General features: G+C 59.6%; 48 protein-coding genes (1 of these 48 running past the window's edge). 18 read left to right on the top strand and 30 right to left on the bottom strand.

Annotation, left to right across the window (positions count from 1 at the left end; all coding sequences use genetic code 11):
• On the bottom strand, nt 1–514 hold a 514-nt coding region (locus ACP15P_RS13735), incomplete at its 3' end, for an FAD-dependent oxidoreductase (protein WP_424929044.1).
• 46 nt (nt 515–560) lie between these two features.
• Here ACP15P_RS13735 and mnmC2 point away from each other — a divergent pair.
• Nucleotides 561–1241, top strand: coding sequence for a tRNA (5-methylaminomethyl-2-thiouridine)(34)-methyltransferase MnmC2 (gene mnmC2, locus ACP15P_RS13740; protein ID WP_424929045.1), 681 nt, complete (start codon nt 561–563; stop codon nt 1239–1241).
• Entirely contained in the window at nt 1241–2110 is an 870-nt protein-coding gene (locus tag ACP15P_RS13745; RefSeq protein WP_424929046.1) for a DMT family transporter, read from the top strand. The genes mnmC2 and ACP15P_RS13745 overlap by 1 nt, the downstream gene beginning before the upstream one ends.
• Nucleotides 2111–2127: 17 nt before the next feature.
• On the opposite strand, the gene ACP15P_RS13750 is transcribed toward ACP15P_RS13745, so the two are convergent.
• Both ACP15P_RS13750 and ACP15P_RS13755 read right to left on the bottom strand, forming a co-directional pair.
• Nucleotides 2128–4248 (bottom strand): lytic transglycosylase domain-containing protein, encoded by a 2121-nt coding sequence (locus tag ACP15P_RS13750; RefSeq protein WP_424929047.1) that lies wholly within the window; start codon nt 4246–4248, stop codon nt 2128–2130.
• Nucleotides 4249–4717: 469 nt separating this feature from the next.
• Nucleotides 4718–5674 (bottom strand): calcium/sodium antiporter, encoded by a 957-nt coding sequence (locus ACP15P_RS13755; RefSeq protein WP_424929048.1) that lies wholly within the window; start codon nt 5672–5674, stop codon nt 4718–4720.
• A 161-nt stretch (nt 5675–5835) separates the two neighbouring features.
• Here ACP15P_RS13755 and map point away from each other — a divergent pair, with 161 nt between their 5' ends.
• The gene (gene map, locus ACP15P_RS13760) at nt 5836–6585 is read left to right on the top strand and encodes a type I methionyl aminopeptidase (RefSeq protein ID WP_424929049.1); all 750 of its coding nucleotides are present in this window, start codon (nt 5836–5838) and stop codon (nt 6583–6585) included.
• On the opposite strand, the gene ACP15P_RS13765 is transcribed toward map, so the two are convergent.
• Nucleotides 6586–7806, bottom strand: coding sequence for a polyhydroxyalkanoate depolymerase (locus ACP15P_RS13765; protein WP_424929050.1), 1221 nt, complete (start codon nt 7804–7806; stop codon nt 6586–6588).
• A gap of 101 nt (nt 7807–7907) precedes the next feature.
• Here ACP15P_RS13765 and ACP15P_RS13770 point away from each other — a divergent pair, with 101 nt between their 5' ends.
• The gene (locus ACP15P_RS13770) at nt 7908–8561 is read left to right on the top strand and encodes a glutathione S-transferase (RefSeq protein WP_424929051.1); all 654 of its coding nucleotides are present in this window, start codon (nt 7908–7910) and stop codon (nt 8559–8561) included.
• Nucleotides 8562–8577: 16 nt separating this feature from the next.
• Here ACP15P_RS13770 and ACP15P_RS13775 read toward each other — a convergent pair whose 3' ends face one another.
• Complete coding sequence (locus ACP15P_RS13775; protein ID WP_424929052.1) at nt 8578–10335, bottom strand: AAA family ATPase; 1758 nt, start codon at nt 10333–10335, stop codon at nt 8578–8580.
• Between the two features lie 586 nt (nt 10336–10921).
• Here ACP15P_RS13775 and ACP15P_RS13780 point away from each other — a divergent pair.
• The 3 genes from ACP15P_RS13780 to dapA all read left to right on the top strand — a co-directional run bounded on the left by ACP15P_RS13780 (nt 10922) and on the right by dapA (nt 13636).
• Entirely contained in the window at nt 10922–11542 is a 621-nt protein-coding gene (locus tag ACP15P_RS13780) for a TetR/AcrR family transcriptional regulator (RefSeq protein WP_424929053.1), read from the top strand.
• Nucleotides 11543–11546: 4 nt separating this feature from the next.
• Entirely contained in the window at nt 11547–12527 is a 981-nt protein-coding gene (locus ACP15P_RS13785) for a zinc-binding dehydrogenase (protein WP_424929054.1), read from the top strand.
• Nucleotides 12528–12760: 233 nt separating this feature from the next.
• A complete protein-coding gene (gene dapA / locus ACP15P_RS13790) occupies nt 12761–13636 on the top strand; it encodes a 4-hydroxy-tetrahydrodipicolinate synthase (protein ID WP_424929055.1) in 876 nt (291 codons plus the stop codon).
• A 33-nt stretch (nt 13637–13669) separates the two neighbouring features.
• Here the strand turns inward: dapA and ACP15P_RS13795 are convergent, their stop codons facing one another.
• From ACP15P_RS13795 to ACP15P_RS13815, 5 genes are all read right to left on the bottom strand, one after another.
• Nucleotides 13670–14077: a hypothetical protein gene (locus tag ACP15P_RS13795; protein ID WP_424929056.1), complete on the bottom strand. Its 408-nt coding sequence runs from the start codon at nt 14075–14077 to the stop codon at nt 13670–13672.
• A 142-nt stretch (nt 14078–14219) separates the two neighbouring features.
• A complete protein-coding gene (locus ACP15P_RS13800) occupies nt 14220–14864 on the bottom strand; it encodes an O-methyltransferase (protein WP_424929057.1) in 645 nt (214 codons plus the stop codon).
• 32 nt (nt 14865–14896) lie between these two features.
• Nucleotides 14897–15586, bottom strand: coding sequence for a hypothetical protein (locus ACP15P_RS13805; protein WP_424929058.1), 690 nt, complete (start codon nt 15584–15586; stop codon nt 14897–14899).
• Nucleotides 15583–16416: a glycosyltransferase gene (locus ACP15P_RS13810; RefSeq protein WP_424929059.1), complete on the bottom strand. Its 834-nt coding sequence runs from the start codon at nt 16414–16416 to the stop codon at nt 15583–15585. Before ACP15P_RS13810 ends, ACP15P_RS13805 begins: the two co-directional genes overlap by 4 nt.
• 4 nt (nt 16417–16420) lie before the next feature.
• A complete protein-coding gene (locus ACP15P_RS13815) occupies nt 16421–17323 on the bottom strand; it encodes a glycosyltransferase family 92 protein (protein WP_424929060.1) in 903 nt (300 codons plus the stop codon).
• 117 nt (nt 17324–17440) lie between these two features.
• On the opposite strand from ACP15P_RS13815, the gene ACP15P_RS13820 reads away from it, so the two are divergent.
• Together ACP15P_RS13820 and ACP15P_RS13825 are read left to right on the top strand one after the other, a co-directional pair.
• Complete coding sequence (locus ACP15P_RS13820) at nt 17441–18340, top strand: ROK family protein (RefSeq protein ID WP_424929061.1); 900 nt, start codon at nt 17441–17443, stop codon at nt 18338–18340.
• 9 nt (nt 18341–18349) lie between these two features.
• Nucleotides 18350–19540, top strand: a complete 1191-nt coding sequence (locus ACP15P_RS13825) for a DegT/DnrJ/EryC1/StrS family aminotransferase (protein WP_424929062.1) — start codon at nt 18350–18352, stop codon at nt 19538–19540.
• Nucleotides 19541–19576: 36 nt separating this feature from the next.
• Here ACP15P_RS13825 and ACP15P_RS13830 read toward each other — a convergent pair whose 3' ends face one another.
• The 7 genes from ACP15P_RS13830 to ACP15P_RS13860 form a co-directional block, all read right to left on the bottom strand.
• A complete protein-coding gene (locus ACP15P_RS13830; protein WP_424929063.1) occupies nt 19577–21046 on the bottom strand; it encodes a mannitol dehydrogenase family protein in 1470 nt (489 codons plus the stop codon).
• Nucleotides 21047–21143: 97 nt separating this feature from the next.
• Nucleotides 21144–22148 carry an ABC transporter ATP-binding protein gene (locus ACP15P_RS13835; RefSeq protein ID WP_424929064.1) on the bottom strand — a complete coding sequence of 335 codons (1005 nt, stop codon included), beginning with the start codon at nt 22146–22148 and terminating at the stop codon, nt 21144–21146.
• Nucleotides 22149–22160: 12 nt separating this feature from the next.
• On the bottom strand, nt 22161–22991 hold the full coding sequence (locus ACP15P_RS13840) for a carbohydrate ABC transporter permease (RefSeq protein WP_424929065.1): 831 nt from the start codon (nt 22989–22991) through the stop codon (nt 22161–22163).
• 12 nt (nt 22992–23003) lie between these two features.
• Entirely contained in the window at nt 23004–23876 is an 873-nt protein-coding gene (locus tag ACP15P_RS13845) for a carbohydrate ABC transporter permease (RefSeq protein WP_424929066.1), read from the bottom strand.
• A 145-nt stretch (nt 23877–24021) separates the two neighbouring features.
• Nucleotides 24022–25332: an ABC transporter substrate-binding protein gene (locus tag ACP15P_RS13850; RefSeq protein WP_424929067.1), complete on the bottom strand. Its 1311-nt coding sequence runs from the start codon at nt 25330–25332 to the stop codon at nt 24022–24024.
• Between the two features lie 137 nt (nt 25333–25469).
• Complete coding sequence (locus ACP15P_RS13855) at nt 25470–26429, bottom strand: sugar-binding transcriptional regulator (protein ID WP_424929068.1); 960 nt, start codon at nt 26427–26429, stop codon at nt 25470–25472.
• Nucleotides 26426–27109: an HAD family hydrolase gene (locus ACP15P_RS13860; RefSeq protein ID WP_424929069.1), complete on the bottom strand. Its 684-nt coding sequence runs from the start codon at nt 27107–27109 to the stop codon at nt 26426–26428. The genes ACP15P_RS13855 and ACP15P_RS13860 overlap by 4 nt, the downstream gene beginning before the upstream one ends.
• A 324-nt stretch (nt 27110–27433) precedes the next feature.
• Between ACP15P_RS13860 and ACP15P_RS13865 the strand changes: the two genes are divergently transcribed.
• Entirely contained in the window at nt 27434–28429 is a 996-nt protein-coding gene (locus tag ACP15P_RS13865) for a complex I NDUFA9 subunit family protein (protein WP_424929070.1), read from the top strand.
• Nucleotides 28430–28434: 5 nt separating this feature from the next.
• Here ACP15P_RS13865 and ACP15P_RS13870 read toward each other — a convergent pair whose 3' ends face one another.
• Nucleotides 28435–29241: an undecaprenyl-diphosphate phosphatase gene (locus ACP15P_RS13870; RefSeq protein WP_424929071.1), complete on the bottom strand. Its 807-nt coding sequence runs from the start codon at nt 29239–29241 to the stop codon at nt 28435–28437.
• Nucleotides 29242–29473: 232 nt separating this feature from the next.
• On the opposite strand from ACP15P_RS13870, the gene ACP15P_RS13875 reads away from it, so the two are divergent.
• From ACP15P_RS13875 to ACP15P_RS13890, 4 genes are all read left to right on the top strand, one after another.
• The gene (locus ACP15P_RS13875; RefSeq protein WP_424929072.1) at nt 29474–30913 is read left to right on the top strand and encodes an NAD(P)-dependent oxidoreductase; all 1440 of its coding nucleotides are present in this window, start codon (nt 29474–29476) and stop codon (nt 30911–30913) included.
• A gap of 173 nt (nt 30914–31086) precedes the next feature.
• Nucleotides 31087–31527: a GFA family protein gene (locus tag ACP15P_RS13880; protein WP_424929073.1), complete on the top strand. Its 441-nt coding sequence runs from the start codon at nt 31087–31089 to the stop codon at nt 31525–31527.
• On the top strand, nt 31524–36047 hold the full coding sequence (gltB, locus tag ACP15P_RS13885; RefSeq protein ID WP_424929074.1) for a glutamate synthase large subunit: 4524 nt from the start codon (nt 31524–31526) through the stop codon (nt 36045–36047). The genes ACP15P_RS13880 and gltB overlap by 4 nt, the downstream gene beginning before the upstream one ends.
• 458 nt (nt 36048–36505) lie before the next feature.
• Nucleotides 36506–38737, top strand: coding sequence for a putative bifunctional diguanylate cyclase/phosphodiesterase (locus ACP15P_RS13890; protein ID WP_424929075.1), 2232 nt, complete (start codon nt 36506–36508; stop codon nt 38735–38737).
• Here ACP15P_RS13890 and leuD read toward each other — a convergent pair.
• Complete coding sequence (gene leuD, locus ACP15P_RS13895; RefSeq protein ID WP_424929076.1) at nt 38734–39348, bottom strand: 3-isopropylmalate dehydratase small subunit; 615 nt, start codon at nt 39346–39348, stop codon at nt 38734–38736. The two genes, ACP15P_RS13890 and leuD, sit on opposite strands and share 4 nt — an antisense overlap.
• 33 nt (nt 39349–39381) lie before the next feature.
• Nucleotides 39382–40614: an MFS transporter gene (locus ACP15P_RS13900; protein WP_424929077.1), complete on the bottom strand. Its 1233-nt coding sequence runs from the start codon at nt 40612–40614 to the stop codon at nt 39382–39384.
• 101 nt (nt 40615–40715) lie between these two features.
• Between ACP15P_RS13900 and ACP15P_RS13905 the strand changes: the two genes are divergently transcribed.
• A complete protein-coding gene (locus tag ACP15P_RS13905) occupies nt 40716–41948 on the top strand; it encodes an MFS transporter (RefSeq protein ID WP_424929078.1) in 1233 nt (410 codons plus the stop codon).
• On the opposite strand, the gene ACP15P_RS13910 is transcribed toward ACP15P_RS13905, so the two are convergent.
• A complete protein-coding gene (locus ACP15P_RS13910) occupies nt 41926–42360 on the bottom strand; it encodes a DUF1801 domain-containing protein (protein WP_424929079.1) in 435 nt (144 codons plus the stop codon). The genes ACP15P_RS13905 and ACP15P_RS13910 overlap by 23 nt on opposite strands.
• Before the next feature lie 192 nt (nt 42361–42552).
• On the opposite strand from ACP15P_RS13910, the gene ACP15P_RS13915 reads away from it, so the two are divergent.
• The gene (locus ACP15P_RS13915; protein WP_424929080.1) at nt 42553–44193 is read left to right on the top strand and encodes a di-heme-cytochrome C peroxidase; all 1641 of its coding nucleotides are present in this window, start codon (nt 42553–42555) and stop codon (nt 44191–44193) included.
• A gap of 108 nt (nt 44194–44301) precedes the next feature.
• Here ACP15P_RS13915 and gap read toward each other — a convergent pair whose 3' ends face one another.
• A complete protein-coding gene (gap, locus tag ACP15P_RS13920) occupies nt 44302–45303 on the bottom strand; it encodes a type I glyceraldehyde-3-phosphate dehydrogenase (RefSeq protein ID WP_424929081.1) in 1002 nt (333 codons plus the stop codon).
• Nucleotides 45304–45319: 16 nt separating this feature from the next.
• A complete protein-coding gene (gene glpK / locus ACP15P_RS13925; protein WP_424929082.1) occupies nt 45320–46825 on the bottom strand; it encodes a glycerol kinase GlpK in 1506 nt (501 codons plus the stop codon).
• A 189-nt stretch (nt 46826–47014) separates the two neighbouring features.
• Between glpK and ACP15P_RS13930 the strand changes: the two genes are divergently transcribed.
• Together ACP15P_RS13930 and ACP15P_RS13935 are read left to right on the top strand one after the other, a co-directional pair.
• Nucleotides 47015–47794 carry a DeoR/GlpR family DNA-binding transcription regulator gene (locus ACP15P_RS13930; protein ID WP_424929083.1) on the top strand — a complete coding sequence of 260 codons (780 nt, stop codon included), beginning with the start codon at nt 47015–47017 and terminating at the stop codon, nt 47792–47794.
• A 73-nt stretch (nt 47795–47867) separates the two neighbouring features.
• On the top strand, nt 47868–49343 hold the full coding sequence (locus ACP15P_RS13935; protein ID WP_424929084.1) for an NAD-dependent succinate-semialdehyde dehydrogenase: 1476 nt from the start codon (nt 47868–47870) through the stop codon (nt 49341–49343).
• A gap of 171 nt (nt 49344–49514) precedes the next feature.
• Here the strand turns inward: ACP15P_RS13935 and ACP15P_RS13940 are convergent, their stop codons facing one another.
• The 7 genes from ACP15P_RS13940 to ACP15P_RS13970 form a co-directional block, all read right to left on the bottom strand.
• Nucleotides 49515–49919: a hypothetical protein gene (locus ACP15P_RS13940; protein ID WP_424929085.1), complete on the bottom strand. Its 405-nt coding sequence runs from the start codon at nt 49917–49919 to the stop codon at nt 49515–49517.
• 426 nt (nt 49920–50345) lie between these two features.
• Nucleotides 50346–52136 (bottom strand): IlvD/Edd family dehydratase, encoded by a 1791-nt coding sequence (locus ACP15P_RS13945; protein WP_424929086.1) that lies wholly within the window; start codon nt 52134–52136, stop codon nt 50346–50348.
• A gap of 496 nt (nt 52137–52632) precedes the next feature.
• Nucleotides 52633–53979 carry a YfiM family lipoprotein gene (locus tag ACP15P_RS13950; protein WP_424929087.1) on the bottom strand — a complete coding sequence of 449 codons (1347 nt, stop codon included), beginning with the start codon at nt 53977–53979 and terminating at the stop codon, nt 52633–52635.
• Entirely contained in the window at nt 53976–55268 is a 1293-nt protein-coding gene (gene pncB / locus ACP15P_RS13955) for a nicotinate phosphoribosyltransferase (RefSeq protein WP_424929088.1), read from the bottom strand. The genes ACP15P_RS13950 and pncB overlap by 4 nt, the downstream gene beginning before the upstream one ends.
• Nucleotides 55265–55915 (bottom strand): bifunctional nicotinamidase/pyrazinamidase, encoded by a 651-nt coding sequence (gene pncA / locus ACP15P_RS13960; protein WP_424929089.1) that lies wholly within the window; start codon nt 55913–55915, stop codon nt 55265–55267. The genes pncB and pncA overlap by 4 nt, the downstream gene beginning before the upstream one ends.
• Before the next feature lie 121 nt (nt 55916–56036).
• The gene (locus tag ACP15P_RS13965; protein WP_424929090.1) at nt 56037–56978 is read right to left on the bottom strand and encodes a phasin family protein; all 942 of its coding nucleotides are present in this window, start codon (nt 56976–56978) and stop codon (nt 56037–56039) included.
• 434 nt (nt 56979–57412) lie between these two features.
• Nucleotides 57413–57671, bottom strand: partial view of a C40 family peptidase gene (locus ACP15P_RS13970; RefSeq protein ID WP_424929130.1) — the 3' portion only. 521 nt of this gene lie beyond the right edge of the window; 259 of the gene's 780 nt are visible here — the last part of the coding sequence; the start codon falls outside the window, past its right edge; the stop codon is at nt 57413–57415.

Below are 57671 nucleotides of genomic sequence, written 5' to 3' on the forward strand. Positions count from 1 at the left end.
CCCACCCTGCCCCCCCCCCGCCCCCCGGGGGGGGGGGGGGGGGGGGGCGCGCCCCCCCCCCCCCCGACAGGGTCTCATGGATCGCGCCATGGGTCGCCACCTCAGCCGACATCCAGGATGGCGCCGGCCCGACCGTCCACTCATATTCCCCGGCCCAGGCCTCCAGGGCCGCCGGTTCCTGGCCGCGGGCATTTTCCAGCGCCCTTTCCGAGTCGAGCGGCATCCACCGGCCAACGCGTCCGTAGCCCGTTGGCAAGCCGCTGATGGCCTCGATATTCTTCCAGTGTCGCGCGGCTGAGATTAGCGCATCCAGTTGAAACTGTTTCTTTTCCGTCCAGTTGCGCGGCAAATGGGGAGACAGCGCACCAACGAGGCCGCCGCTCGCGCCCGATCCCGGCTCCGCCTGATCGAACACCAGGGTTTTCAGACCCGCCTCCGCACAAAAGAACGCGCAGTTCAGGCCCAGAAACCCGCCACCGACCACCACGACATCGTAATTACCGCTCTTCACCATTGCCCCGCATCAGCCTATGGTCCCCGAAATTTCACCGGGGTAAATCATGTCTGCGTCCAGGACGCAAAAGGCGGATCTGGACTGGCGGGACGGGCTTGTGCCGGTTTCCAGACAGTTTCAGGATCCTTATTTCTCGCTTGCCGATGGCATGGCGGAATCACGTCATGTGTTTCTGGCCGGCAACCGCCTGCCCGAACGCCTAACGGACGGTTTCCACGTGGCCGAACTTGGGTTTGGTACGGGCCTGAACGCCATGCTGCTGGCGCAGGCCTGGGCCGGGGAAAACCGACCGGGCCGCATTTCATATACCGGTTTCGAGGCCTTCCCTATGAACCCGGACGACATGGCCCAGGCGCACAGGGCCTGGCCAAACCTCGCGGGGCTGTCGGAAAGCCTCATCGCGGAATGGCGGGCAGGCACAAAGCAATTTGCACTTGGCGGTGTGGATGTCACCCTGGTTTTTGGCGATGCGCGTCAGACCGTGCCGGCTTGGGACGGTGTGGCCGACGCCTGGTTTCTCGACGGGTTCAGCCCCGCCAAAAACCCCGAACTCTGGGAGCCTGACCTGCTGCGCGCGGTCGGTGAACACACCAAATCCGGGGGAACCTTCGCCACCTACAGTGCCGCCGGCCATGTCCGGAGCAGCTTGGCCGATGGGGGTTTTGAAGTTGAACGGACGAATGGATTTGGCCGCAAGCGGCACATGACAATTGGAATAAAATACTGATGGTGCTTAACAATCCCCGCCGGGGCATTACGCTCATGATTACCGCGATGTTTGTCTTCGCAATCCAGGACGGCATCTCACGGCATCTGGCCGAAACCTACAACGTCATGACGGTCGTGATGCTGCGCTACTGGTTTTTTGCCATTTTTGCCGTGGCCATTTCCATGCGTCACGGCAGCAGTCTCAAACAGGTCGCGCACAGCGAAACCCCCTGGCTGCAGATTTTCCGTGGCGTGCTGCTGGTCTTCGAGATCGTCGTGACGGTCGTGGCGTTTGTTCGGCTCGGCCTCATTGAGACCCATGCGATTTTTGCGATTTACCCCCTGATGGTTGCCGCGCTCGCCGGTCCGTTTTTGGGAGAATATGTCGGCTGGCGGCGGAAAATTGCGATCTGCGTCGGACTTGTGGGCGTGTTGATCATTCTGCGACCGGGCCTGAAGGTTTTCAGCCCCGATGCACTTATCCCACTGCTCGCGGCATTTATGTTTGCAATCTATGCACTTACCACCCGCATGGTGGCCCGCAAGGACAGTGCGGCGACGAGTTTTTTCTATACGGGCGTGGCCGGAGCGGTTGCGATCACAGTGATCGCGCCGTTTTTCTGGACGCCAATGCAGGGCGTTGCGGACTGGCTTTGGATGCTCGCTTTGTGCATTTCCGGGGCCTCCGGGCACTTCCTTCTGATCAAGGCGTATGAAGCGACCGAGGCGGGGAACCTGCAGCCGTTTGCCTATTTTCAGCTGGTTTTCGTGACCATATTTGGCCTGACGCTCTTCCAGGAGCGCACTGATGCCTGGACCGTGGCTGGCAGTATTTTGATCCTGACGGCAGGGCTCTTCACCCTGCTCCGTCAGGCCAAACTTAAGTAATCATTGAGGAATTTTCCTCAGCCACCCAGCCCCTGAAACCCCTGCGGGCGCGGGCGGGGGCGGTTCATCTCCTCCACCGGACGGGCCATAACGCGAAGCGGTTCGGTACGGCGCCGGGTCACGGAAGGCGGCAGGATCTGACCGCCCCCGGTGACAGTCTCCGACGCCATGAGGATGGGTTCGGGGCTTTCGCCGAGGCGCATGCGGTAGACCTGGATGCCCTCCATGACCCGCTGCACGTAGTTGCGGGTCTCGTTGTAGGGGATCATTTCCATCCAGGTGACCATGGAAATTTCGCCTTTGCGGGGGTCGCCATATTCGTCGAGCCATTGGCTCACGCGGCTGGGGCCGGCATTGTAGGCGGCCGCGGCGAGGGGTTCGGAGCCGTCAAAACGCTTCAGCATTCGGGACAGATATTCAGTGCCAAGACGGGCGTTGTAGGACGGATCCGAGAGCAGTCTGGATTTGCTGTAATTCACTGATATTGAAGCGGAAACCTGCGATGCGGTGGCCGGCATCAACTGCATCAGACCCAGCGCACCGGCATGGCTTTCGGCACCGTGATTGAACTCCGATTCCTGTCTCGCAATGGCCAGTGCGAACTCGGTGGGGACGGGCCAGGGGGTGTTGGCGATGGGGTGGAGGGGGTAGTACTGGTCGAGGATGACGATGCCGTCGCGGGTGGCCTGTTTGGCGATGCGCACGCCGATGTGGGGCAGGCCGCTGTCGATGGCCATCTGGGCGATTTGTGCCCTGATTTCAGCGGGTTGGCCCTCTGACGCGTGGGTCAGGAAGCGTGTGGCGAGGCTGTCATACCCCGCATCGGACAGCATCCAGGCGGCTTGTACCACCGACGTTTGGGTCGCCGGAGTGTCCTTCCATGCTGAATAAGTGTCCCGTTCTGCTGCTGAAGTGGCGCAGATTGTGTTTGGTTTGGCACACTCTGCAGAGGGAATGGCGATTTTTGGCGCAGATTGCACGTGGTTTGCCGCCAGCTGGCCATAGAAACTGGTGAAATGCCCCGCAGCCATGGTGAAGGCCTCCTGGGCCGCGGCATCATCCCCGGCGGCCTCAAAGGCGAGGCCCTGCCAATAGCCGGCGCGGCCAAGACTGATCGGGGTTGCGACGACCTCGCGGAACCGGGTGAAATGCTCGGCGGCTTTTTCCGGCGCGTCGAGGAAGGTAAGGGCGATGAAGCCGGCGACCCACTCGGAATCGGCAAAAGACCAGCCTTCGGAGCCGTAGTTGCGGGAGGCGATGGCATAGGCGCGCTCGTATTCGCCACGGCGCATGGCCTGGCGGGCGAGGTTGGCGCGGCGGGGCATCCACTCTTCGGGTCGGCCCAACGAGGCGAGAGATTTGGAATGCTGAAGGATGAAAGCCTCGGCATCATCCCAACGTCCTTTTTTGGTGCGGTAGAGATACCGCTCATAGGCGAGACCGGGATTTGCGGCAAGGTATTTGGGCACCGCCATGATCTGAAGCTGAAGACCTGGCGTATCGCGGCGGGTTGCGATTCGGGCGCGGGCCAGTTTCTGCCAGTCGGCGTCCACGTAAGGCAACATCACCTCGGCCTCGCCGGTGTGACCGCGCCAGAGCAGCATGTCGAGACGGGCGACGTGATGGGGCTTGAGCAAATCGCCCCAGCGCTCAAGGAATTCGAGACGCTCGGGGCGGGACAGGGAATGTTCCAGCCAGCCGCGTATGACCTCGCGTTCGGCTTCGTCCACGCGGTTTTCGCGAATCAGGGCGTCGGCCAGACGAAGCGTTCCGGTGCCGGTTTGCGGACGGCCGCCGTCAAACCAGGCCGTAAGCTCCTCAACGGAAAGGTCGCCGGGAAGCTCATATTCCCCGGCGCGGCGCAGGGCATCGAGGCCGGGCCAGTCGGGATTGCGCAGGATGAAATCCTGGTATTCGGCCCAGGTTCCCGTGCTGCCGCGCAGGCGGGACCACAGGATAATGTCGCGGGCCTCGGGGCGCGACATTTGACGGGCCAGGGCGTCGGCCCGGTCCCAGTCCTGTTGAGTCGTTGCCGAGAGTGCCTGTTGCAGCAGATCCGTACCGGTCGCGGCAAATGCCGGGGCCGGGCTGAGAAGACAGATCACACCGAAGATCCGAAGGGCTTTAACACATTTCATGACAATTCCGCCGTTGTGTAACCGGATTTTCTGCCGCTCAGGCATTACCATTGCGTGAATCAGGCGCAATCGGAGTGGCGCCTGACGTTTATGAGGAACAGGGATAGTACGGAATCCGGTTTCGTTTAAACGGAATTCGGTGAAGTTTGATCACTGAATTGCGAGTGTGGTTTTGGCGGGGTTTGAGGAAATGACCCCTGGGCTATGGAATTCACCCGTCTACACCTTCTGGCCTGACCCGAGGCATGACGCGGCATGCCCGACTTTGGGAGGGCTTCGTCCTGGTTGGTCAGCTCGGTTCGCGTAAACTCCTGAGACCTTTGAGCAGAGGCCGACGTCGCGGATGCCCTCCCGGGGGGAAAGTCGGGCATGGCGTGTCGTGCCGACACGCCGGGAATGGTGGCGGAACTTTCGCCCAATACCCGGCCGCGCAGAGGTCCGCGATGCCCTCGGTTGTTGTGCGGTGGGTTTAAACCAGCAGCAGCCAGGCAAGATAGCCCGCGTAAAGCGCCACCATCAGACCGCCCTCGCGGCGGCCAACGCGCCAGCCGGTGCGGGCGAAGAGGATCATCAGCAGGGTCGCGGCGGACATGACCCAGATATCGAGGCGGATAATCTCGGGCGGGACCGTCATGGGCTGGATCAGGGCGGTGACGCCGAGAATGCCCAGGATGTTGAAGATGTTGCTGCCGATGACGTTGCCGAAGGCCACATCGCCCTGCCCCTTGCGGACGGCGATGACGGCGGTGACCAGCTCGGGCATGGATGTGCCGATGGCCACGATGGTCAAGCCGATCACGGCCTCGGAGAGACCGGCGGCCTGGGCAATATCTACGGCACCGGAGACAAGAAAGCGGGCGCCAAGGATTGTGATCACAAGCCCGATGAGGGCGATTCCAAGTGCCACGGGCATTGCGTAGTCGGGACCGGGTAGTGCATCGGCCTCCGCCTCGTATACTGTGGATGCGGGAGAATCGGGCGTGCGGCGTTCACTGAGAATCGTCCAGGCGAGGTAGAGACCGAGTGAGATCACAAAAACAAGTCCGGCCATGCGCCCGGCCTCCCCGAGCAGGACAACGCCGAGACAAAGCAGCGTGGCGAGGACCAGAACGCCGCCATCCCGCCGGAATGCGGCGGGGTCCACGGCCACGGGCGCGAGCAAAGCGGCAATTCCCAGAATCAGGAGGATGTTCCCGATATTGGAGCCAACGACGTTGCCGACGGCGATGCCGGGCGAGCCGGACAGCGCGGCCTGAAGGCTGGTGACAAGCTCGGGCGTTGAAGTGCCGAAGCCCACCAGCGTCAGGCCGATGACCATGGGCGAAATGCCGAAGGACCGGGCTGCCGACACGGCTCCGCGCACCAGCATTTCGCCGCCAATAACAAGGCCCGCCAAGCCCGCAATAACCAGTCCAAGCGCCCCCATGACCGGTTTTCCTTCCGTGATGTTTGACACCGGACAAACTGGTGCGGCTGCAGGGTAATGCAAGACAGCCGATGCCGGCAGTCGAAAATTATTGTCGGACGCTCTGCGGGACATTTGCCGAGCGGCGGGGTAAGGTCACGCAACTCATACGGGACAGAGCCATGACGATCACGAAACAGGACGAGTTGCTGGGGCTTAAGGAAATCGGCCGCATTGTCGCCAATACCATGCACGCCATGGCGCAGGCGATGGAGCCGGGCATGACCACGCGCGATCTGGACGCGATTGGCGCGCGACTGCTCGACCAGGAGGGGGCGGTGCCGGCGCCCAATTCGGAATACGGGTTTCCGGGCGCGACCTGCATCAGCGTGAACGAGGAGATTGCCCACGGCATTCCCGGAGAACGGGTGATTGCCACGGGCGATCTGGTAAATATTGACGTCTCCGCCTCCAAAAACGGGTTCTTCGCGGATACCGGGGCGAGTTTTCGGGTTGGACGGGTCGATCCCGCGCTGGGTCGGCTGTGCCGCGATGGCAAACGCGCGATGGAGATCGGGATTGCCCAGGTGGGCAGTAACAAACCGCTTGCCGGGATCGGGAACGCAATTGGCAAATTTGCAAAGGCGCGGGATTACACGCTGATCCGCAATCTTGCCAGTCATGGTGTTGGTCGGTCGCTGCACGAGTATCCCGAATCAGTGGCAACGTGGCCCACGCGAAATGACACGCGGCGGATCACCAAGGGCCTGGTTCTGACCGTCGAGCCGTTTTTGTCCATGGGCGGGCATGAGGCCGTTGAGGGCGATGACGGCTGGACGCTCTACAGCCAGCCTTCCGCGCCGGTGGTGCAGTATGAGCATACGGTGGTGGCGACGGACCGGGGTGCGATTGTGGTGACCCTGCCGGGCTGATCACTCCATCGACAGGATCAGGTTGCGCACTACGGGATAAATCTCACGCTCCCATTTTTTACCGTTGAAAACGCCGTAATGGCCAACATTGGCCTGAAGGTGGTGGCGTTTCAGATGCGGGCGCAGCGAGTTGCAGAGATCATGGGCGGCGGCGGTCTGGCCCAGCGCGCAGATGTCGTCGCGGCCGCCCTCCACGGTCAGCAGCGCGGTTCGGCGGATGGCGCCGGGGTCGACCGGTTTGCCGTGATAAGTAAATTCGCCCTTCGCGAGTTCGGCCTTTTGGAAAACGCGGTCGATTGTCTCGAGATAGAACTCTCCGGGCAGATCGAGTACGGCGAGGTATTCGTCGTAGAAGTCGGTGATCCGGCGCGCGGCCTCCACGTCACCGGCGGCGAGCAGGCGGTAGAGTTTGTTGTACTGGTCGCGGTGGCGGCTCCCGTTCATCGACATGAAGGCGATGAGCTGGACGAAGCCGGGATAAACCTCGCGGCCGCGGCCCCGGTGGCGGGCGGGTACGGTGCCGATGACGTTGTTCTCAAACCAGCTCATGGGCTTTTCGTTGGCAAGGTCGTTGACGGCCGTGGGGCTCTCGCGCACGTCGATGGGACCGGCCATCAGGGTCATGGTGCGGGGGGTGGCCGGGTTGTTGTCCTGCGACATGACGGCCACCGCGATCAGGGCCTGGACGCAGGGCTGACAGACGGCCAGCACATTGCCGCCGGGGCCGATCTCCTCAAGGAAGCGGATCAGGTAGTCGACATAATCCTCGACCCCGAAGCGCCCGGCCTCCAGTGGCACGTCGCGGGCATTGGCCCAGTCGGTGATGTAAACGTCATGGTCACGCAGGAGCACCTCGACCGTCCCGCGCAGGAGTGTGGCGAAATGGCCTGAGAGGGGGGCGACTACGAGGACTTTGGGTTGGGGGGTGTCGATGTCCTTGGCGAAGTGCAGGAGGCGGCCGAAGGGAAGGTCGAGGGTGGTTTCCTCGGTCACGGGGACCTGGCGGTTGCCGACCGGGACGCTGGCGATGTTGAAGCCTGGATTGGAATGGGTGATGCGCCAGCGGGAGAACACATGAAGCATGGCGTCCCAGGGACGGGTGCCGTTGTTCAGGATGTCGGAGCCGGGGAGCCCCTGGGGCCACATGAAACGCGCGTGATCGGCAAGGCGCCGGAACGGGGCGATCATGTCATCCTGGAGCTGGTACATCTGGTAGAGCATTCAGACTTCCTTCCGTAGCGGCGAAAAAAAGACTGGCGAAGTCCGTTTCGCAATGTAACAGTACAGGTTGCGGTGCAGCATGCAAGCAAGTTGAGGTAGAATTGCCGAAAGCCACACTCACCATATCGTCCAAGAACTATTCGTCATGGTCTCTGCGGGGCTGGCTGCTGTGCAGGATGGCGGGGCTGGAATTCGAGGAAAAGCCGGTAAATGTGGACGATCCGGAGAGCCGGCTGGAGCTGCTGCTTCTGTCACCATCGGTGCGTGTGCCGCGGCTGAGCCACCAGGGGGTCGAGGTCTGGGACACCCTGGCGATTGCGGAGTACCTGCACGAGATTGCGCCCGGGGCCGGGCTTCTGCCTACGGATGTTGCGATGCGGTCGCACTGCCGGGCGGTATCGGGGGAAATTCATTCGGGGTTCTACAACCTGCGCTCGGCGCTGCCGATGAACATCAAGGCGCGGCATGAACGGTTCAAGATCTTCTCGGGCGCGCGGCCGGACGTGCAGCGGATCCGGGAGATCTGGCACGGCTGTCTCGACCGCTATGGCGGGCCGTTCCTGTTCGGGGAACCGACCATGGCCGATGCGATGTACGCGCCGGTCTGTACCCGGTTCCGCACCTATTCGGTCGAGATGGACCCCACGCTGGAGGCCTATTGCCAGACGATCTTCGACTGGGCCCCGATGGTGGAGTGGACCGAGGGCGCGCTGGCCGAACCGGATGAGATGGCGGAACTGGACGTGGAGTTTTGAGGGGGAATAAGAAGACTTAATTAGCCTGCCGAATACTCTGTACGATTTCGCTGACCCGGTCATCTAAATCAAGAATTTTGAAGTTTGCTGGCTGTTCGCAGACTTTAGAGGCAGCCCCTACCTTATCGCCGTTTTTGTATACTACATGTTTACCCTGGTCTTTGCTCTTGGTGTAAAAATAAAAGGCATGATCAAATTGCCCACCCTTGTGCGGTTTGGAATAGGCTCGCGGATGACACGCCTTCAACGCTTTCTGCAATTCGTCGTAGCTGATATAATTCTCAATTTCACGACCAGCAGTAATCCAAGCCGTCCTGCCAGACTCCTCCATTTCAGTCTGAATACGTTTCGCGTTTTCCTTTAATTCGCCACCTTCCTGCTCACGGTCACTGTCCATGACGATAGCGCAGTTTCGATTGAGTTTAAGGATCTTGATGAAGTCATCAATTGCACCATCTGCTCTTTCTTCGGCAGCACTTAAATGCTTTATTAGGCCTCCCCCATAGAACATTATGGAATAATCAATGCCTTCTATTAGCTTTGGACTCTTTTGTTTAATCCAATGACGAAGGTATATTCGGTCCGAAGGACCCTCGACCCAAATTACAAAATTTGCCTGAAGAATATCCGATGCCTTGTAACCCAATTCCCCTAGCAAACTGTGCCGCTCGGAATCATTCACTACGAGGCGAAAACGTGTCTGTACTCCGTCATTTGAAACGTGGAAAATACTTGCTCCGTCATAGTCGATCAGAGCTGCAGAATGCGTGGCGATAAAATATTGATTGTCCGTTTTTTCTGCGATGTATCTAATAAGTTTCCTTTGTAGTACCGGGTGCAAGTGAATCTCGGGCTCTTCTAAACAAAGTATCTTTTTCTTATGAATAGTACAAAACGAAGCTATCAACACCGTCTCATGTATCCCGGTTCCCAAGGAAGAAAGCGGCAATACCTTGTTGTCCATATGTACAAGTAGGTGTTCACGGTCGCTTGGGACCTCAAGTTCAGCATCATCCTTGCCCGTGACCTCCCTCAAGAACTCATTGATTTTCCGAAATTCATCTTTTTTGAATTGCTCGTGAAAATCAGGGTTTTGTAACCCTGCGAGATGGTCAATCAAACCTTTTCCAGTCAGATCAGTAAAATCTTCTTTTGTTCCGCCAAGTTGCCGCTTCGCGGGTATCATAAAACAATCGGGTATATTAGCGTCACCTGCTCGAATTATGGAATTTAAGGTGCCAGGGATCCATTGCTCCTCCAATGTCCCATGTATGCCTTTCGACAAATACTTCCAGATTAATTCCCATTCATCCGGCTCAACAATCGATTTTATCTCTTTTATTTCACTCTCGTTCAAAAAGACTGATGTTAATTCTCGCCCAATGTAACGGGCCCATACGAAACCATTTTGTGAAACTTTTTTGAGAAGTATGTTCAGTTTCTCTTCAATACGAGCCTCATTATACCATTGCCCTTGAAATCCTTTTTCTATTTTACTTTTACAAGAACGTTGAAGTTCATCAATCGGAAAACCAAAAGCAACAAAAAAAGGTCCCTCTGGCGTGCCTCTGTAATGTTCTGGCCCTGACAATTGTTGAGACATTTCATCTGCTGAACGAGGAAGCTGAGAACAAATCAAATTCAGAGCAATCGATTTACCGGCGTTATTGGGACCTATAAAAAAGTTTATTTGTCCGAAGGGACAAATGTACTGCCTTTCCGAACCGATTCCTCGGTAAAATTGAGCGGATATGCCATGTAGGAAAGTTGACATTATTGAACAACCCAATTGAAAATTGCATCGAAACTCAGTCCAAATGCCTAGCCACATGAGACAATAGTGCCAGGAAAATTGGGAGGCAAAAAAAAAATTCAAAGTAAAAGGTGAATATCAATCGTCTTTACCCGGCACGGAATCAAGGGGCGACCAGCCCCGCCGTGCCTGCGCCGGACCGTCCCCTGGGACGGCGCATCGCTGGTGTTTGCGCATAGTTCAGTCGCTCGTGGAGAGTGGTGCCATCAACTGCGTTGATCAGGCGTTGGGGGCGCCCTCCCCCGGTCCGGCGCTGGCCCGGCTCATCGCGTGGGGTGAGGGACAGGAGTTCTTTGGTCGACGGGCCGTTGCGTCATTAACGTTGGCGCGCCGGTTTGCCGGACGAGGTGGGCTTCGGCATGAAACCGCGCTGCAGAGGGGGGTGGTGCGCCGTCCCCCGGTCCGTCGCTGGCCCGGCTTGTCGCGTGTGGTTGGGGGCGGGATATCCCGGTCCCTCACGCCGTCGCTGGTCCGGCTTACCGCGTAGGCTTTCACGGTGCCGTGAGGGGGCTAGACGACTGGTCTATTACTGACCAGATAGCCTCCCATGACAGAGGCACGTAAATCCGATCTGACGCGGAAACGCATACTTGATGCGGGACGGGCGCTGGTTTTGCGGCACGGGTTTTCCGGTGTCGGGCTGGCGCGGATCCTGGCGGAAAGTGGCGTGCCCAAGGGGTCGTTTTACTACTATTTCGCGTCCAAGGAGGCCTTCGGCACCGCTCTTCTGGCGGATTATGTCGAAGGCTATCTTGCCCGGTTTGACGGGCTGATCGCGGAGCGGGAATCCGCGGGCGCACGGCTTGACCGGTTCTGGGATGCCTGGCTCGAGACGTCGAATTCCGCGGGAATCGCGGGCGACTGTCTCGTGGTCAAGCTGGGCGCGGAGGTTGCCGATCTGTCAGACGCCATGCGCGTGACGCTGGATACGGGCGTTGACGGGCTGGTTGCGCGTATTGCCGGGCTCCTGCGCGAGGGTGCGCGGGACGGGTCGGTCCGGGGTCTGGACGATCCGGAGGCCACGGCACGGATGCTTTACGCGAAATGGCTCGGGGCGGCGGTGCTGGCAAAACTGGCACGCAGCGACGCGCCTTTGGTTTTGGCCCGGGCCGAGACACGAGAACAGCTTTCCCCGGATGGGGTTTCACACACTGATTTAAAGGACTGACACCATGTTGGCAGCAATTCACGACTCCTTCGGCGAACCGGCCGAGGTTATCACCCCACGCGACACCGACCGGCCCGAACCGGCCGAGGGCGAGGCTCTGGTGCGGATGGTCCTGTCACCGATCCACAACCACGATCTTTGGACGGTGCGCGGCAATTACGGCTACAAACCCGAACTGCCGGGTGCAATTGGCGGCTCCGAGGCGGTTGGCATTGTTGAGGCCGTGGGGGACGGCGTTGATGAGGCGCTGGTTGGTAAACGTGTGGCTGCGGCGGGCGTTCATGGCACCTGGGCGGAGTATTTCACGGGGCCCGCAGGCGGGCTGCTGCCGCTGCCCGACGAGATTTCCGATGAGGCGGGCGCGCAGCTGATCGCGATGCCGTTCAGCGCTCTGTCGCTGCTGGAGACGCTGAAGGTTGGTGAGGGCGACTGGCTGATCCAGACCGCCGCGAACGGTGCGGTTGGCAAGATCATGGCCGGGCTGGCGAAATCGCGGGGCATTCACCTGCTGAACCTGGTGCGCCGGGACGGAGCGGCAGACGAGTTGCGTGATGCGGGGATTGATAATGTTTTGTCGACCTCGGATGAGAACTGGAAAGACCAGGCGCGTGAGCTGATCGGTGAGAACGGTGCGGTGTCGGCGATCGATTCGGTTGGCGGTGACACGGCGGGTGATCTGGTGGATCTGCTTGGCCGGGATGGCGAACTGGTGGTGTTTGGCACCGCGACCGGCCAACCCCTGACCATGTCGTCGGCGGATCTGATCATGAAGCACATCACGGTCAAGGGCTTCTGGGGCTCGCGGGTCAGCAGTGAAATGGACCCTGACACGCGCAACCGGCTGATTTTTGAGCTGGTCGGGCTGGCCGCGAAGGGTGAACTGCCGCTGGATGTGGGTGGAACATTTGTGCTGGATGACAGTGTCGAGGCCATGAAAGCGGCGCTTGAGCCTGGACGCGGCGGCAAGATCATGTTGCGGCCCTGATTTCGGGATTGAGACAGGGGTAACGGGCCATGTTCCGCATGGCCCGTTGCTTTTCCGTCACATTGCCAGCTTGCGGTAACGGCGGTTCGAGATTAAAGCACGTGGGCTTTTGGGTGAATCGTGGGGTTTTGCCGGCGGTTTTGATGCCGTCTTTCCCGTAATTCATCCGGCAGCCTGGCCGCGCGGGAGTGTCCCGCGTTTGTTTTTGATCCCTACGCCCCCTGGAGGCACCCATGTTTAAAGGCTCCATTCCCGCCCTCGTCACACCGTTTCGCGACGGAAAAGTGGACGACAAGGCGCTCAAGGACCTGGTGAACTGGCATGTTGACCAGGGTTCCCACGGCATCGTTGCAGTGGGCACGACCGGTGAGACACCGACGCTGACGCATGAGGAGCACGAGCACTGCATCGAGGTGATCGTGGAGACGGCGGCGGGCCGCATTCCCGTGATTGCCGGTGCCGGGTCGAACGCGACCGAGGAATCCGTGTCGCTGATGCAGTTTGCCAAAAAGGTGGGTGCGGATGCGGCCCTGGTGGTGACGCCCTACTACAACAAGCCGAACCAGCGCGGGCTCTATCACCATTTCAAGACACTGCATGACGCGGTGGATCTTCCCATTTTTATCTACAATATTCCGGGCCGGTCGATTGTGGACATGTCGCCTGCGACGATGGGTGAGCTGGCCAAACTGCCGCGGATTATCGGTGTGAAGGATGCCACCGGCGACGTATCGCGGGTGAGTGACCAGCGCGCGACCTGTGGCAAGGATTTCATCCAGATCTCCGGTGAGGACGCGACGGCACTGGGCTTCAACGCCCATGGCGGTCAGGGCTGCATCTCGGTTGTGGCGAATGTGGCGCCGAAACTGTCAGCGGAGTTCCAGAACATGATGCTGGCCGGTGACTATGCGGGCGCGATTGAGTTGCAGGACCGGCTCCTGCCGCTGCACCGGGCGTGTTTTGCGGAGCCCAATCCTGGCCCCACGAAATACGCACTGTCGGTTTTGGGCAAATGCACCGAGGACGTGCGCTCGCCGCTCGTCCCGATTGAGCAGACCACCCGCGATCTGATGGACGCGGCGATGCGTCATGCGGGTCTGATCAACTAAAGCTCTGATTTTGGGGGCCGTATTGGCGGCTTCCTATGACAGGGGCGAACCGAACACAATTGCACAGAATATGGCCATGACGATGGAAAGGCCCGTCATCATGGCGCAGACGCGCAGTGTCGTCAGGAGCGGCGGGCGCACGGCTTCCGCGCCGGGGCCGGCGGTTTCGGGCATAATGCGCGGGAAAATCACGTACATCAGGCCAAGGCCGATGAAATAGATCGTGGGGCCGAACAGGCCGAAAATAAGCACGCCGAAGAACGCAGAGGCGGAGGAAAAGCCAAGACCACACAGCCACCACAGGGTGAACGGGGTCAGGGGGGAATCGGCGGGGACGTCGAGTTCACGGTGGTCCGCCTGCAGAAGCATGGCCGCCGCGTAGAAGGTGGCGTGCAGGCCCGGATAGAGGCTCAGCACCATTGGTAAGTCATAGATCGTCATTCTGCCGTCCAGTGATTCCGCCACGGTTCGCGAATGGATTCGCGCCCCCCAAGGCCCTGTGGAGACAGGACTAGGGAGAAAGGGTTGGAAAAGCCTTTATGGCCCGACATTCATTTTGGTTTTTTCGGGGCCGGTCGGCGGCTCAGGGGCGTTCGGGTTTTCCCATCAGACGGCGGAAGAGGCGCACGTGGCCGCGGGGGCGGGCGTAGTCGGGGTCGGAATAGGTCGCGATGATCCAGGGCAGGTGCTTCTTCGGGACGGGGGCGGGTTCCAGCTCGAACCTCGCCATGCGGCCCACGATTTCGACAGGTTTTACAAGGCGTTCCACGTGCGCGTATTGCGGGCGGGTGTCGTAGTCGTCGAAGAGCAGCGTGACGGGCCTCTCGATGAGCATGGCGGTGGTGACGAAACAGGCCGGACGAAACCGGCCGTCGACCAGCACAACATCCGGGTGGGTGAAGTCCGGGTCGCTCCAGACCGCGAGCGGATAGGTGTGAAAGAGGTGCGAATGGGCCCGCGAGGTGGGTGCGCCCCAGCGGCGGGTGGGGCCGATATCGGCATGGCGGACCTTTACGCGGTCGGCGGCGCCGGCTTTTTCGACATGTGCGGCCACGTATTTGGCCCAGTTCGGGTCGCTTTCCACCGAGAGCGCGCGGCATCCGGGTGTTTGTGCCGCGATCAGGGTGGACCCGCCACTGCCGTATTCAAGGATTGAGGTGGCGCGGGAATAGACCTGTTTCAGCAGGTCCGCTTCCTTCTCCGGAAGGGTCAGGATTGGCGCGGACATTGGTTTTGTTCCTTATTGTTGTTTCGTTTTTGTCAGCCCCGTGACAGTCCGGCCGCGCTGAGCAGTTTGTTCAGGCGGGATTTTTTGGTTGGATGGTAGCGGTTGAGATGGAGAATGACCGGATCAGTATCGCGAGAAAAAAGACGGTCGATCAGCCGGTAGCTGCGCGTGTTGTACCGCGCGGGTAATATGGTGAAATGAAGATCGCTGACCCAGAGGAGTTCACGCAGGGTGATCTGGTCGGCGCCGAAGCCGGCCTCGGCATAGGCCGCGCTCCACTGGTCGAAAAAGCCCATCATGCGGGGGGTCCGGGCGTAGAGCATCACCCCGCTGTTGAGTTCGGGAAACGCCTCAGGCGGGCGGTGCCGCCAGACCATTTCGCGGCTGCGGTTGGGTTTGCGGCGGCGGTGGGCGATGGCAAATTCGAACTTGTCGAGCAGGCGCATCATGTCACCGAGATCGGCGACGATCCGCGTGTCGGTGTCCACATAGAGCGTGCGGTCGAAGGGCGTGCGACGCAGGCAGTCGACCTTGGACCGGGCGTGGGCGTTCTCAATGGGCAAAACCTGGTCGAAAACGTCGCCGGGATCGGCCTGGTCGGTGAAAATGGCGATGGGCAGACCGGGACTGTTTTCGCGCAGGGACGCGGCGGACAGCCGGGCGGCTTCGGTATGGGGTGCGCCGGTGGCCACGTAGATTACGCCTTCGCCCGCCTGGGTCATTCCGCCTCCGCCAGTTTGTCGATGCCGTATTCCGTCCAGGTCGTGCGGTTTTTGCGGACCGATTTTATCATGCTCTTGTGTTTTTTGATCTTTTCGGGGTCCTTGTAGCCGCGCGGGTGGTCGAGATGGACCAGTGGCGCGGTATAGCGGACATGGCGGCCGGCGACATCGGCGTTGATGAGGCGGACGCCGAATTCCTTGTCCACGCCGCCGTATTTGATGCGCTCGTCAAAGCCGTTCACGCGCAGGGCGTCCTCGCGGTACATGGCCGCGTTCGCGCCGCAGAGCGCCTTTTGGACCGGGGTTGCCACGTCGAGAAAACGCATGACCGGTCCGGGAAAGGGCATGGATTTGAGCCAGGTGCCGAAGCGGTTAAAAACGCCGTTCTCCTTCATCCATTTGGGGTCGAACACCGTGCCGTCCTCGATCATGTCAGCGGTAACGGAGGCGGTGGTTTTCTCGTCGAGGCGGATGAGGCTGCCGGTGCTGAACTGGCCGGGTTTCGAGACCTCGAGGTGGCGCGCGAAGAAGACCGGGTGGATCATCACGTCGCCGTCGATGAAGAACAGGAAATCGGCCTCTGAACTGCCGATGGCTTTGTTCAGGATGGCGGCTTTTTCGAAGCCGTTATCCTCGTGCCAGACGTGGCGGATGGAGAGGTTTGGGTGGTCGGCCTGGAAGGCGTCGACGGCAGCCCGGGTTTCGGGGCCGGAGCCGTCATCCGCGATGCAGATGCTGTCGGGGATATGGTTTTGCCGCGCAACGGAGGTCAAACACAGTATCAGGGGGCCTATGCTGTTATAGGTTGTGATGACGACCTCGGTACGCATGGGCCTATTCCCACCCGATCCGGGCGAAGTAGTCCAGTGCCGCGGTATCCTCGACCTGGTTCTTTTCGATGTTGGCGACGGTGCGGCGCACCTTGCGCTCGTATTCGGAGGTTTTGGCCAGCAGGTTGGGGCCACGGCCGATTTTGGCGGCTAGCTCCTCCTCGGAGCGGGTGTAGTAGTGGTTCAGCTGTATGTCATGGGCGGAGTAGAACTTCGGCTTTTCACGGTCCTCGGCGGAGAAACACTTGCCCTGGTCGTTACAGGTGTCGTCGCTGCCATCGACCTCCATGGAATGGACGCGCACGCCGGTCAGGTGACAGGGATCAACGATGCATTTGAAGGCCCGCACCCCGCGCAGGTCACTCATGGGGTCGGAGGCCCGCATTCTGTAGTTGCGTAGAACGCCACCGGCGGGACGTTTCATGTGGCCGGAGCGGCCAAACATGTGCCATGGCAGCGAGATGGAGCGGACGTCGCGCAGGTGTTGGAGCGCATCGTTGAGGTTCAGCGCGCTTTTGGGAATCAAAAATTCGTCCACATCGATGAAGGCCATCCAGCGGCAGGTTGAGCCGAAATTGCGTGCAGCATGGGCATAGGCGAGCACCTGGTTGTGAATCTCACGGCCCATGCGGGCGTCGGTGAAACTCTGGTTCCAGGGTACGGTGACGAGTTTTTCCGATGGCAGCACGTCGCGCAGGATGCTCATGGTCTCGTCGCTGCAGCCGTTGTCGTAGATCACGAAGCGGCTGACGCCGGCGCGGTTGTGGAAATGGGCCCATTCCCCGATATAGCGTCCTTCGTTTTTCACGATGGCGGTAATGGTCAGGCCGGAGCGGTCACCGGCGGGTTTTGGGGGTGTTATCCCGATTTTGCTTATTTTCCCAAAAATCGGAAGCTTCCAAAGCATGCCCACGTCCCCAAATTCGGCGTTTCACCTGTAACACCGGGAAAAGAGGAGGGAAAGCAGCGTTGCGCTGGTTTCCGCCCGGACATAAAACCTTCGGGACACTTTGGGGAGGCAGCCATGCGCCTGGGACTGGATTACGGTGGAACCAAGATCGAGGGCGTCGTGCTCTCTGAGAGCGGCGAGATGGCCGCGCGGGCGCGGGTTCCCACGCCGCGACACGACTATGACGGCGGCATCAGGGCGATCCATGATCTGCGAAACCAACTGGAGGCGGAAGCCGGCGGGCGGATCGAACAGGTTGGAATTGGCGTGCCGGGATCGGTTGACCGGAGTACGGGGTATGTGACGCTGGGCAACTCCACCTGGCTGCATGGGCGTGATCTGCGCGGGGATCTGATGGCAGCACTCGATCTGCCGGTGAAAATTGCCAACGACGCGAACTGTTTTGCCCTGTCGGAGGCCGTGGATGGTGCGGGCTCGGATGGGCAGGTGGTGTTCGGGGTGATCCTTGGCACCGGCGTGGGCGGCGGGGTCGTCGTAAACCGGCAGCTGGTTGAAGGGATCAACGCCGTCGGTGGCGAATGGGGGCATATTCCCCTGCCCACCCCGATGGATGACGAGCGCCCGGGTCCGCTGTGTTCCTGCGGTGTGCCGGGTCATATCGAAGCCTGGCTGTCGGGGCCGAGTTTTGCCGCGGATTATGCGCGGCGGGTTGGCATTGAGGGCGAAGGTCCGAAGGCGCCGGAGATTATCGAGATGGCTTATGCCGGAGACGCGGCGGCGGTGGAGACGCTGGAGCGGTTTGAGGACCGGCTGGGGCGGTCACTCGCCCTGATCGTCAATATTCTCGACCCGGATGTGATTGTGATGGGCGGTGGGCTGTCGAATGTTGAGCGGCTTTACCAGACAGTGCCCGCGCGGATTGAGCCGCATGTGTTTGGCGACCGGTTCAGGACGCGGCTGGTGCGGAACATGCATGGTGACAGTTCGGGCGTGCGCGGCGCGGCCTGGCTCTAGGGGGCGGATATGGTGGACAGGTTTACCGGGAATTTTACCCAGCAGGAGCCGATACCGGACGATGCCATAGAGGCGGCGGTGGCGGTTCTGCGGTCCGGGCGGCTGCATCGCTACAACGTGGCGGGCGATGATCCGGGCGAGACGGCCCTGCTGGAGAGGGAATATGCGGAGTGGCAGGGTGCGACATACTGCATCGCGCTGGCCTCCGGCGGGCAGGCTTTGCAGATTGCGATGCGGGCGTCCGGGGTCATCCACGGGGATCAGGTTCTGACCAACGCCTTTACGCTTGCGCCAGTACCGGGTGCGATTGCAGCGGTGGGCGGCGTACCGGTTCTGGTGGAAATTGATGAGAACCTGCGGCTCGACCTGGATGATCTGGAGAAGAAGGCCCAGGAGACCGGAGCGAAGTTCCTGTTGCTGTCGCATATGCGCGGGCATCTGTGTCACATGGACCGGCTGATGCGGATTGCGGACGGAGCCGGAATTAAGGTGATCGAGGATTGCGCCCATACGATGGGGGCGACGTGGAACGGGACGCGCTCGGGGAATTTTGGCGTTGCGGGCTGTTTTTCGACGCAGACCTATAAGCACATGAACTCTGGTGAGGGCGGGTTTCTGACCACGGACGACCCGGATCTCGCCGCGCGGGCGGTGATTCTGTCCGGCAGTTACATGCTGCATCAAAGGCACGGTGCGGCGCCGGGGCCGGAGGTTTTTGCGCAAATCCGGCTTGAGACGCCGAACATGTCGGCGCGGATGGACAATCTGCGGGCGGCGATTCTGCGGCCGCAGCTGAGGGGCCTGGAACGAAACGTGCTGCGCTGGAACGAACGCTATGACGCGGTGGCGGCGGGCCTTGAGGGCAACAATTCCATTCGGCTGCCGGTGCGGCCGGAGGCGGAGACCGGGGTTGGCTCGTCCATTCAGTTTCGCGTGCCGGGGTTTAGTCGGGATGAGTGTCAGGCACTGGTGCGGCAGGCGGGTGAGCGGGGCGTTGAGCTGAAGTGGTTTGGCGCGGCGGAACCGGTCGGGTTTACCTCCGACTACCGGTCCTGGCAGTACATACCGAAACAGCACCTGCCCCGGTCGGAGGAGGTGCTGTCGACGTTGTTTGATTTACGGCTGCCGCTGACATTTTCCGTGGAAGATTGCGGCGTGCTGGCCCGGATCATTTCGGAAACGGTGTCCGGGGTCAGGTAGCGAACCGGCCCGGCGTTGCCGCCGGGCGGATGGGCTTCAGGCGCTGAGGTAGTCCCGAAGTGTTTCGGCCGCGCCCTTGCTGCGCAGGGCGGTGAGCCAGGAGGCAAATTCGGTGGCGAAGGCCTCGTTGGTGGCGAGATCGCCGTAGATTTCCGACATTTCCAGCCACGCGGCGGGGCGCTCGGTTGAGGCAGCCGCGACTGTGCGCAGGTGTTCCCAGTCTGGGTCGTTCGGCTCGATGCGGGCGTGTTCGCCGCCACCGCCCTCGCAGTAGTGGCACCAGAGCGCGCTGGCCAGAGCCAGACCGGATGCGGGCAGGCCCGCGGCCAGACGGTCGACGATGGATGCCACGATGAATTTGGGCTGGCGGTTGGAGCCGTCGAAGCAGAGGCGCTGGATGGTGTCCTCGACCCGCGGGTTGGCGAAACGTTCCATGATGAGCTTGAGATAGTTGCCATGGGACATGTCCGGTACGGCATCGAATACCGTGATGACCTCGTCGCGCTCGACCTTTTCCATGAAGCCGGAGACCAGCGGGTCCTCCATCGCCTCGTGGGCGTAGGTGTGACCCAGGAGCGAACCCGCATAGGCGATCAGGGCGTGACCGCCGTTGAGCATGCGGATCTTCATGTGCTCGTAGGGAGTAACGTCCTCCACGAACTGCACACCGACCTTTTCCAGGGCGGGGCGGCCGTTGGTGAAGTTGTCCTCAAGCACCCACTGGATGAACGGTTCGCAGAATACGGGGCGGTTGTCCTCCACCCCGAATTTGTCGGCGAGGTACTGCACGCGGGCGGGTGTGGTCGCGGGAGTGATGCGGTCGACCATGCCGTTGGGGAAGGTGACGTTGTCCGCGATCCAGGCGCCGAGTCCGGGGTCCTGGGCGTTGGCGATGCCCAGCACGGCGGCACGGCAGACATTGCCGTTGTGGGGCACATTGTCGCAGGACATGACGGTGAAAGGCTTTTCGCCCGAAGCCCTGCGGGTCCGGAGTCCGGCAACAATGGCACCAAACACTGTTGTCGGGGACTCCGGAGCCGCAAGGTCGGCCTGAACCATGGGGTGGTTCAGGTCGAACGTGCCGGTGGCGGCGTCGATGAAGTAGCCACCCTCCGTCACGGTAAGGGAGACGATCCGGATGCCTGGATCGCCCATTGCCTCGATCATGGGGCCGTGGCCCTCCTCGACCGGGAGAAAACCGGTCATTGCGCCGATGATACGGGCGCTGTCGCCGGAACCGTCCTGCTCGACCAGGGTATAGAGGCAGTCCTGCTCCAGAAGACCCTCGCGCATTCCCGCGTCGGCGGCCATGACGCCCGCGCCGAGGATGCCCCAGCTGAGATCGCCACCAACGGAGAGAAGGTCATCGATATAGACCTCCTGGTGCGCGCGGTGGAAATTGCCGAGGCCCACATGCAGGATGCCTGCGGTGACGGCGCTGCGGTCATAGACGGGTCGTGCGATTGCAGGATCGAGGTTGTCAAGTTTTTCGGCTGATAACTGCATCAAATAGTTCCCCTTTTCTCGCCCGTAATACATACGGCTTCCCTAAATGGAAACCGGGAACGGCGCGACGGGAGGCCGCGCCGTCGGTATTTCGGATCTAGCGGATCGCGAGACCGTTTGCGTCGAAGCGGTGGATGCGGGACTCATCGGGAGTGAGGAAAATCTCGTCTCCGTAGGCCACGTCAAACTCGCCCTGCGCCCGGATGTTGAGCGGCTCCCTGTTGGCGTCCGAATGGATGTGCAGGAAGGTGTCGGAGCCAAGATGCTCGGTCACCCCTACCCGGCCCCGCCAGGTGCCGGATTCCTTCGACAGGGAGATATGCTCGGGTCGCACGCCAACGGTGTGGGCGTTGTAGGGCTCCGCTGCCGGACCCTCGATGAAGTTCATCTTGGGCGAACCGATGAAGCCGGCCACGAACTTGTTGCAGGGGAAGCGGTAGAGCTCCATGGGGGAACCCACCTGCTCGATCACACCGGCCTGGAGCACCACGATCTTGTCCGCCATGGTCATGGCCTCAACCTGGTCGTGGGTCACGTAGATCATGGTGGTCTTGAGCGACTTGTGCAGCTCGGAGATTTCCAGGCGCATGTTGCCGCGCAGGGCCGCATCGAGGTTGGAGAGCGGCTCGTCGAAGAGGAAGGCCGCAGGTTCACGGACGATGGAGCGTCCGATGGCGACGCGCTGGCGCTGACCGCCGGAAAGCTCGCCAGGGCGGCGTTCCAGGTAGTCGGTCAGGTTGAGCGTGGTGGCGGCGTGCTGGACCTTGCGCTCGATCTCCGAAGGTTCCATCCCTGCCATCTTGAGCGGGAACCCGATGTTTTTGCGTACGGTCATGTGCGGATAGAGCGCATATGACTGGAACACCATTGCGAGACCGCGCTTGGAGGGCGGAAGCGTGGTGGAGTCCTTGCCGTCGATCTCGATTTTGCCGTCGGAAACGTCCTCCAGGCCGGCAATCAGGCGCAGCAGGGTGGATTTGCCGCAACCCGAGGGTCCGACGAAGACCACGAACTCGCCTTCATTGATGTCCAGGTCGATGCCAGGGATGACCTCCGTTGCGCCGAAGACCTTGCGAACCTGTGTGAGATTGATTTGTCCCATTGTTTGTTTCCCCTATTTCACTGCGCCGAAGGTCAGGCCGCGTACGAGTTGTTTCTGGCTGAACCAGCCCATGATGAGAATTGGAGCGATCGCCAGCGTGGAGGCCGCCGAAAGTTTGGCCCAGAACAGACCCTCGGGACTTGAGTAACTGGCGATGAACGCCGTGAGTGGTGCCGCGTTTGAGGCGGTAAGGTTGAGTGTCCAGAAGGCCTCGTTCCATGCCAGGATGATGTTCAGAAGCATGGTGGAGGCGATGCCGGGCACTGCCATCGGCAGCAGGACATAGGCCACTTCCTTGGGCAGGCTGGCGCCATCCATGCGGGCGGCCTCCAGAATCTCACCCGGGATCTCACGGAAGTAGGTGTAGAGCATCCAGATGATGATCGGCAGGTTGATCATGCAGAGGACGAACACCAGACCCGTGCGGGTGTCGAGCAGACCCCAGTCCCTGAAGAGCAGGTAGATGGGGACCAGAACACCCACGGCCGGGAGCATCTTGGTGGAGAGCATCCACATCAAAACGTCCTTGGTGCGTTTGGTCGGCGAGAAGGCGAAAGCCCAGGCAGCGGGGATCGCGATGCAGAGTGCGAGGATGGTGGAACCCACGGAGATGACCACCGAGTTCATCACATGCAGCGGGTAGTCCGAGCGCGTGTTCACGGTGATGTAGTTTTCCAGCGTCCAGTCGAAGTTGATGAAGGACGGTGGTACGGCGATTGCCTCGGCCTCGGTCTTGAAGCTGGCGATGATGGTCCAGAGGATCGGGAAGAAGATCAGGAAACCAACGATCCAACCCAGGACGGTGAAGCCGATTTTACGGCGTGATGATACGGCACGTGCCATGTTTTCAGCTCCTCACTTGTCCAGGTTTTTGCCAAGGATGCGGATCAGGAAGAACGCAACGATGTTCGCAAGAATTACCGCCACGATGCCACCTGCGGATGCCGATCCGACGTCGAACTGCAGCAGGGCTTTTACGTAGACGAGGTAGGTCAGCGTGGTGCTGGCGTTGCCTGGTCCACCGTTGGTGGTGACGAGGATTTCCGCGAATACCGAGAGAAGGAAGATCGTCTCGATCAGGATGACCACCGTAATTGCGCGCGAGAGGTGCGGCAGGGTGATGTAGAAGAACTTCGAGAAGATGCCCGCGCCGTCCATTTCGGCCGCTTCCTGCTGTTCCTGGTCGAGGGACTGCAGCGCGGTCAGAAGGATGAGGGTCGCGAAGGGCAGCCACTGCCATGACACGATCAGGATGATCGAGGCGAGAGGCGCCTGCCCCAGGAAGTCAAACGGCTCCATGCCGATGGACTGCGCCAGGAAGGCGAATAGCCCGTTCACCGGATGCATCAGCAGGTTTTTCCACACGAGTGCGGACACAACCGGCATCACGAAAAACGGTGCAATGACCAGCAACCGGACGATCGTCTGACCCCAGAAGGGCTGGTCCATCAGGATTGCGAGGAGAGTTCCGCCACAGACCGTGATGAACAGGACGCTGCCGACCATGATCAGGGTGTTGAAAAAGCCGGTGATGAATGCGGGCTCGGTTAAAAAGTACGCGTAGTTCTCAAAACCAACGAAGATTTCCATCCCTGGCATAAGCAGATTGTAGCGCAGGGTGGAGAAGTAAAGCGTCATTGCCAGCGGGATGATCATCCATGCCAGCAGAAGGATAATGGATGGAGCCGTCATCCACCGCGCAGCCGTACGGGTATGGTCCGTAGCCATCGGTCAGTCTCCTGCAAAAGTTGGGGTTGGTGCGGGTAGTCTGCTTGACGGTCCGTCCGGAGGGACGGGTCGTCGGGATCGGTTCTGGAAACCAGACCGGGGCACGTATTGGTGTGCGCCCGGTCTGACCGGGGAGAACCCGTCCTTACTTGATGTAACCGCCGCGTGTCATTTCACGGGTGGTCAGGTCCTGGGCGGCCGCGAGGGCGTCATCCACGGACATGGTACCGGCGAGTGCCGCGGAGAACTGCTGGCCGACGGCCGTTGCAATTGCCTGGAACTCGGGGATCGCCACGAACTGCACGCCAGTGTAGGGGACCGGGTCAACCGTGGGGTTTTTCGGGTCCGCGGACAGGATGCTGTCGAGGGTCATCTGAGCGAAGGGAGCCGCTTCCTGGTAGTTGGAGTTCTCATAGAGAGAGGTCCGGGTTCCTGGAGGCACGTTGGCCCAGCCCTCATTCTCGGCGACCAGTTCGGCATACTGCTTGGAGGTCGCCCACTCAACGAAGGTGGTGGCGGCTTCGGCATTGTCGGAGCCTGCGGGAATGGCGAGGGACCATGCCCAGAGCCAGTTGCCGCGTTTTCCAAGTCCGTTATCCGGTGCCAAAGCGAAACCGACCTGGTCGGCAACATCACTCTCATCCGCATTGGTCACGAAGGAAGCCGCAACGGTCGCATCGATCCACATGCCGCACTTACCGGTCTGGAACAGCGCAAGGTTTTCGTTGAAGCCGTTGGATGAGGATCCTGGAGGACCCGCTTCCTGCATCAGGTCAACGTAGAACTGGAGGGTGTTTTTCCACGGCTCGGAGTCGAACTGGGGAACCCAGTTTTCATCGAACCAGCGGGCACCGAAGGAGTTGGCCGTGGCGGTGAGGAACGCCATGTTCTCGCCCCAACCGGCTTTACCACGCAGGCAGATTCCGTAAACCTCGTCTTCCTTACTGGTCATGGCGCGGGCGGCTTCAGCGATGAAGTCCCAGGTCGGTGCGTCCGGCATTTCGAGGCCGGCGGCTTCAATCAGGTCCTTGCGGTACATGACCATGGAGCTTTCGCCGTAGAACGGAGCGGCGTAGAGTGTGCCGTCCACGGAGAGGCCATCACGGATCGGGCCAATCAGGTCATCAACATCGTAGTCTTCGCTGAACTCGAGCGGCAGGAGCCAGTCCTGGTTGGCCCAGATCGGAACCTCATAGGTGCCGATGGTCATGACGTCGTACTGACCACCCTGGGTGGCGATGTCGACGGTGACGTTCTGGCGGAGGATGTTTTCCTCAAGCGTAACCCAGTTGACCTCGATGTCGGGGTGCTGGGCTGTGAACTCGTCGGTCAGACCCTGCATGCGGATCATGTCGCCGTTGTTCACTGTTGCGATGGTGATGGATTGGGCCAGAGCCGCCGTGGACAGCGCGGAAACCGCGCAGGCGCACAGAAGTGTGCGTTTCGTGATGCTCATTAAGTCCTCCCATGGATCTAGAGCGTTGCAATCTTGTTGGTGAGCATTTGCCCGCTTGTTGAGCTAATGCTCACTCATGGACGTGCATAAGTCAAGGCAGAATTTACCGTGCACTTATTTCGTGAAGATGTGCGGGGTCAGTCGAGCAGTCGTATTGCGGTTGCCTCGTCTGTCACAAGACCGTTCACAAGCCCACCGTTCAGGGCGGACTTAAACGCCCGGACCTTGGAAGCGCCAGCCGCTACGCCGACCACCAGGCTGTCCTGAGGTGGATCAACGCGCTGGCCCGTCATGCGAAGATTTGGCCCTGTATCCAGATATTTGCCAGTCTCATCGTATATCCAGCCAGCAATCTCCCCGGCGGCTCCGAGCTTCCGGCATTCGGCAAGTTCATCAGCGGTAATGAACCCGTCCTTGACCAGCGGAGCCGTTTCGTCGACCTGGCCTATGCCCACAAATGTGACGTCGGCATTGCGGGCAAGTTCCATTGTACGTTGAACGGGCTTGAGGGAATGGAACAGGTGCTTTTCTTCTTTCGAGGAGGCAACGGCCGGGACAGGCATGGGAAAATGCGGTGCCCGGACCCGGTCACCGATTCGCATGATAACGTCGTAATGGGAGGCTGAGCCATCGGGAGAGATGTTGCCGTTGAGCGAAACCAGCCGATGCCGGGGGCAGTCCATCCGGGTCAGTTCCTCAACCGCGGCCCGAAGGGTCCGTCCGGTTCCGACCGCAATTGTCACCGGGTCGGCTGAGGAGAGAACGCGCTCGATCTCAACCGCCGCAAGCGGGGCAATGCCCGGCACGGGGTCGACCCCCTCCCCCAGCCACGGTGCGACACGGCATACTTTGAGACCATGTTTCTGGCGCAGTTTGCGCTCGATCTCGAGGCAGCGGCCAATGGCGTGATCCAGACGGAAATGAATGATCCCCTCGGCAACGGCGCGGGAGACCAGACGCTGCGCCCGCTGACGGGAGATGCCCAGTTCCTTCGCTATCTGATCCTGGGTTTTGCCGCCAACATAATAGAGCCAGGCCGCACGGGCGGCCTCATCCAGTTGGGATATTTCAGTTTCGGTCTGTTTCTGACTGCTCAACGAATCTCCCCATTACGCTTAAGGTCGGGTTCGAGTTCAAAGAATTCAGTGAAGCTGGTGAACCGGTGATGGGGGACGGGGAAACCTTCCACCTCAAAATCAACGGTTTCAAGGTGGCTTCCGCCGGTGAAGTGCCAGACCTTCATGCCTGCCGCGAGACCGGCCCGCAGGCCGTTCGAGCTGTCCTCAATCACAACGGTTCGGGCCGGGTCGACGCCCATCTGATCGGCGGCGAAGAGAAAGAGGTCGGGTGCGGGTTTACCGCGACTGACCTGGGAAGCCGTCCAGACCCGATCGCCAAACAGATCATCGAGACCAACGATTTCGAGGGACCGCCGGGCGCGGGCCGGGCTGGAACTGGTGGCAACGCAGGTGGGCACGTTCAATGCCTCTATGACTTCGCGCACGCCAGGCATGATGCGAAGCTCGTTCTCGAATGCCGCGAGCAGGTCGGCGCGGTACTGATCCTCGAATTCCGGTGGCAGTTCGAGATTAAACTCGTCGCGGATCTGGGCCATGACGACCGGGTAGCTCCGACCGAGAAAATGTTTCGCGAAATAGGCAATGTCGACGTCGACGCCCCGCTCGGACAGAGCGGAAATCAACATGCGGCCACTGATCATTTCGCTGTCGATCAGACAGCCGTCACAGTCAAAAATTACCAGATCGGTTTCAGTCATGGCATTCCATTAGATCGACCGGTGAGGGCCGGATACGTATCACAACCGCGGCGCGGCGCATAGACAGGGCTACCGGGAGTGGCCAGCCCAGGCGGTGAGTTACGCAGGTGGCGTGGATTAGGCAAGCCTTTGGGATCAACAACTTCACTACATCCGGTCTGGATTTGCGGGCATCTGAACGCGGAAATGCCGGTTCGCCAGCAGGAATTCGAGCGAATTTGATCAAAACGCGGTCTTTTACGAAGCGCGGCAGGCCGCGTTTTCCTTGTCCTGCGCGCGGGTTACTCTTATGTAGGACAGGTCCAGTTTCAGGGAGTTTTGCGCATGTCCGGTTACGCCCCCATTGTCACCGTGTTTGGTGGTTCAGGTTTTGTCGGTCGGTATGTCACCCAGAGACTGGCGCGGGCCGGTTACCGGGTTCGCGTGGCGGTGCGCCGTCCAGACGAGGCCCTGTTCGTCCGGCCATATGGTGTTGTGGGCCAGGTTGAACCGGTTCAGGCCAACATTCGAGACGACGCCTCCACCCGCGCGGCGATTCTCGGGGCGGACGCGGTTATCAACTGCGTCGGTATCCTGGTTGAGGCTGGGAAACAGAAATTCGAGCCGCTGCTGGCCGAGGGCGCGGGTCGGATCGCCCGAATTGCGGCGGAGGAGAACATTCGCCGGCTGGTGCATGTGTCAGCCATCGGTGCGGACGCGGACTCTGAGAGTGGATATGCCCGGGCCAAGGCGGCCGGGGAAGAGGCCGTCACTTCGGCCTACCCCGCGGCGGTGATCCTGCGGCCTTCGGTTGTGTTCGGCACCGAGGACGAGTTTTTCAACCGGTTCGCCTCGATGGCGCGGATCAGCCCGTTCCTGCCTGTGGTAAGCCCCGACACGAAATTTCAGCCGGTTTACGTGGATGATGTGGCGGCCGCGGCCGTCAAGGCGGTGATGGAGCCTGTTTCACCCGGGGTTTATGAGCTCGGCGGGCCGGATGTTGAGACGTTCCGGGAACTGATGCAGCGGATGTTTGAGGTGATCGAGCGCAAACGGTTCGTCATTGCGGTTCCACTTGGTATGGCGCGGCTTCAGGCGAAGGTGCTGGATTTCGTGCAGCGTGCCTCGTTTGACGTTATTACCAACAAAATACTGACGCAGGATCAGGTTGTCATGCTCCAGTCCGACAATGTGGTGGCTGAGGGGGCCAAAGGCTTCAGCGACCTCGGCATGGAGGCGACCTCAATGGAGACGGTGCTGCCCGGGTATCTCTATTCCTTCCGACCGCATGGCCAGTACGACGCGATTACCGCGTCGGCGGAGAATTTGCGCAGCCAGTAATCGGCTCAGGCGGTGTAGGCGATTCCGAGGATGATAACGCCGAGAATGACACGGTAGATCACGTAAGGGGTGTAGCTGACGCTGCGCAGCAGACGCATCATCAGGGACAGCGCCAGGAAGGCGGCAATGAATGCGAGCACGGCTCCGATTGCTCCGTCACGGGCGGTTTGCCAGTTCGCCTCGGATACGACGTCGGCACCCAGGAGCACGCCGGAGGCGATGATGGTCGGGATCGACATGAGCATGGCGATCTTTGCGCCATCGGTGCGGTCGTAGCCGAGGAACCGGCTGGCAGTGATTGTGATGCCGGACCGCGAGGTGCCTGGCAGGAGGGCGACGGCCTGCCACAGGCCAAAGATGATTGCGTCCCGCAGGTTCCAGTCCCCTTCGGTTTTCACGGTCGGGCCCTTTTTGTCGGCCCAGTAGAGAACAACCCCGAACACCAGCATGGTCCAGCCGATCACTTTCATGGAGCGGAGGAGCTCCGTAGTGCCGGTGACCTTCAGGATCAGGCCGATGACGACCACCGGAACGGTCGCAATGGCCAACAGAAAGGCGAGACGGGCATTGTCGGTTTTCAGTTTTCCGCGCATGATGTCGATACAGCCGTGCCAGATGCGCACGACGTCCGCGCGGAAATACATTATTACCGCACCCAAAGTGCCCACATGGACGGCGACGTCCAGGGCGAGACCCTGGTCCACGGAGCCGAGGAGTTTGGGGAGCAGTATAAGATGTCCGGATGAGGATACTGGAAGGAACTCGGTAACACCCTGCACAATGGCGAGGATGGCTAACTGAAAAAGGGACATCGCACCCCGCTATTGAATTGATTCGAATTTGCGCGACCATACCGGGGTCCCGATTCGACCGTAAGACATGGAATAGGTAACATACCGGACCTATTTTCCCGAAAATAATGGCTCATGGAGCAGCATAAGTCGAGGATATTACCAATATATGTCAGCATTAGTGACTTTCATTGTCGAGGTTAATGTTTTAATAAGCATGCTCCAGGGATTGCGACCCTTCAGGAGGGGATAAATGGCGCGGCAACCAATGCTGAAATTTACGAAGATCTCGCGGGACATGCCGGTGAAGCGTGAAGCCGACGTGCGTCGTGAGGATTTCAACGAGATTTACAGGGAATTTGCCGAGGAAAAAGCCGCTGAACAGGCGTCGCGCTGCTCTCAGTGTGGCGTGCCCTTCTGTCAGACGCACTGCCCGCTGCACAACAATATCCCTGACTGGCTGAAACTGACCGCCGAGGGTCGGCTGCGTGAGGCCTACCAGATCAGCCAGGCGACCAATACCTTCCCGGAGATCTGCGGCCGCATCTGTCCCCAGGACCGGCTTTGCGAAGGCAACTGCGTTATCGAACAGTCCGGCCACGGCACGGTGACTATCGGCGCGGTTGAGAAATACATCACCGACACCGCCTGGGAAGAGGGCTGGGTTGAGCCGCCGAAACCGGCCGTTGAGCGCGAGGAAAGCGTCGGCATCATTGGTGCGGGCCCCGGCGGACTGGCCGCGGCGGATGCATTGCGGCGCGCGGGCATTCAGGTGACGGTTTACGACCGGTACGATCGGTCCGGCGGGTTGCTTATGTATGGTATTCCCGGCTTCAAGCTTGAGAAGGACGTGGTTCTGCGCCGGAACGAGCAGCTTGAGGCAGGTGGCGTGACATTTCAGATGAACTGCACCGTCGGTGAGGACATCAGCTTTGCCGAAATCCGCGAAAAGCATGACTGCGTTCTGATCGCGACGGGTGTTTACAGGTCGCGTGACCTCGGCGGGCCTGGTGCTGGACTGCCCGGGATCGTGAAGGCGATTGACTATTTGACCGCATCCAACCGCAAAAGCCTTGGCGACGAGGTGGCCGAATTTGAGAGCGGTGAATTGAACGCGGAAGGCAAGCGCGTCGTGGTTATTGGCGGCGGCGACACGGCGATGGACTGCGTGCGGACAGCGATCCGGCAGGACGCGAAGAGCGTAACCTGTCTCTATCGCCGCGACCGCTCCAACATGCCGGGCAGTCAGCGGGAAGTTGCAAATGCCGAGGAGGAAGGCGTGCAGTTTGCGTGGCTGACCTCGCCCAAGGGTTTCACCGGTGACGACAGCGTAGCCGGCGTCCGGGTGGCAAAAATGCGTCTTGGTGCGCCCGATCCCTCGGGCCGTCAGTCGCCGGAAGAGATTCCGGATGCCGATTACACGGAAGACGCGGATCTGGTCATCAAGGCGCTTGGCTTTGAGCCGGAAGACCTGCCGACGCTTTGGGATACGCCGGAACTGGAAGTGTCCCGTTGGGGTACGATCCGCACGGATTTCCGCACCCATGCCACGGCGCTCGAAGGTGTATATGCCGCGGGTGACATCGTGCGCGGCGCGAGCCTGGTGGTCTGGGCAATCCGGGACGGACGTGAGGCGGCGGACAGCATTCTTGAGTATCTGGCAAGCCGTTCCGCCGGTATCGCGGCGGAATAGACTAATTACGGGGACGGCACCCGGCCAACCGGGAGCCAAAACACGGAAAATATCCGCGACAGGGACCGAACCGGGTGCTTCGCGGGCCCGGTGAACGACACCGGGAATAAAGCAAGTGAGCCAGCTCACATCCGGAAACCAGCCGGAGGAGCCAAGCAACAGTGGGGACCGAAATGAAAGGGCAATGCATGTGCGGCGCGGTGACCTTTGAGGCCCGTCCGTCCAAAATGACCTTTGATGCCTGTCACTGTGGCATGTGCCGCGCCTGGACCGGCTCGATGTTTACGGGAGTTCACCTGACCCCGGGTGAGTTTACCGTACTGACCGGGGCGGACCGCATTCGCAGCCTTGCCTCTTCCGAGTGGGCCGAGCGGGCATGGTGCGATGCCTGTGGCGGCAACCTGTATTACCGCGTGACGGCGGAAGGTCCGAACCAGGGCGATACGCATCTGGCGCTTGGGACTTTGGAAAACCCCGACGCGTTCGACTTTGAGAGTGAAATTTTTATCGACCGCAAGCCGGGCTGCTTTGCCTTTGAGGGAAGCCGCCCAACGATGACCGAGGCCGAAGTAGTGGCCCAGTTTGCATCGCCAGCCGAGGAGACGACGCAATGACAAAATATGATGAAGCCTGGGTCGCCCGCAAGGAAGCGGAGTTCGAAGCGCTGGCGGAAAAGGGCATGTACCATCCGGAACAGGAGCATTCCTCCTGTGGCGTGGGTCTGGTGGTGGCTGTGGACGGAAAACCGAGCCGGTCTGTGGTGGAATCGGGCATTCAGGCGCTGCAGGCCATCTGGCATCGCGGAGCGGTTGATGCGGACGGAAAAACCGGTGACGGCGCCGGCATCCATGTTCAGATCCCTGTTCCGTTTTTTGAGGACCAGATCCGGCGCACAGGCCACGAGCCGCACGAAAGCGGACTTGCGGTTGGCATGATCTTCCTGCCCCGCAATGACTTCGGCGCACAGGAAGTGGCGCGGACCATCGTTGAGAACGAGGTTCTGCGCATGGGGCACAAAATCTATGGCTGGCGGCACGTGCCGGTGGATATTTCCTGCCTCGGCGAAAAAGCCAACGCCACACGCCCGGAAATTGAGCAGATCCTGATCTCCAATCACAAGGGGCTGGATGACGAGAAGTTCGAGCGTGAGCTTTACGTGATCCGGCGGCGGATCGAAAAAGCCACGGCGTCGATGAAGGACTTCTACATCTGTTCGCTGTCCTGCCGGTCGATCATCTACAAGGGCATGATGCTGGCCGAGGATGTTTCGGTCTTTTATCCGGACCTCAAGGATGAGCGGTTCGAGAGTGCTTTCGCGATCTACCACCAGCGGTATTCAACCAACACCTTCCCACGCTGGTGGCTGGCACAGCCGTTCCGCATGCTCGCACATAACGGCGAAATCAACACGCTGAAGGGCAACCTCAACTGGCTGAAAAGTCACGAGATCCGCATGTCTTCGGATTATTTTGGACATCTGGCCGAGGATATTAAGCCTATCGTTGCTGCCGGGTCGTCGGACTCCGCAGCACTCGACAACGTGTTTGAGGTGCTGGTGCGCGCGGGACGGTCCGCGCCGATGGCGAAAACCATTCTGGTACCGGAAGCCTGGTCGAAATTTGCCACGCGGATGCCGCAGGCCTGGGTGGACATGTACGCCTATTCCAACTCGGTCATGGAACCCTGGGACGGTCCGGCCGCGCTTGCCATGACGGATGGCAGGTGGGTGTGTGGCGGTCTGGACCGGAACGGCCTGCGCCCGATGCGCTATGTTGTGACGGGTGAGGGTCTGCTGATCGCCGGTTCCGAGGCGGGCATGGTGCCGTCGGATGAGAGCACGGTGGTTGAAAAGGGCGCACTTGGACCGGGTCAGCTGATCGCCGTGGATATGGCCGAGGGCAAACTCTACCACGACACTGATATCAAGGACCGCCTGGCCGCGTCGCAGCCGTTTGGCGAATGGATCACCTCCGTGACCGACGTGGAGAACGCTACGCTTGGTATCGAGGAATATGCGCTCTTTGAGGGGCCGGAACTGCGCCGCCGTCAGATTGCGGCCGGATATTCGGTTGAGGAACTGGAGGTCGTCATTTCGGCCATGGCCGAGGACGGCAAGGAAACCATCGGATCAATGGGGGATGACACGCCGTCAGCGGTTCTGTCCAAAACCTACCGGCCGTTGAGCCACTATTTCCGCCAGAACTTCAGCCAGGTGACCAACCCGCCGATTGACAGTCTGCGCGAAAACCGGGTGATGAGCCTCAAGACGCGGTTCGGCAACCTGAACAACGTGCTGGATGAGGACAACAGCCAGACCAATATTCTGACGCTTGAAAGCCCGTTCCTGTCGAACGCCCGGTTCGCCTATCTGGCTGAGCAGGAGGGCATGGATGCGGTCGAGATTGACTGTACTTTCCCCGTTGGTGCCGGCCCGAATGCCCTTCAGGACGGTCTGGCACGTATCCGTAATGAGGCTGAACAGGCCGTGCGGGCCGGTGCAAACCACATCGTAATGACGGATCACCACCAGAGCGCGGACAAGATCGGCATGCCGATGATCCTCGCGACGAGCGCGGTGCATTCGTGGCTGACGCGCAAGGGTCTGCGCACGTTTACCTCGATCAACGTACGCTCGGCGGAATGTGTTGATCCTCATTACTTCGCCGTTTTGATCGGCTGTGGTGCGACGACGGTGAACGCCTATCTCGCGGAGGATTCGATTGCGGACCGCGTCCGGCGTGGCCTGATCGACTCGGACCTGACCACGGCTGTGGCCCGGTTCCGTGAGGCGGTGGACCAGGGTCTGCTCAAGATCATGTCCAAGATGGGCATTTCGGTGATCTCCTCCTATCGGGGCGGTCTGAACTTCGAGGCCGTGGGGCTTTCCCGGGCCATGGTTCACGAGTACTTCCCCGGCATGATCAGCCGTATCTCGGGCATCGGGGTTTCCGGTGTTCAGGAGCAGGTCGAGAAAATCCACTCCAAAGGCTGGATGGGTGATGCGATCCTGCCCATTGGTGGCTTTTACAAGGCGCGGCGGTCGGGCGAATCCCATGCCTGGGAAGCGCAGAAGATGCACATGCTTCAGGCCGCGTGTGACCGCGGATCGTATGAGCTTTGGAAAAAATATTCCGCCGCCATGCGGTCGGCTCCGCCGATCCATCTGCGTGATCTGCTCGACTTTCAGCCGCGGGAAAAGCCGGTGCCGCTTTCGAAAGTGGAGAGCATCACCGCGATCCGCAAACGCTTTGTGACGCCGGGCATGTCGCTGGGGGCGCTAAGCCCGGAGGCGCACAAGACGCTCAACATTGCCATGAACCGCATCGGTGCGAAATCCGACAGTGGCGAGGGCGGTGAGGATCCGGCGCATTTCATTCCGATGCCCAATGGCGACAACGCCAGCGCGAAGATCAAGCAGGTGGCGTCGGGCCGTTTTGGTGTCACGGCGGAGTACCTCAACAACTGTGAGGAACTTGAAATTAAGGTTGCCCAGGGTGCGAAGCCTGGTGAGGGCGGACAGCTACCTGGGATCAAGGTCACGGAACTGATCGCGCGCCTGCGGCATTCGACGCCGGGCGTGACGCTGATTTCGCCGCCGCCGCACCATGACATCTATTCGATCGAGGATCTGGCGCAGCTGATCTATGATCTCAAGCAGATCAACCCGCGGGCCAAGGTTTGCGTGAAGCTGGTCAGCCAGTCAGGTGTTGGCACCATTGCCGCCGGTGTGGCGAAGGCCAAGGCCGACGTGATCCTGATTTCGGGCCACAATGGTGGCACTGGCGCGTCGCCGATGACGTCGATCAAGTTCGCCGGCCTGCCCTGGGAGATGGGCCTGTCGGAAGCGCATCAGGTTCTGACGGTCAACAATCTGCGTAACCGTGTGGTTCTGCGGACCGATGGCGGGCTGCGTACGGGGCGGGACATCGTGATCGCGGCAATGCTGGGCGCGCAGGAGTTTGGTATTGGTACAGCCGCGCTGATCGCGATGGGCTGCATCATGGTGCGGCAGTGCCAGTCGAACACCTGCCCGGTTGGCGTCTGTGTTCAGGATCCCGAACTGCGCAAGAAGTTCACCGGGACCGCGGACAAGGTCGTAAACCTCATCAGCTTCTATGCCGAGGAGGTCCGGGAGGTTCTGGCCAGCGTTGGGGCGACCAGCCTCAGTGAGGTCATCGGTCGTGCGGATCTGCTGGCGCAGGTCAGCCGTGGAGCGGAACACCTGGATGATCTCGACCTGAACCCGCTGCTGATCAACATCGACGAGGGTGCACGCACGGGTGTGCGGCCTACCGAACGTCAGGCCGTGCCGGATACGCTGGACGCGCAGATCGTGGCTGACGCCGATCCGTTCTTTAAGGATGGTGAGAAGATGCAGCTGTCCTACACGGTGCAGAACACGCACCGCTCGGTGGGTACGCGCGTGTCGAGCCACATCATCAGCCGGTTTGGGATGCGTGATCACAACCTGCAGCCCGATCACCTGACCATCAAACTGGCCGGTTCGGCCGGTCAGGCGCTGGGGGCATTTGCGGCTCCTGGACTGAAGATCGAGGTGATGGGTGAGGCCAACGACTATGTCGGTAAGGGCCTGTCGGGCGGCACGATTGTCGTGCGGCCACCGCTCGGGTCGCCGCTGGTGCCGGAAAACAACGCCATCATCGGCAATACGGTGCTCTATGGCGCGACTGGTGGGTATCTGTTCGCCAATGGCCGGGCCGGTGAGCGGTTTTGTGTCCGTAACTCGGGTGCAAGTGTGGTTGTTGAGGGCTGCGGCTCCAACGGTTGCGAGTACATGACAGGCGGCACGACGGTTATTCTGGGTCGCATCGGTGACAACTTCGGTGCGGGTATGACCGGCGGTATGGCCTTCCTGTATGATCCGGAAGGGGAATCCGACGAGCGGATGAACATGGAATCCATCATCTCCGTGCCAATCGGTTCGGCGGTTTGGGAGGGACGGCTTAAATCCTTGATTGAGCGCCATGTGGAGGAAACGGGAAGCCCGCGTGCGGTGAAAATTCTTCTCCACTGGGATGAGGAGGTTCGGAACTTCCGCCAGGTTGCACCGAAGGAAATGCTGAGCCGTCTGGATCATCCGCTGAGCGATGAACCGGAGGCGGAAAGCGCCTGACCCAACCGGGCAAGGGTTTTACCTCCCCTGTCCCGCCATTTCTTTGGCTGAACTGCGATAGTGCCGCGTGTCCGTAAAACCGGGACGCGGCACTATCAATTATAGATAAAACAAAGAGATATTCCGTACCCCCTGGTACATGCTGATAACCAATTCTTGACGTGACACCGGTAATTCCAATGCGGGACTTGTCGGGGGCGGCCGGAATAATAATGCTTACGAATATCAGAAATTTTGCTGATTGGCATAATCCCGGAAAGGGAGCGGTAGCCGGATTCTTCGGTCCGGCAATGGTTGTCGACCCGAACGGTGAAATTGGATTCGTAAACCACCAGGCGAGAACCCTTCTTCAGTGTCGTGTGGGTGGAAATCTCCAAACCTGCTGCAGCCCTGAGCAGTTTGCGGCTTTTGAGAGTTACCGCGATGTGATCGTCACCGACCCGAAGCTGAGGTTTCACATGGCTTTGGAGCTTGAGGGGACCGACGGGCCGGCGCCGTTCGAGGCCGCACCGCTGCCTGATCCTGCAGGTGTTCCCTACGGTTTCATGATCCGGTTTACCGGCACCGAGGTCTCAAACGGGACTGACACGACACCGGATGACACGACGGATGCGTTTCGGTGGCAGACGGTTCTCGACAGCGCCAACCAGGGTGCGTGGGATCACGATTTTGAACGGGACCGGCACTATCTCTCGGACACCTGGCGGAAAATTCGCGGCCTTCCGCCCGGAGCGCCGGTTGCGGAAACTACCGAGGACTGGCTCGCGACCATTCATCCCGATGATGTGGGAAATGTGCGCTCACAGCTTGCCCTGCTCGATTCAGGTGCAACCGATGCGATCAATTATAAGTTTCGCCAGCGTCATGCGAGTGGCTCGTGGATATGGATCCTGAGCCGCGGCCAGGTGGTGCGCCGGAACGAAAAGGGTCTGCCGTCTCGGATCATCGGAACGGACACCGATATTACCGATATCAAGTCGGTGGAGCGGGACCGCGCCAGGCTGACCGAACGGCTGGACCTGGCGCTGGATGCCGCGCGCATGGGACGGTGGGAACTGGACCTTTCCTCACTTGAGATGTTCTGGGATGATCGGCTGTTGAATACGCTGGGCATAACCGACGGTCGCAACACGCGGGCGCATGTGGAATGGAGAAACTACGTCCATCCCGACGACAGGATCGACACCCAGGCACAGCTGCGCAAAAGTCTGGACGAGCGCCGGAACATTTCCTGCGATTTCCGTGTCATTACCCGTCAGGGTACCGAGAAGTTCATCCGTATCCGGGGCGCGTTTGTGCGCGATCAGGAATCCGGCAACCGTTACAGCGGTGTGTGCCTCGATCTGACCGAGGATTATCGCAAGTCCGTCCTACTGAAAAAAACGCGGGACAGCCTCGAATATGAAAGCCGGCATGACGCCCTGACCGGTCTCGCGAACCGCCGGCACCTGGATCATCAGTACCGCCAGATCATGAGTGAACCGGCCTGGCAGGATGTCGAGCAGGCGGTGATGCATATTGACGTTGACCACTTCAAGAAGGTCAACGACACGCTTGGCCACGATGCGGGCGACGCGGTTCTGGTGCATATTGCGGATGTTCTGCGGAAATACGCGGGCGACGACACGTTGATTGCACGGGTGGGCGGCGACGAGTTTGTTGTTCTGTTTCCCGCGGCTCCGGACGACGCCTATCTGACCCGTATCGCCCAAAAGATCATTGATGAACTGATCAGGCCGTTCGAATACGGCAACACGCGCTGCGATCTCGGAGCGAGCATTGGTATTGCCAAGGGTCAGCCGGACTGGTCGGCGCCGCGGCAGATTTTCATCGACGCGGACCTGGCGCTCTACCGCGCCAAATCGGCAGGTCGCGGACGGGTCAGATTGTTTGACCGGGAAATGCGGGCCGTCGCGGCGCGGCGGAAATCCATCCAGGAAGCGCTGAAAGCGGGCGTCGATAATGGCGAGTTCATCTGTCACTATCAGCCGCAATATGATGCGCAGACCCTCGAACTATCAGGGCTTGAGGCTCTGATCCGGTGGGAAAGCCCCAGCCACGGTTTGGTGCTTCCTGGCGAGTTCCTGCCGGACGCGGCCGAAATGGGTCTGTGCGAGAAATTGGACGAGATCGTGTTGCAGCGGGCGATTGCGGACGCAAACGCGTGGAGGGCCGCAGGTCTTCCCGTGCCGCGCATGGCGGTGAATGTGTCAGCGCGTCGAATCGCGGAACAGGATCTTCTGCCTTCGGTTTCGAAACTGGATATACCGCCGGGTACGCTCTCGTTTGAGCTGGTGGAATCCGCGTTTTTGGACGCAGTGGATGAAGATGTGAACTCCAACCTGCGTGGGCTGACACATCTGGGGATCGATATCGAGATCGATGATTTCGGCACCGGTCATGCGTCCATCGCGGGACTACTGAACATCGCACCGCGCAGGCTGAAGATTGACCGTTCGCTGGTGCAACCCGTGGTCACCTCGCCGCAGCGGCGCCAGCTTTTGGAGACGCTCGTCAATATCGGACGGATGCTGCAGATCGGAGTGGTTGCGGAAGGCGTGGAATCAAAATCCCACATCCCGATTTTGCGGGACATGGGATGTGAGGCTCTGCAGGGGTTTGCCCTGTCCCGACCGGTGCCGCCCGACCGGATTGTCACGATGCTGACCGACGGTCGGAAAAAGACCTAGACGGCCTTGAGCCAGGGGGTTTTGGCTTCCATTTCAGCCTCGAACGTGTCGATTGAGGCTTCCTTTTCCATGGTCAGGCCGATGTCGTCGAGGCCGTTCAGCAGGCAGTGCTTGCGGAACGCGTCAACCTCGAAGGCGATCTCACCGCCGTCCGGGCCATTGATGACCTGATTTTCCAGATCAACGGTAATTTTGGCGTTCGCACCACGGCTGGCATCGTCCATCAGCTTGTCCACATCTTCCTGGGGCAGAACGATGGGCAGGATGCCGTTCTTGAAACAGTTGTTGTAGAAAATGTCGGCGAAGGACGTGGAGATCACGCAGCGAATGCCGAAATCGAGCAGCGCCCAAGGGGCATGCTCGCGGCTGGACCCGCAGCCGAAATTGTCGCCGGCCACGAGGATCTCCGCGTTGCGGTAGGCCGGCTGGTTCAGGACGAAATCCGGGATTTCGTTGCCATCCGCGTCAAACCGCATCTCGTCGAACAGGTTGGCACCGAGGCCCGACCGTTTGATGGTTTTCAGGAACTGTTTCGGGATGATCATGTCGGTGTCGACATTGATCAGGGGCATCGGTGCGGCCACGCCGGTCAGCTTCGTGAATTTTTCCATGGGTTCAGGTCTCCTGTTCGTGGCGCCTCTTAATCACGGGAGACGGTTTTGCGCAAGATGGCGCTGTGCCGTTACACCCTTGCTGACGACGAGGCCCAGGCCGCACAGGGTGATTGTTGCAACTGTCAGCACCATGGACTGACGCGGGTAGTTGATGCCTGCGTCAATCAGGAGGCCGGATACCCCGGGTCCGAGTGCCGTGATGAATACCGTGACGGTCGACGTCAGGCTACGGATCGCACCGAGGTGGCGGGTGCCGTAGAATTCAGGCAGGACCGCGCCCCACAACGTCATGGCCAGACCCATACTAAGACCGAGCAATCCAAGACAGAGCCACCAGGTCCAGGGCGAAACCGCGGGTTGGATCAGGCCAAGGCCCAGCGCCAGCGGCAGGAGCACGAGAGGCAGCAGCCGTGTGGAACCGAACCGGTCCAGCAGCCAACCGGAGGAAATGGAACCGATCATCATCGTCACGGCGAAGGCGGGATAGCCGGGGGCCATTTGGGGCAGAGTCCAGCCTTTGACCGCCGCTACGTGGGTCATCTGGAAATATGTGATGGTGCACAGCACGGCCGGTGCGACCATAATGGGCAATAGTGCAGGCAGGAGCCAGTGGCGTGCGGCCTCGGCCCGAGTCCAGTGGCGACCCGCGAGGCCCGCGCTCTCATCCGTTGTTTCGCTGCCTTCGGGGATGCGCTCCTCGGCCAGAAGATACGACATGAAGGGCAAGACAAGGAACGCAAGGATTGCGGCCGCGAGGAACCAGGTGACATTCGCCCCCAGCGTCTGCAGGGCAAGAACCGCGAGCGCGGGCCAGATGATCTCTGCGGTTGCGTACCCCTGGGCCACCACCGACAGCGCCCTGCCCCGCCAGGCGCGAAACCAGCGTCCCGTGGCGGTCATGGCCATGTGGGTGTACATTCCGTGACCACAGAAGCGGAGACCGAACAGAGCCACCCCCAGAACCCAAACGGGTCCACGCCAGGCCATCAGAAGGCAGGATAGCGCGAAGAGGACCGTTACGAGTGCGCAGAGGCGGCTCAGGGGCATGGTGTCCGCCAGGGAGCCGCGCCAGAACAGAGCCAGCGCGGCGGCGAGGGTGGCAATGGTGTAGATCGCACCCCACTCACCATCCGTGAGCGACCAAGCGGATTTGATGTCAGCCGCAAAGAGCGAAATGAGGTAAGTCTGACCAAAGGCTGAAGCGAATGTCAGCAGGAACCCCGCGGCGAGCCATCGCAGGTTTTGGTGAATGAAGTGGAGCATGGGGCCGGTCTATAAAAAGATGCGTGCCCTGCACAGTTTAATTTGTTGCAAGACCACATATTCCACTCGCGGTGAACCGAAGTCCGGGTTAAGGCTGGCGCATGCTTACATTTCTCCGGGAGAATTCCCGTTGGCTTGGCACCGGATTTTTGCTCACGGTGATGGCCTCGTTTGGACAGACATGGTTCATTTCGCTCTTTGCTGGTGAAATCCGTTCCGCGCATGGCATCAGTGATGGCACGTGGGGCGGGCTTTATACCGTCGCGACCCTCGCATCGGCGGCACTTCTGTTTTGGCGCGGGTCGCTGGCGGATACCATTCCACTGGGGCGGTTGGCGCCGGTGATTTGCCTTTGTTTTGCCGTGTCCTGCGCGACACTGGCTTTGGCGCCCAACATCTTCGTTTTGTGTCTCGCTCTGTTCGGGTTGCGTTTCTGCGGTCAGGGAATGTTTGGTCACATTGCGATGACAGCGATGGGGCGCTGGTTCCGGGAATATCGGGGGCGGGCGGTTTCAATCGCGGGGTTCGGTCATGCATTTGGCGAGATGATCTGGCCGCTACCCGCTATTTTGATCGCCGGGATGGCTGGCTGGAAACTTACATGGCTGGGGATTGCGGCATTTCTGGCATTGGTGTTTGCTCCGATGCTGATGGCGCTTCTGGCTACGGACCGGGTGCCGCAGGGTTCCGGAGCCGGAGGCAGCAGCGGTGTAGGAATCCGTGGTCGGCATTGGGAGCGGCGGGACGTGATGCGCCACTGGCTGTTCCCGGCGCTTCTGCCAATTTTGCTGGCGCCTGGGTTTATCGGGACAGTGGTTTTTTTCCATCAGGTCCACATTGCGGAGATCAAAGGCTGGACGCTGGCACAGATGGCACCCGGATACGTGGTTTTTGCGTCAGTGACGACAGTCTGCGCCCTGATCGCGGGATGGGTTGCGGACCGGTTCGGGCCGGTGAACCTGTTGCCCATGCTGCTCGTTCCGATGGGTCTGGGCGTGACGATTGTATTGCCTGCGGACGCGGTTTCAGGCTGGTTTTTGGCACTCGCACTGATTGGCATGACACAGGGTATGGCCGGTGCGCTCTGGGGGACGTTTTTGCCGCAGGTCTATGGCACAAAACACCTGGGCGCGGTGCGGGCATTGGGGACGACAGTGATGGTTGTGTCTTCAGCGATTGGGCCGGGGATCACCGGGCTCCTCATCAATCTCGGCTACAGTTTCCCGGTGCAGGCGCCAGGCATGGGGCTGTGGTGCCTTTTGGCAACGGGACTGGGTTTCTGGATACGGGCGCGACTGAAACCGGAGCTGATCAGCTCCGCGCAGCCGACCTGACGAACTCATCCACCGGGACGGACGAAATGACTTTCGCGATGGCCTCCGGCACGAGGCCATCCCATTTCCGAAAGTGCAGGCAGGCGGCCCCCATATCGAGCTTCTTACCGGCTTCGGCATAGGCGCGTTTCAGATCCTCTTTCTGTCCGGGTATGCAGTTGGCTCCGCACATGTAGAGTGCCATGTGATTTTTCTGGCTGGCAGCGGCCGCGTACATCAAAGGTTTGCCGTTATAGGTCGGGCCCGACACCTCAATCGGCACCTCCCAGCAGATCATCCCCCAGTTCATGGTCTCAACATAACCTTCGGGAAGATTTTCACGCACGAGAGCGACAAGTTTCTCCATCGGTTCGCGACGGTTTTCCGGAAGGCTGTCGAGGTATTCCGGAACGGTGGCGGCGTCAGACTGCATGGTTGGATCCCCAGTTTTGACTTTTGAGCGGTCCTGTCACGTTCGAAACGTGTCAAGCTTGAACGAACGTAACAGTGTTCAAGCCAGCAAGCCCGAATAGTCGCAATTATGTCTCTAATTGGACTTCTACGATAATTTGTGATAACTTTTACATTTTTTACGAATAGTTCACTTCATCCCGGAGGAGATAAGATGAGACTGTCCCTCGCGATTACCGCATCCATATTCGCAATTTCATTAACAGCCCACGCGGAAACGGATTCTGGCGGCGTGGTTTTTACCGAACAGGGATGGAATGCCGCCCTTAGGGACCAGTTTTACTACACACCTCAAGGTTCCCATCTGATGCCTGCTGACTGGTTCGCGGTTCTGGAGCAACCGCCGGGCATGGGACGGTTTGGCGATCCTGAGTTTCTAAAAAAATACGGGTTCATCGAACCGGATGGCGTCTCGGACCTGAACACCGAGGGTTATCCGATCGGGGTTGCGACGGACGCGGCGACCAACCATGTGGGTCTGACCTGCGCGGCCTGTCATACGGCGAATGTGGAAGTTGGCGGTGAGTTGGTTCGGATTGACGGTGCGCCGGGGCATCTGGATTTTGATGCGTTTTTCCGGGACCTCGCATTGGCGGTCAGACTGACGCTGCTCGATGAAAAACGATTCGAGAGGTTTGCGGCAGCGCTGGGTCAGACAACCCCCGACGGCGCAGCGCAACTGAAAGCCGAACTTGCGGCATTTGACACAAAGATCACGGCGGAGGCCGTGCTCCGGCGACCGACTCTCGCCTCAGGGTATGGGCGGGTCGATGCCCTGACCCAGATTGTGAACTCACTGGCGGTCCGGGATCAGGAGAAACCCGTTAATCTCTATCCCGTCGCGGCCCCAACCAGTTATCCCGCGCTATGGCTGACACCGGAGCTTGAGTTTGTTCAGTGGAACCCGATTGCCTCAAGTCCGATTGCGCGAAACGGCGGACAGGTTCTCGGGGTGTTTGGGAATACAAATCTGTCCCGCGATGCCGGGGAACAGGCGTTTTCATCCACGATGTTGCTCTCGGAACTCCACGAGATGGAGGAATGGTTGACCATGCTGGAACCGCCCAAATGGGATGAGGGCCGGATGGGTGCAATTGATGAGGAACTGGCAGAGCAGGGAGAGGCCCTGTTCAGTGCCAACTGTAGCGGCTGCCACAACATGGCACCTTACGAGCGCACCGATCCGGCAGACAACCATTTCGGGAAAACGTTTGTCAAAATCGGGCGGATTCCGTTTTGGAAGGTTGGTACGGACGACGTGTATTCACGGAGCCTTCTGGTCCGTCAGATCGTGACGAATGAGACAACGGCTGCACTGTTCGAGGGGGCGACGGCCGTTCCTGCCATTGCGTTTTTTGGGGGCGCTGTGAGTGCCTCGGTGCAACGGGCGATGGATGACGCGCAACTCTCGCTGGAGCAGAAGGTCGCGCTGAACGGGTTTCGGTTCCAGACAGACGAAAGTGGCAACCCGGTTCCGTATGAGGTCCCGCGGTTCGATGGGTTGAAGGCCGGGCCGCTCGCGGGTGTTTGGGCGACGGGTCCATACCTTCACAACGGATCGGTGCCCACGGTCTATGAGTTGCTTTCGCCGCAGGAAGGACGCCGGAAGGTGTTCTGGACCGGTGGCCGGGAACTCGATACGGTGGCTTTAGGGTATAACAGTGATGCGGCACCGGGTCGGTTCCGGTTTGACACCGCGCTACCAGGAAACGGTAATCAGGGACACTACTATCCGCCAGCGGGCTTCAACCATATCGAGCGGATGGCCGTGATCGAATACCTTAAGACCCAGTAAGTTGTACGACCTTCGGTGGCCTTGGTTTCCGCCTGCCCGGTGATTATGCCGGGCAGGTGAATTCATGAGCGGACCCCGAATGGATCGGGGTCGGCGAGGTTCCCTCAATCAGATCAGCTTGCCCATCGCGACGGCGGTGTCGGCCATACGATTGGAGAAGCCCCATTCGTTGTCGTACCAGGTCAGGATGCGGCACATCGTGCCTTCCATGACCTTGGTCTGGTCCATGTGGAACACGGAGGAATGGCTGTCGTGGTTGAAGTCGGTGGAGACCAGCGACTCGTGGGTGTAGCCCAGAATACCCTTGAGCGGACCGTCGGCTTCGGCCTCAATCGCGGAGTTGATTTCCTCGACGGAGGTTTCGCGGGACGCGATGAAGGTCAGATCAACCACGGACACGTTCGGGGTCGGGACGCGAATGGCGACGCCGTCGAGTTTGCCGTTGAGTTCCGGCAGAACCAAACCTACGGCCTTGGCGGCACCGGTGGAGGTCGGGATCATGCTGAGCGCGGCTGCACGGGCGCGGTAGAGATCCTTGTGCATTGTGTCGAGCGTCGGCTGGTCCCCGGTGTAGCTGTGGATCGTGGTCATGAAGCCTTTTTCGATTCCAATGGCCTTGTTGAGCACATAGGCGACCGGGGAAAGGCAATTGGTGGTGCAGGACGCGTTGGAGACCACGTGATCGTCAGCCGTCAGAACGTCGTCGTTCACGCCGAACACGATGGTTTTGTCGGCATTGGCACCGGGCGCGGAGATCAGAACACGCTTGGAGCCGTTTTCAAGGTGGATGGCGGCCTTGTCGCGGGCGGTGAAGATGCCTGTGCATTCCAGCGCCACATCCACGTCACCCCAGGGCAGTGCCTTCGGGTCGCGCTCGGCGGTGACCTTGATCGGGCCACGACCAACGTCAATGGAATCGCCGTTGACGGTTACGGTTGCGGGGAACCGGCCGTGGACGCTGTCGTAGCGCAGCAGGTGGGCATTGGTCTCAACCGGACCCAGGTCGTTGATCGCAACGACCTCGATATCAGTGCGTCCGGATTCGATAATTCCCCGCAGAACGTTTCTTCCGATGCGGCCAAAGCCGTTGATGGCAACCTTTACGGTCATGAATATCCCCTTTTCATCAGGACTGTTTACTCAATGTTCGACTGACGGCGTCCTGCCAGCCGGCGTAGTTCCGGTTCCGGGTCTGCGCGTCCATTTCGGGCTCGAACCGGTGATCCAGAGCCCATGTTCGCGCAAATTCATCGCGCATCGGATACATGCCTGCGCGCATCCCTGCAAGCCATGCGGCTCCGAGGGCGGTAGTTTCAAGGATTTTGGGCCGGTCCACAGGCACGCCGAGGATGTTCGACAGGCTCTGCATGGCCCAGTTGGAAGCGCTCATCCCGCCATCGACGCGGAGGGTGGACGCGTCAAAGCTCTTCATACCCGCGGACTGGCTGTCGGAACGCATGGCCTCCCACAGGTCGCGGGTCTGGTAGCCGACGCTTTCAAGAGCGGCTTTGGCAAACTCAGCGGGGCCTGATCCGCGCGTCAGGCCAAAAATTGCTCCACGGCATTCGGCATCCCAATAGGGCGCGCCCAGACCGGTGAAGGCGGGCACCAGGTAGAGCTGCTGGTTGGGATCGGCGGATTCGGCCAGACTCTGCGTTTCCTTCGCGTCCGAGATGATTTTCAGACCGTCGCGCAACCACTGGACCACGGCCCCCGCGATGAAGATCGAGCCTTCAAGGGCGTAGGTCGGCTGGCCGTCGAGCTGATAGGCAATGGTGCCGAGCATGCGGTTGCGGCTGACCACAGGGGTATCGCCGGTGTTTAGCAACGCGAAACAGCCGGTGCCGTAGGTCGATTTCATCATGCCGGGTTCAAAACAGGCCTGACCGACCGTAGCGGCCTGCTGGTCGCCCGCGACACCAAGTATGGGGATTTCGCCGCCCAGAAGACCGGACTCAGTTACGCCGAAGTCGCTGGCGCAGTCGCGAACCTCCGGCAGCATGGCCATTGGTATGTCGAGAAGATCGCAGATATCCTCGTCCCAGCGGCCCTCGCGGATGTTGTAGAGCAGCGTGCGGGCGGCGTTGGTGGCGTCGGTGACGTGGGAATTGCCGCCGGTCATTTTCCAGATGAGGTAGCAGTCAACGGTGCCGAAAAGCAGTTCGCCTTTGGCTGCTTTCTCCCTCGATCCCTCCACCTCATCGAGAATCCATTTGAGTTTGGTGCCGGAGAAATACGGATCGAGCAATAGGCCCGTCCGGCCCGTGACCATGGACTCGTGACCGGCGGCTTTCAGGTCATTGCAGATCTGTGCGGTGCGGCGATCCTGCCAAACGATGGCGCGGTGGATCGGCTCGCCGGTTTTGGCGTCCCAGACGAGTGTGGTCTCGCGCTGATTGGTAATGCCGATGGCGGCAATGTCGCTGGCGGAGGCATCCGCCTTTTCAAGGACGCCGCGACAGGTGCGGACAACGGTTTCCCAGATATCGCCAACCTCGTGCTCGACCCAGCCGGATTTGGGGAAATGCTGGGTGAACTCCTCCTGGGCGGTTTCACGAATGGTCAGCTTTTCGTCGAAGATTATGGCGCGGCTTGAGGTTGTGCCCTGATCGATGGCCAGCACGTATTTCATGTGATTTCCCCCGTAGTCTCCGGTCGCGCGGACCGGTTTTCAATATTTGATAAACGTCCCGGACACCGCCGTCACGCGGTTTCGGCCAAAATACCGGTTAATACCAATCGACGCATTTCATGTATTCGCGACAGCTTGAAAGGCGAGCGTCAGCGGATTAAGATTTTGTGATAACGCGCAGGTAAGATTATGGCACAGAATTTTCGCCATTCGGAAATCCTTGGAATTGCCAGGGAAACGGGCAAGGTCACGGTGGAGGGGCTTGCCGCCAAGTTTAACGTCACCGCCCAGACCATTCGCCGGGATCTTTCGGATCTTTGCGATATTGGGCAGCTGACCCGTGTGCATGGCGGTGCGACGATTCCTTCGGGGGTGATTGCTCTCGGCTATGAGGACCGGCGCAGTCTGGCCTCCGCCGAGAAGGAGGCCATGGCGAAGCTCGTGGCCGAACAAATCCCGGACGGTGTGTCGATATTCATGAACGTCGGTACGACCACTGAGGCCGTGGCGCGGGCGCTGTTAAAGCATCGCAACCTTATGGTTGTTACCAACAACCTCAATGTGGCCAATGTTTTGGCGACCTCGCCGAATTCGGAAGTGATCCTGACCGGCGGAACGCTGCGGCGGTCGGACGGGGCCCTCGTTGGGGACGTTACGGCCGAGTTTATTGGGCAGTTCAAGGTGGATTACGCCATTATCGGTTCGGCGGCCGTCGATCCGGATGGCTCGCTTCTGGACTACGATTTCCGCGAGGTTCGTGTAACCCAGGCCATTATCAAGAACGCCCGAAAGGCGTTCTTTGTGGCGGACCACACCAAATTCAACATGGCGGCACCGGTTCGTATTGCCAGCCTCGGGGAGTTAAACGGCTTCTTCACCGATATTCAGCCCCCGAAATCCATCGTGCAGCTCTGCGCTGACAACGACGTTTTTATCCGCACCACGGAACACGGCGCCCGCAAGTTCTGAATTTCCCCTGCGATGGCTTGCAGGTCGCCCTGACCTGTGGTCTGTGGCCACGTGGAAAAGGGGGAAACATACCATGCCCATTCAACCGGAATTCCAGTCGAAACTCAAAGATCCTGACCTGTGGCGCAACGAGTGCTTCGTTGCGGGCGAGTGGGTTCAGGCCGATGATAACGCCACGTTTGGCGTCACCAACCCGTCTACCGGGGACAAACTCTGCTCGGTGCCCGATCTCGGAGCGAACGAGGTCAACCGCGCAATTGACGCAGCCTATACCAGCCAGAAGGAATGGGCCGCAAAAACCGGCAAGGAACGCGCTGCCGTTCTGCGCAAATGGTACGACCTCATGGTCGAAAATGCCGATGATCTTGCGGTGATCCTGACCGCCGAGATGGGTAAACCGCTAGCGGAAGCCAAAGGTGAGATCCTGTACGGTGCCAGCTTCATCGAGTGGTTCAGCGAGGAAGCCAAGCGCGTCTATGGTGAGACCATTCCGGGTCACCAGCCGGACAAGCGCATTGTCGTCATTAAGCAGCCGGTTGGCGTTGCCACGTCCATCACGCCGTGGAACTTCCCGAATGCCATGATTGCGCGCAAGGTTGCGCCGGCACTGGCCGTGGGATGCTCGTTCGTGGCGAAGCCTGCGGGTGAAACGCCGCTGTCCGCATTGGCGATGGCAGTTCTGGCCGAACGCGCAGGTGTGCCGAAAGGCGTGTTCAGTGTCGTGACCTCGAAATCAAGCTCGCGAGTGGGCAAGATTTTCTGCTCCAGCCCGAAAGTACGCAAGCTGACCTTCACCGGCTCGACGGAAGTGGGCCGCATTCTGCTCGCGCAGGGCGCCGACCAGGTTCTGAAGATGTCGATGGAGCTGGGCGGAAACGCGCCTTTCATCGTGTTCGACGATGCGGATATCGATGCGGCCGTTCAGGGCGCAATGATCTCGAAATACCGCAACAACGGTCAGACCTGCGTTTGCGCGAACCGTATTTACGTGCAGTCGGGCGTCTATGACGAGTTTGCAAAAAAGCTGTCCGAAGCCGTCGGCAACATGAAAATTGGTGACGGATTTGAGGATGGCGTTGTAGCCGGCCCGCTGATTACTGAAGCTGCCGTGGAAAAGGTTGAGGAGCACATCTCCGACGCGACATCCAAGGGTGCGGAGGTCATTCAGGGCGGCAAGCGTCATTCGCTTGGCGGCACGTTCTTCGAGCCGACGGTTCTGACCAATGTGACTCGCGACATGCAGGTTGCCCATGACGAGACCTTTGGTCCGGTTGCTCCGCTCTTCAAGTTTGATGACGAGGCGGATGTGATCGAGCAGGCCAATGACACGATCTTTGGACTGGCGTCCTACTTCTATGCGAGCGATCTGGGTCGCGTTTGGCGCGTGGCCGAGGCCCTCGAATACGGAATGGTTGGCGTCAACACCGGTCTGATCTCGACCGAGGTCGCACCGTTTGGTGGCGTGAAGCAGTCGGGTCAGGGTCGTGAAGGGTCACGGCACGGAACCGAAGACTACCTCGAGATGAAATACATCTGCATGAGCGTCTAACAAATGAACCCGCCAGTGGCGGGTTCAGCCAAGGCAGGGAGAGAGCTGAATTCAGCTCTCTGCGCCTGATCTCTCCCGAAAAAAGAGGCGGCTGGACGGACCAGCCGCCAGTTGGTCAGGGAGACTCCGTGACAGGCGCGCGGTCGCGCCCCGGTAATTCCAACAGTCCAGCTAGCGGCATTCCGCCGTGACACTGTCACCCATACGGGCCATCAGAGTGTCAAACGGCGTCATGACGGGACTGACATTCGTTCGATAAAAATCCGAATAGAAGTTCGGCATCGGGTACCGGCAGTCGGCCATCGGATCGGTGGTCCGGTTAATCCCTTCCTCGACCAGTTCTTTGGACGGAAGCTGAATCACCAGAGTGTCGACGTCATCCTGACGCATTTCGAGCCGGTTATAGCGATTGGGGATATGTGCCACGCCATCCAGTGCCTTGCGCAGGCTTTCGAGATCGCGTGGGGCCGTATCCGGCTCCATTGCCCAGCGCGCGACCATCTTGCCCATTTCGACGTAGTCGCGAACCTCAACCCGATCTATCGGATCACAGGATTTTCCATATGTGTCCAGCATGACTTCCCCTTCACTGACCATTTGACCCGAACGCGGGATTGTGTCCGGTGTCCCTGCGCCTTTTCGACGCGCAGCCGTCCGGTTAATCCGGATCGACGCTGTTTTTGTGGATGCTGAACCAAGGTTGCGATGCGCGGGGGGCGACGTTTGATCGTCCCCATGTGCTTGATGTCCCACCGCAGGTGCCGCTCCACAGGGTCATTCAAACACAAAGGTTAACGGCGTTATGTGAACTGCTTCACACAAGGATCGTTTTACTGAAATTTGGTGCGATTCATGGAATGCGACTGACGTCGCTGAAGGCCTATGGACCAGGTAATGAAAATACGTTTCCCGCACAAAAGCGCGCCTGCGGCGAGCAGGCGCGTTCATGAGATGAAGCCCGGGAATATTGCAATCCCGGAGCCATGATTTGGTTGTTAAACTCTAGTGGTTGTCCCGCGGAAGGCCCATGGTCTGGCCAATGCGCTGGTATTTGACGGCGGGTTCCAGAACGGCGCCGGATTCCAGTTCCCCGACCAGACCGCGCTGAATTTCCTGCCAGGGGGTCTGGCTCTCGGGATAGCGGTAGCCGCCATTGGCCATCAGTTCCTCACGACGGGCCTTGAGTTCCGCGTCATCGACAAGAACGTTCAGAGTGCCTTTGTTGAGGTCCATCGACACCATGTCGCCGGTCCGGATAAGGGCGAGCCCACCGTTGGATGCGGCTTCCGGACTGCCGTTCAGGATTGAAGGCGAACCGGAGGTACCGGACTGCCGACCGTCGCCGATGCAAACGAGCGAGGAAATGCCCTGCTTCAGCAGGTAATCCGGCGCGCGCATGTTCACTACCTCTGCCGCACCGGGATAGCCCTTCGGCCCCGCGCCGCGCATAAAGAGCATGCAGTTCGCGTCAATGTTGAGGCTCGGGTCGTCGATGCGGTGGTGGTAATCTTCGGGCCCGTCAAACACCACGGCGCGGCCCTCAAATTTGTTGGGGCTGTCCGGGTTGGAGAGGTACCGCTCCTGGAATTCGGGTGAGATCACGCTCATCTTCATAACCGCGGAGTTGAAAATGTTACCGCTGAGCACACGGAAACCAGCCCGTTCCTTGAGCGGCTTGCTAAACGGACGAATGACGTTCTCGTCCCGGATTTCGGAACCACGATAGGCATCGCCGACGGTTTTGCCCGAGACGGTCATAACGCTCTCGTCAATCAGTCCGTTTTCGATCAGCTGTCCGAACACGGCCGGTACGCCGCCTGCGTGATAGTAGTCCTCTCCAAGGTATTCGCCGGCGGGCTGCAGGTTCACGAGCAGCGGAACGTCCTCACCCAGCGACTGCCATTCCTCAACTTTCAGGTCGACGCCCAAATGGCGTGCGATGGCATTTAGGTGGATCGGCGCGTTGGTGGAACCGCCTATGGCGCTGTTGACACGGATGGCGTTGGCGAAAGCCTGTTTGGTCATGATGTCGGACGGCTTCAGATCCTCATGGACCAGTTCAACTGCCCGCTTTCCGGTCCGCCAGGCCATTTCCGAGCGGTCCCGATAGGGCGCGGGAATTGCGGCCGAGCCCGGAAGCTGCATGCCCAGCGCCTCAGCCAGGCTGTTCATGGTGGTCGCGGTACCCATCGTGTTGCAGTAGCCCACCGATGGTGCGGAAGAGGCAACGAGATCGAGGAAACCCTCGTAGTCAATCTCGCCACGGGCCATCATCTCACGTGCTTTCCAGACGATCGTGCCCGAACCGGTCCGTTCGCCACGGAACCAGCCGTTAAGCATGGGGCCAACACTGAGGGCGATGGCTGGAATATTAACGGTGGCCGCCGCCATCAACATGGCAGGCGTGGTCTTGTCGCAACCGATGGTCAGAACAACACCGTCGATGGGGTAGCCATACAGGGATTCAACCAGCGACAGGTAGCTCAGGTTGCGGTCGAGGCCCGCAGTGGGCCGCTTGCCGGTTTCCTGGATTGGATGCACGGGAAACTCAATGGCGATACCGCCCTGTTCCCGGATGCCCTCACGAACTCTTCGGGCGAGCTCCATGTGGTGCCGGTTACATGGAGAAAGGTCAGAGCCGGTTTGCGCGATTGCAATGATCGGCTTGTCCGACTGGAGCTCCTCCCGTGACAGACCAAAGTTCATGTAGCGTTCGATGTAGAGCGCCGTCATGTCCGGATTATCCGGGTTGTCAAACCACGCACGCGAACGAAGTTTATTTCTGTCTGCCATTTCAGCACCCTCCCTGGAGACGTGTCTGTGCCACAGCACCGCACCGCTTGGCAAGCGGCCAGATAATGCCATCGGAAAATGTTTCTTCACTCAACTATTTGCCTGTGTCACAGCAAATGTATCAGTGCAATACGAACATATTTTGCAGCCAAAACAACCCGAAGACTATCGCACCTCCGTTTTCTTGACGATCCAAGTTGGATTCCCGAATGACATTTCCGTCGTATGGCCGGAACTGCGGGAACCCGGTTTCCTGACGGATAACGGTCTCATTGATCACAGTGACCAAGTGTTTTTGGAGAACATGGTGCGCAGGCATAATTGGTTAGGGACCACCACTGACGCAGGGTAAATATGGACCCGACGTCAGATCGAAATTGTACCTGAGATCGGACGCGATAAGCTTCAGTGGTGTCGTTTTGGGCGACCGGTATCGCTGGGCAATACCGAACGCACGATTACTTGCCTCTTCGGGAGCAATTCAGCATGGTTTGGATCATCCGCCCTCACCGGCATAGATCGGAAGTCCGTCTATCCGGCGGTTAATTTCGGCGGTCAGGCTTCGATACGCATCGCTGTCGGTGCTTCCGTAATTTTCGACAAATTCGGCCTCGGAAAGACCTGCCGGCAATCCTTCGAGCGATGGCAGAATATCGGATTCCTTTTCGATCCGGGCGCCCAGAGATTCGATCTCATCCGACTCCAGAGACATCAGCGTTTCACCGAGCCGAATACCTGCGGCGTTTGCAGCCATGTCATCGAAGCTGAAGCCGGTGCGTCCGCTGTTGCTGTCTAACAGTTCCTTCATCTCTCCGATATTCATCGCGGTGTCATCGGATCGTGCGGCACGCAGCCCGGCAGAAACCAGGAAATGCCGTTTCAGGTCGTCCCGTCCACCCAGGGTCGTTCCATCGCAATTGGTTTTGACGCTTCCTGACGGACTCATACCGAATGCAGTGCTCAGCCGCGTGTCACCGCAATAAACCGCCAGAGCCATCAGGGCGGCTTTGATGTCCTGTTTGGCTGCGCCCCTGACCTGGTTGCCGGTCATGATGAAACGGATGTAAGGCAACACCGATCCGCCGCGGGGCAATAGCCCAAGGTTCGCAGCCTTGTTGATGTACCAGAGCCATTCATGCACCGGTCCGATATCTTCCAGCCCCACCGCATTTCGAAGCAGATCCCTAATTTTTTGCGAAAAGGTGTCAGTCTCAGGTCCGGATAAATCGAGCGTGGCCGTGACTGTTTCGGGCCCGGCCTCGACAGCAACCACGGTTTCCAGGAGGCTTTCCACAAACCCTGGCGCCACATATCGATCCCCGAGTTTCGAGGCTGCCGAGACAACAGGCTTGACGGGCATCGGTAGATAACCGACCCGCAAATTTTCTAAATCCAAACCATCCGTGGTTTCAGGGACATCAAACCGCACGTTCGTCCACAATCCGTCGATCCAGCGACCGAGCGAAACCGAGGCATGAACCGTGACCTTTTCACCGGAAACACGCGCCTCAACCCGCGCGACGGGAAAGAACCGGTGCAGCATGCGTGTGCCAGCATCCAGTTCCTCAGCAGAGAGGGTCCAGTCGACCTGGCCCGGTGGCAGCTTCGAAAATTCCTGAAGCTCCCGGGCCATGTCCGCAGCGATTGATGCCGTTGCGACATCGGGCAAAGCAGGTTCGGGAACGTCCGGATTTCTGTCGAGAACCGCAATCAGGAGCGCGACGAGGATCAAAGCCAGCGTCAAAACGCTTTTGACCAGTATCCGCAAAGTGAGCCCAAGCGCACCCAAGACAAACCGGGAGCCCGACACGCCATGAGGTGCCGGATCGGGATTCCCGCTCAAACCAGAACCGGATCCAGAGCCTGCTCCCCGACACCGAAAACGCGTTTGTAGCGCTCGATCTGATCCGCCGGGCCCATCGCCTTGGCGGGATTGTCGGAAAGCTTGACGGTGGGGCGACCATTAGCCGAGACCGCCTTACAGACCAGACTGAACGGCGCAAGCCGGTCGTCCGGCGCGAGACCGCGGAAATCATTGGTCAGGAGCGTTCCCCAGCCGAAACCAAGGCGCACGCGCCCATGGAACCTCGAATGCAGCTCCTGAATGCGCTCGACATCAAGACCATCGGAGAAAATCACCAGTTTCTGCGCCGGGTCCTGTCCCCGTTCTTTCCACCAGTCAATTGCGGTTTCCGCCCCCTTCTCCGGGCTGCCCGAATCGATGCGGATACCGGTCCAGGAAGCGAGCCATTCCGGTGCCTCATCGAGGAACCCTTTCGTGCCGTAGGTATCCGGCAGGATGATCCGCAGATTGCCCTCGTAATCCTGGTGCCAGTTTTCGAGGACTCGATAAGGCGCCTGACGAAGTTCGGCATCGGTCTCGGCCAGAGCCGCATAGACCATTGGCAATTCGTGGGCGTTGGTTCCGATCGCCTCGATGTCACGCTGCATGGCGATGAGGCAGTTTGAGCTGCCGGTGAATTTCTCTCCCAACCCCTCGACCATGGCCTGCACACACCAGTCCTGCCAGAGATAGCTGTGACGCCGGCGTGTGCCGAAATCGGAAATGCGTAGACCGGGCAGTTCCCGCAGGCGTTCGATTTTTTCCCAAACGCGTGTCATGGCACGGGCATAAAGAACCTGAAGTTCGAAACGGCCCATACCATTCAGAACCGAGCGGCTGCGCAGTTCCATGAGGACGGCAAGCGCGGGCACCTCCCACATCATCACTTCCGGCCAGGAACCACGGAAAGTTAACTCGTACTGATCGCCTTTCCGTTCCAGATGATATTCCGGCATGGTGAAATTTTCGAACCACTCCATAAAATCCGGGTCAAACATCTGGCGTTTGCCATAGAACATGTTCCCCCGGAGCCAAGTGCTTTCGCCACGTGTCAGGCGAAGATTTCGGATGTGGTCCAGCTGTTCACGGAGATCGGCTTCCGAGATTAATCGCGCAAGCGGAACGTGATCAGAGCGGTTGATGAGACTGAATTCGACCTCAACGTCACGGTGCCGGCGAAAAACCGACTGAAGCATCATCAGTTTGTAGAAGTCCGTGTCGAGAAGCGACCGGACGATGGGGTCAATACGCCAGGCGTGGTCGTAAACCCGTTTTGCGATATCTGTCATTCGGTTGTCCCGGCGAGAATTTCACTGCTCTCGACGAATTCGACACCGGTATCCCTCATGGAGGCCATTGCGGCATCGAGCGATCCGTCGAGGTCGATTGCCCGGCTCGCGTCCAGTATCACCCGTGAGGCAAACCCGTTTCGCACTGCATCCATGGCGGACCAGGCGACACAAAAATCGGTGGCGAGGCCCGCAAAATAGACGGTGCGCACGTCAAGTTCGCGAAGGTAACCGGCAAGCCCGGTGGTCGTGGATTTGTCATTTTCCATGAAGGCGGAATAGCTGTCGATTGCCGAGCGGTAACCCTTTCGAACAATAAGACCAGCAAGATCAGTTCGCAGGCCTGAATGAAACGACGCCCCGTCGGTTTCCTGCACACAGTGTGAGGGCCAGAGAACCTGGGGTCCATATTCCATCTCAACCTTGGAAAAGGGATCGGCACCAGCATGATTGCTGGCGAAGGAGCTGTGGTCAACTGGATGCCAGTCCTGCGTCAGAACCCTGACGTCGAACAGCGGCATCATTGCATTGATGGGTTCAACAACCTCGTGGCCGTGTTCAACAGCGAGTGCTCCGCCGGGGCAGAAATCGTTCTGAACATCAATGGCAACCAGGGCCGTCTGCCCGATACCGGTTGAATTGGACAATTTCCTGTTCCCGTGCCGCAGTTTCACTGGCCAAGAACACTGGCAGCACGGGCACAACACTTCAATAGCAGACTGCCAAGCGCGCTCCTTGTGGTATCGGAATCACACAGCGGCAAACGTATCAGTCATCGCTGCTTTGCAGTGCTTTCGGCGTAAAGGCGTCCGACATGCGGAACAGGCGTGATGCTGCGCTGGAATAGTCCTCCATCGCGGTTTGGAAAAACTTCGTCTGAACTTCCCGGACCTGGTCAAGTGACTGACAGGACATCAGTTTCGACGATGTCTCCAGGTCCTGCATCACTCGCCGGGATACAAATTCAGATGCTTCCATTTGCACCCTCGCGACATTCGCCAGAAGGTCCGCACCGGCCGTGCCCGCAGTCCGGAAGACATCCGAGGGACGTGCCGTTGACCGGCCACCGGTATCGGCGGCAATGCGACGGGTGGTTTCGACGTTGCGGGAGACCTGTTCCGTGAGCGCGTCCGAGGCCATTTCGGCGGCTGTTACCTGCTTGTCGATTAGTGTCTGCACGCAGTCGAGGACATCTTCGGCCTGCCGTACGCCAGCCCTGGTTCGCGCTACAGCCTTTTCCACCATTTCGTCGGTCTCCGTTTCCGCCTGCTGTATTTTCTCCGCTATGCGAACCGGTATGCCATCCGCTGCACTCTGCATGGCCTGAACCTGGTCAAGAAGGCGACCTGACAGCCTGTCGGCCTGCATTTCAGCCACCCTGACCGAAGCCGCGACACGTTCCTGAAGCTGAACCGCTGCGCGTTCGGCTTCCTCCTGGGCCGAGCGGATGCTTTTCTGACCATGGGCATCTAACCCAGACCGTTTTGAAGTCGATTTAGGCTCCTCAACCTTAGGCAGATTTTGATCAGCGGCAGTCCGTGCGTCCTTAACCAGTTTCTCTACCGTATTGGTTGAGTTGGATCCGGGCTTGGCTGCGGGTGAAGCCTTTACCGGTGATTTGGGTTGCCGGGCCGCTGTACGCCCCGAATTGCTCGCGCGTTTCCGACTGGTCTTTGCCGGTTCGGCTTTGGTTTCATCAGACCCGTTCATTTCTTTAACAACCTTTCCCTGAGCCCTGTCGCGGTTTTTTAATGCCCGCGAATCAGGAAACAAATTTTGGCTCCCAAGGAAACACTACGTGGCTCGTTTATTGATTTACCAGAGTTTTTTAAGAGGATTTCGGCGGAGCCGTCCTGTTATTGTGGATCATTTGCGTACCAATGACTCACACAAAAAGCCGGTTTAATCAGGGGGATATCCGATTTCGCGGCAGACTTCGTACTGAACCCGTCCGAAAGTTGCCGTCGTTTGATCTCAAAAAATTCAGCCCAGGGCCGGCGAGCCTAAATGAATGGAGTGCCTATGGACAGCGCTTCCTGACACGGGCCCCAAAAGCCCGGCAGAGATAACTTCTACCGAGAAACAGTCACCCAACCAGTCAAGGAAGACACTCTTTATACGATTAAATCAGCACCCAAGGCGCTTCACTTAAACGAAGAAAGTCGCGCCATCCTGGTTATTGCGCCGTATTCACCCTCGGCGATCCTTGCAGCGGCAACGGAAAACGGTTCTTCCACCACCGCCATATGATGAGCATTGGCATGGAGCAAACGGTCGGGCCCGGAGATTATGCCCACGTGTCCCTTCCAAAAGACAAGATCACCACGTCTGGCCTCGTTTGCGGGAATGTCATCACCACTGAAATAGGCAGCCTGCATGTCCGAGTCCCTTGGCGCATTGATA

The organism is Amaricoccus tamworthensis (assembly GCF_049800875.1).
Taxonomy (GTDB): domain Bacteria; phylum Pseudomonadota; class Alphaproteobacteria; order Rhodobacterales; family Rhodobacteraceae; genus Amaricoccus; species Amaricoccus tamworthensis.

Bases quoted from the DNA above. Each gene is read 5' to 3' on its own strand.
- mnmC2 (WP_424929045.1), top strand. From the start codon at position 561: ATGTCTGCGTCCAGGACGCAAAAGGCGGATCTGGACTGGCGGGACGGG.
- ACP15P_RS13745 (WP_424929046.1), top strand. From the start codon at position 1,241: ATGGTGCTTAACAATCCCCGCCGGGGCATTACGCTCATGATTACCGCG.
- ACP15P_RS13750 (WP_424929047.1), bottom strand. From the start codon at position 4,248: ATGAAATGTGTTAAAGCCCTTCGGATCTTCGGTGTGATCTGTCTTCTC.
- ACP15P_RS13755 (WP_424929048.1), bottom strand. From the start codon at position 5,674: ATGGGGGCGCTTGGACTGGTTATTGCGGGCTTGGCGGGCCTTGTTATT.
- map (WP_424929049.1), top strand. From the start codon at position 5,836: ATGACGATCACGAAACAGGACGAGTTGCTGGGGCTTAAGGAAATCGGC.
- ACP15P_RS13765 (WP_424929050.1), bottom strand. From the start codon at position 7,806: ATGCTCTACCAGATGTACCAGCTCCAGGATGACATGATCGCCCCGTTC.
- ACP15P_RS13775 (WP_424929052.1), bottom strand. From the start codon at position 10,335: ATGTCAACTTTCCTACATGGCATATCCGCTCAATTTTACCGAGGAATC.
- ACP15P_RS13780 (WP_424929053.1), top strand. From the start codon at position 10,922: ATGACAGAGGCACGTAAATCCGATCTGACGCGGAAACGCATACTTGAT.
- ACP15P_RS13785 (WP_424929054.1), top strand. From the start codon at position 11,547: ATGTTGGCAGCAATTCACGACTCCTTCGGCGAACCGGCCGAGGTTATC.
- dapA (WP_424929055.1), top strand. From the start codon at position 12,761: ATGTTTAAAGGCTCCATTCCCGCCCTCGTCACACCGTTTCGCGACGGA.
- ACP15P_RS13795 (WP_424929056.1), bottom strand. From the start codon at position 14,077: ATGACGATCTATGACTTACCAATGGTGCTGAGCCTCTATCCGGGCCTG.
- ACP15P_RS13800 (WP_424929057.1), bottom strand. From the start codon at position 14,864: ATGTCCGCGCCAATCCTGACCCTTCCGGAGAAGGAAGCGGACCTGCTG.
- ACP15P_RS13805 (WP_424929058.1), bottom strand. From the start codon at position 15,586: ATGACCCAGGCGGGCGAAGGCGTAATCTACGTGGCCACCGGCGCACCC.
- ACP15P_RS13810 (WP_424929059.1), bottom strand. From the start codon at position 16,416: ATGCGTACCGAGGTCGTCATCACAACCTATAACAGCATAGGCCCCCTG.
- ACP15P_RS13815 (WP_424929060.1), bottom strand. From the start codon at position 17,323: ATGCTTTGGAAGCTTCCGATTTTTGGGAAAATAAGCAAAATCGGGATA.
- ACP15P_RS13820 (WP_424929061.1), top strand. From the start codon at position 17,441: ATGCGCCTGGGACTGGATTACGGTGGAACCAAGATCGAGGGCGTCGTG.
- ACP15P_RS13825 (WP_424929062.1), top strand. From the start codon at position 18,350: ATGGTGGACAGGTTTACCGGGAATTTTACCCAGCAGGAGCCGATACCG.
- ACP15P_RS13830 (WP_424929063.1), bottom strand. From the start codon at position 21,046: ATGCAGTTATCAGCCGAAAAACTTGACAACCTCGATCCTGCAATCGCA.
- ACP15P_RS13835 (WP_424929064.1), bottom strand. From the start codon at position 22,148: ATGGGACAAATCAATCTCACACAGGTTCGCAAGGTCTTCGGCGCAACG.
- ACP15P_RS13840 (WP_424929065.1), bottom strand. From the start codon at position 22,991: ATGGCACGTGCCGTATCATCACGCCGTAAAATCGGCTTCACCGTCCTG.
- ACP15P_RS13845 (WP_424929066.1), bottom strand. From the start codon at position 23,876: ATGGCTACGGACCATACCCGTACGGCTGCGCGGTGGATGACGGCTCCA.
- ACP15P_RS13850 (WP_424929067.1), bottom strand. From the start codon at position 25,332: ATGAGCATCACGAAACGCACACTTCTGTGCGCCTGCGCGGTTTCCGCG.
- ACP15P_RS13860 (WP_424929069.1), bottom strand. From the start codon at position 27,109: ATGACTGAAACCGATCTGGTAATTTTTGACTGTGACGGCTGTCTGATC.
- ACP15P_RS13865 (WP_424929070.1), top strand. From the start codon at position 27,434: ATGTCCGGTTACGCCCCCATTGTCACCGTGTTTGGTGGTTCAGGTTTT.
- ACP15P_RS13870 (WP_424929071.1), bottom strand. From the start codon at position 29,241: ATGTCCCTTTTTCAGTTAGCCATCCTCGCCATTGTGCAGGGTGTTACC.
- ACP15P_RS13875 (WP_424929072.1), top strand. From the start codon at position 29,474: ATGGCGCGGCAACCAATGCTGAAATTTACGAAGATCTCGCGGGACATG.
- ACP15P_RS13880 (WP_424929073.1), top strand. From the start codon at position 31,087: ATGAAAGGGCAATGCATGTGCGGCGCGGTGACCTTTGAGGCCCGTCCG.
- gltB (WP_424929074.1), top strand. From the start codon at position 31,524: ATGACAAAATATGATGAAGCCTGGGTCGCCCGCAAGGAAGCGGAGTTC.
- ACP15P_RS13890 (WP_424929075.1), top strand. From the start codon at position 36,506: ATGGCTTTGGAGCTTGAGGGGACCGACGGGCCGGCGCCGTTCGAGGCC.
- leuD (WP_424929076.1), bottom strand. From the start codon at position 39,348: ATGGAAAAATTCACGAAGCTGACCGGCGTGGCCGCACCGATGCCCCTG.
- ACP15P_RS13900 (WP_424929077.1), bottom strand. From the start codon at position 40,614: ATGCTCCACTTCATTCACCAAAACCTGCGATGGCTCGCCGCGGGGTTC.
- ACP15P_RS13905 (WP_424929078.1), top strand. From the start codon at position 40,716: ATGCTTACATTTCTCCGGGAGAATTCCCGTTGGCTTGGCACCGGATTT.
- ACP15P_RS13910 (WP_424929079.1), bottom strand. From the start codon at position 42,360: ATGCAGTCTGACGCCGCCACCGTTCCGGAATACCTCGACAGCCTTCCG.
- ACP15P_RS13915 (WP_424929080.1), top strand. From the start codon at position 42,553: ATGAGACTGTCCCTCGCGATTACCGCATCCATATTCGCAATTTCATTA.
- gap (WP_424929081.1), bottom strand. From the start codon at position 45,303: ATGACCGTAAAGGTTGCCATCAACGGCTTTGGCCGCATCGGAAGAAAC.
- glpK (WP_424929082.1), bottom strand. From the start codon at position 46,825: ATGAAATACGTGCTGGCCATCGATCAGGGCACAACCTCAAGCCGCGCC.
- ACP15P_RS13930 (WP_424929083.1), top strand. From the start codon at position 47,015: ATGGCACAGAATTTTCGCCATTCGGAAATCCTTGGAATTGCCAGGGAA.
- ACP15P_RS13935 (WP_424929084.1), top strand. From the start codon at position 47,868: ATGCCCATTCAACCGGAATTCCAGTCGAAACTCAAAGATCCTGACCTG.
- ACP15P_RS13940 (WP_424929085.1), bottom strand. From the start codon at position 49,919: ATGCTGGACACATATGGAAAATCCTGTGATCCGATAGATCGGGTTGAG.
- ACP15P_RS13945 (WP_424929086.1), bottom strand. From the start codon at position 52,136: ATGGCAGACAGAAATAAACTTCGTTCGCGTGCGTGGTTTGACAACCCG.
- pncB (WP_424929088.1), bottom strand. From the start codon at position 55,268: ATGACAGATATCGCAAAACGGGTTTACGACCACGCCTGGCGTATTGAC.
- ACP15P_RS13965 (WP_424929090.1), bottom strand. From the start codon at position 56,978: ATGAACGGGTCTGATGAAACCAAAGCCGAACCGGCAAAGACCAGTCGG.